62 protein-coding genes and 1 tRNA gene (2 of these 63 running past the window's edge) are annotated in these 54,517 nt (G+C 60.3%); 31 read left to right on the top strand and 32 right to left on the bottom strand.

Features of this window, described 5'->3' with window-relative positions; all coding sequences use genetic code 11:
* From J2857_RS15500 to J2857_RS15485, 4 genes are all read right to left on the bottom strand, one after another.
* Positions 1-431, bottom strand: the 5' portion of a protein-coding gene (locus tag J2857_RS15500; protein ID WP_245363362.1) for a sulfate ABC transporter substrate-binding protein. It extends 616 nt beyond the left edge of the window; 431 of the gene's 1,047 nt are visible here — the first part of the coding sequence; it begins with the start codon at positions 429-431; its stop codon lies beyond the left edge, outside the window.
* 338 nt (positions 432-769) lie between these two features.
* Complete coding sequence (locus tag J2857_RS15495; RefSeq protein WP_245363361.1) at positions 770-970, bottom strand: type II toxin-antitoxin system RelE/ParE family toxin; 201 nt, start codon at positions 968-970, stop codon at positions 770-772.
* A complete protein-coding gene (locus tag J2857_RS15490; protein ID WP_210011000.1) occupies positions 960-1,205 on the bottom strand; it encodes a type II toxin-antitoxin system ParD family antitoxin in 246 nt (81 codons plus the stop codon). The genes J2857_RS15495 and J2857_RS15490 overlap by 11 nt, the downstream gene beginning before the upstream one ends.
* Positions 1,206-1,265: 60 nt before the next feature.
* Positions 1,266-1,721, bottom strand: coding sequence for an RrF2 family transcriptional regulator (locus tag J2857_RS15485; protein WP_210010999.1), 456 nt, complete (start codon positions 1,719-1,721; stop codon positions 1,266-1,268).
* A 360-nt stretch (positions 1,722-2,081) separates the two neighbouring features.
* Between J2857_RS15485 and J2857_RS15480 the strand changes: the two genes are divergently transcribed.
* From J2857_RS15480 to cysN, 3 genes are read left to right on the top strand one after another with little or no spacing between them, the layout of a single operon-like run.
* Positions 2,082-2,852 (top strand): phosphoadenylyl-sulfate reductase, encoded by a 771-nt coding sequence (locus J2857_RS15480; RefSeq protein WP_210010998.1) that lies wholly within the window; start codon positions 2,082-2,084, stop codon positions 2,850-2,852.
* Between the two features lie 41 nt (positions 2,853-2,893).
* On the top strand, positions 2,894-3,847 hold the full coding sequence (gene cysD / locus J2857_RS15475) for a sulfate adenylyltransferase subunit CysD (protein WP_210010997.1): 954 nt from the start codon (positions 2,894-2,896) through the stop codon (positions 3,845-3,847).
* A gap of 1 nt (position 3,848) precedes the next feature.
* Complete coding sequence (gene cysN / locus J2857_RS15470; RefSeq protein ID WP_210010996.1) at positions 3,849-5,336, top strand: sulfate adenylyltransferase subunit CysN; 1,488 nt, start codon at positions 3,849-3,851, stop codon at positions 5,334-5,336.
* 324 nt (positions 5,337-5,660) lie between these two features.
* Here cysN and J2857_RS15465 read toward each other — a convergent pair whose 3' ends face one another.
* The gene (locus J2857_RS15465; protein WP_210010995.1) at positions 5,661-6,641 is read right to left on the bottom strand and encodes a hypothetical protein; all 981 of its coding nucleotides are present in this window, start codon (positions 6,639-6,641) and stop codon (positions 5,661-5,663) included.
* A gap of 699 nt (positions 6,642-7,340) precedes the next feature.
* Here J2857_RS15465 and J2857_RS15460 point away from each other — a divergent pair.
* Genes J2857_RS15460 through J2857_RS15450 form a run of 3 tightly spaced genes read left to right on the top strand, consistent with a single transcriptional unit; the run spans position 7,341 to position 9,077 of the window.
* Entirely contained in the window at positions 7,341-7,592 is a 252-nt protein-coding gene (locus tag J2857_RS15460) for a hypothetical protein (RefSeq protein ID WP_210010994.1), read from the top strand.
* Positions 7,579-8,823: a hypothetical protein gene (locus tag J2857_RS15455; protein ID WP_210010993.1), complete on the top strand. Its 1,245-nt coding sequence runs from the start codon at positions 7,579-7,581 to the stop codon at positions 8,821-8,823. The genes J2857_RS15460 and J2857_RS15455 overlap by 14 nt, the downstream gene beginning before the upstream one ends.
* Positions 8,823-9,077: a hypothetical protein gene (locus J2857_RS15450; protein WP_210010992.1), complete on the top strand. Its 255-nt coding sequence runs from the start codon at positions 8,823-8,825 to the stop codon at positions 9,075-9,077. Before J2857_RS15455 ends, J2857_RS15450 begins: the two co-directional genes overlap by 1 nt.
* A gap of 44 nt (positions 9,078-9,121) precedes the next feature.
* On the opposite strand, the gene J2857_RS15445 is transcribed toward J2857_RS15450, so the two are convergent.
* The 4 genes from J2857_RS15445 to J2857_RS15430 all read right to left on the bottom strand — a co-directional run bounded on the left by J2857_RS15445 (position 9,122) and on the right by J2857_RS15430 (position 12,362).
* A complete protein-coding gene (locus J2857_RS15445; RefSeq protein ID WP_210010991.1) occupies positions 9,122-9,859 on the bottom strand; it encodes a hypothetical protein in 738 nt (245 codons plus the stop codon).
* Positions 9,860-9,874: 15 nt separating this feature from the next.
* On the bottom strand, positions 9,875-10,861 hold the full coding sequence (locus J2857_RS15440; protein ID WP_210010990.1) for a pentapeptide repeat-containing protein: 987 nt from the start codon (positions 10,859-10,861) through the stop codon (positions 9,875-9,877).
* 423 nt (positions 10,862-11,284) lie between these two features.
* Positions 11,285-11,785: a DUF4145 domain-containing protein gene (locus tag J2857_RS15435; RefSeq protein WP_210010989.1), complete on the bottom strand. Its 501-nt coding sequence runs from the start codon at positions 11,783-11,785 to the stop codon at positions 11,285-11,287.
* Positions 11,786-12,149: 364 nt separating this feature from the next.
* A complete protein-coding gene (locus tag J2857_RS15430; protein WP_210010988.1) occupies positions 12,150-12,362 on the bottom strand; it encodes a ribbon-helix-helix protein, CopG family in 213 nt (70 codons plus the stop codon).
* 579 nt (positions 12,363-12,941) lie between these two features.
* Here J2857_RS15430 and J2857_RS15425 point away from each other — a divergent pair.
* The 6 genes from J2857_RS15425 (at position 12,942) to J2857_RS15400 (ending at position 16,759) form a co-directional block, all read left to right on the top strand.
* On the top strand, positions 12,942-14,156 hold the full coding sequence (locus J2857_RS15425; protein WP_210010987.1) for a hypothetical protein: 1,215 nt from the start codon (positions 12,942-12,944) through the stop codon (positions 14,154-14,156).
* 210 nt (positions 14,157-14,366) lie between these two features.
* On the top strand, positions 14,367-14,888 hold the full coding sequence (locus J2857_RS15420) for a hypothetical protein (protein WP_210010986.1): 522 nt from the start codon (positions 14,367-14,369) through the stop codon (positions 14,886-14,888).
* Positions 14,851-15,435, top strand: coding sequence for a hypothetical protein (locus J2857_RS15415; protein WP_210010985.1), 585 nt, complete (start codon positions 14,851-14,853; stop codon positions 15,433-15,435). Before J2857_RS15420 ends, J2857_RS15415 begins: the two co-directional genes overlap by 38 nt.
* Positions 15,432-16,133 carry an HK97 family phage prohead protease gene (locus J2857_RS15410; RefSeq protein ID WP_210010984.1) on the top strand — a complete coding sequence of 234 codons (702 nt, stop codon included), beginning with the start codon at positions 15,432-15,434 and terminating at the stop codon, positions 16,131-16,133. Before J2857_RS15415 ends, J2857_RS15410 begins: the two co-directional genes overlap by 4 nt.
* On the top strand, positions 16,130-16,285 hold the full coding sequence (locus J2857_RS15405) for a hypothetical protein (RefSeq protein WP_210010983.1): 156 nt from the start codon (positions 16,130-16,132) through the stop codon (positions 16,283-16,285). The genes J2857_RS15410 and J2857_RS15405 overlap by 4 nt, the downstream gene beginning before the upstream one ends.
* A 96-nt stretch (positions 16,286-16,381) precedes the next feature.
* Entirely contained in the window at positions 16,382-16,759 is a 378-nt protein-coding gene (locus tag J2857_RS15400; RefSeq protein WP_210010982.1) for a hypothetical protein, read from the top strand.
* A gap of 6 nt (positions 16,760-16,765) precedes the next feature.
* Here J2857_RS15400 and J2857_RS31275 read toward each other — a convergent pair whose 3' ends face one another.
* Complete coding sequence (locus J2857_RS31275; RefSeq protein ID WP_281068620.1) at positions 16,766-16,900, bottom strand: hypothetical protein; 135 nt, start codon at positions 16,898-16,900, stop codon at positions 16,766-16,768.
* Positions 16,901-17,107: 207 nt separating this feature from the next.
* On the opposite strand from J2857_RS31275, the gene J2857_RS15395 reads away from it, so the two are divergent.
* Positions 17,108-17,761, top strand: a complete 654-nt coding sequence (locus J2857_RS15395) for a hypothetical protein (protein WP_210010981.1) — start codon at positions 17,108-17,110, stop codon at positions 17,759-17,761.
* A 231-nt stretch (positions 17,762-17,992) separates the two neighbouring features.
* Here J2857_RS15395 and J2857_RS15390 read toward each other — a convergent pair whose 3' ends face one another.
* Together J2857_RS15390 and J2857_RS15385 are read right to left on the bottom strand one after the other, a co-directional pair.
* On the bottom strand, positions 17,993-18,874 hold the full coding sequence (locus J2857_RS15390; protein ID WP_210010980.1) for a restriction endonuclease: 882 nt from the start codon (positions 18,872-18,874) through the stop codon (positions 17,993-17,995).
* Between the two features lie 32 nt (positions 18,875-18,906).
* Positions 18,907-19,176 carry a hypothetical protein gene (locus J2857_RS15385; protein WP_210010979.1) on the bottom strand — a complete coding sequence of 90 codons (270 nt, stop codon included), beginning with the start codon at positions 19,174-19,176 and terminating at the stop codon, positions 18,907-18,909.
* 196 nt (positions 19,177-19,372) lie between these two features.
* On the opposite strand from J2857_RS15385, the gene J2857_RS15380 reads away from it, so the two are divergent.
* Genes J2857_RS15380 through J2857_RS15370 form a run of 3 tightly spaced genes read left to right on the top strand, consistent with a single transcriptional unit; the run spans position 19,373 to position 20,707 of the window.
* Positions 19,373-19,510 carry a hypothetical protein gene (locus J2857_RS15380; RefSeq protein WP_210010978.1) on the top strand — a complete coding sequence of 46 codons (138 nt, stop codon included), beginning with the start codon at positions 19,373-19,375 and terminating at the stop codon, positions 19,508-19,510.
* Positions 19,500-20,078, top strand: a complete 579-nt coding sequence (locus tag J2857_RS15375; RefSeq protein ID WP_210010977.1) for a hypothetical protein — start codon at positions 19,500-19,502, stop codon at positions 20,076-20,078. Before J2857_RS15380 ends, J2857_RS15375 begins: the two co-directional genes overlap by 11 nt.
* A complete protein-coding gene (locus J2857_RS15370) occupies positions 20,075-20,707 on the top strand; it encodes a hypothetical protein (RefSeq protein ID WP_210010976.1) in 633 nt (210 codons plus the stop codon). Before J2857_RS15375 ends, J2857_RS15370 begins: the two co-directional genes overlap by 4 nt.
* A 102-nt stretch (positions 20,708-20,809) precedes the next feature.
* Here the strand turns inward: J2857_RS15370 and J2857_RS15365 are convergent, their stop codons facing one another.
* Together J2857_RS15365 and J2857_RS15360 are read right to left on the bottom strand one after the other, a co-directional pair.
* Positions 20,810-22,702 carry an AAA family ATPase gene (locus tag J2857_RS15365; protein ID WP_210010975.1) on the bottom strand — a complete coding sequence of 631 codons (1,893 nt, stop codon included), beginning with the start codon at positions 22,700-22,702 and terminating at the stop codon, positions 20,810-20,812.
* 106 nt (positions 22,703-22,808) lie between these two features.
* On the bottom strand, positions 22,809-23,051 hold the full coding sequence (locus tag J2857_RS15360) for a helix-turn-helix domain-containing protein (protein WP_210010974.1): 243 nt from the start codon (positions 23,049-23,051) through the stop codon (positions 22,809-22,811).
* Between the two features lie 129 nt (positions 23,052-23,180).
* On the opposite strand from J2857_RS15360, the gene J2857_RS15355 reads away from it, so the two are divergent.
* On the top strand, positions 23,181-23,696 hold the full coding sequence (locus tag J2857_RS15355; protein WP_210010973.1) for a hypothetical protein: 516 nt from the start codon (positions 23,181-23,183) through the stop codon (positions 23,694-23,696).
* A gap of 61 nt (positions 23,697-23,757) precedes the next feature.
* Here the strand turns inward: J2857_RS15355 and J2857_RS15350 are convergent, their stop codons facing one another.
* On the bottom strand, positions 23,758-24,117 hold the full coding sequence (locus J2857_RS15350; protein ID WP_210010972.1) for a hypothetical protein: 360 nt from the start codon (positions 24,115-24,117) through the stop codon (positions 23,758-23,760).
* Between the two features lie 503 nt (positions 24,118-24,620).
* Between J2857_RS15350 and J2857_RS15345 the strand changes: the two genes are divergently transcribed.
* Entirely contained in the window at positions 24,621-25,745 is a 1,125-nt protein-coding gene (locus J2857_RS15345; RefSeq protein ID WP_210010971.1) for an integrase, read from the top strand.
* A 68-nt stretch (positions 25,746-25,813) separates the two neighbouring features.
* Here J2857_RS15345 and J2857_RS15340 read toward each other — a convergent pair.
* A tRNA-Pro gene (locus tag J2857_RS15340) sits at positions 25,814-25,890 on the bottom strand.
* Positions 25,891-26,163: 273 nt separating this feature from the next.
* Here J2857_RS15340 and J2857_RS15335 point away from each other — a divergent pair.
* Positions 26,164-26,523, top strand: a complete 360-nt coding sequence (locus J2857_RS15335) for a hypothetical protein (protein WP_210010970.1) — start codon at positions 26,164-26,166, stop codon at positions 26,521-26,523.
* 224 nt (positions 26,524-26,747) lie between these two features.
* Complete coding sequence (locus tag J2857_RS15330) at positions 26,748-27,659, top strand: MBL fold metallo-hydrolase (protein WP_210010969.1); 912 nt, start codon at positions 26,748-26,750, stop codon at positions 27,657-27,659.
* Between the two features lie 50 nt (positions 27,660-27,709).
* Here J2857_RS15330 and J2857_RS15325 read toward each other — a convergent pair whose 3' ends face one another.
* Positions 27,710-28,603, bottom strand: a complete 894-nt coding sequence (locus J2857_RS15325; protein ID WP_210010968.1) for a DUF1499 domain-containing protein — start codon at positions 28,601-28,603, stop codon at positions 27,710-27,712.
* A gap of 104 nt (positions 28,604-28,707) precedes the next feature.
* On the opposite strand from J2857_RS15325, the gene J2857_RS15320 reads away from it, so the two are divergent.
* Positions 28,708-28,980: a hypothetical protein gene (locus J2857_RS15320; RefSeq protein WP_432420154.1), complete on the top strand. Its 273-nt coding sequence runs from the start codon at positions 28,708-28,710 to the stop codon at positions 28,978-28,980.
* A gap of 51 nt (positions 28,981-29,031) precedes the next feature.
* On the opposite strand, the gene J2857_RS15315 is transcribed toward J2857_RS15320, so the two are convergent.
* The 6 genes from J2857_RS15315 to J2857_RS15290 all read right to left on the bottom strand — a co-directional run bounded on the left by J2857_RS15315 (position 29,032) and on the right by J2857_RS15290 (position 37,857).
* Complete coding sequence (locus J2857_RS15315; RefSeq protein WP_210010966.1) at positions 29,032-29,391, bottom strand: VOC family protein; 360 nt, start codon at positions 29,389-29,391, stop codon at positions 29,032-29,034.
* Between the two features lie 75 nt (positions 29,392-29,466).
* Positions 29,467-29,898, bottom strand: a complete 432-nt coding sequence (locus J2857_RS15310; RefSeq protein ID WP_210010965.1) for a GNAT family N-acetyltransferase — start codon at positions 29,896-29,898, stop codon at positions 29,467-29,469.
* Positions 29,895-32,567 carry a pyruvate, phosphate dikinase gene (gene ppdK, locus J2857_RS15305; protein ID WP_210010964.1) on the bottom strand — a complete coding sequence of 891 codons (2,673 nt, stop codon included), beginning with the start codon at positions 32,565-32,567 and terminating at the stop codon, positions 29,895-29,897. The genes J2857_RS15310 and ppdK overlap by 4 nt, the downstream gene beginning before the upstream one ends.
* Positions 32,568-33,006: 439 nt before the next feature.
* Positions 33,007-36,468: a chromosome segregation SMC family protein gene (locus tag J2857_RS15300; RefSeq protein ID WP_210010963.1), complete on the bottom strand. Its 3,462-nt coding sequence runs from the start codon at positions 36,466-36,468 to the stop codon at positions 33,007-33,009.
* 36 nt (positions 36,469-36,504) lie between these two features.
* On the bottom strand, positions 36,505-37,209 hold the full coding sequence (locus J2857_RS15295; RefSeq protein ID WP_210010962.1) for a DsbA family protein: 705 nt from the start codon (positions 37,207-37,209) through the stop codon (positions 36,505-36,507).
* 144 nt (positions 37,210-37,353) lie between these two features.
* Positions 37,354-37,857: a DUF721 domain-containing protein gene (locus J2857_RS15290; RefSeq protein WP_007773342.1), complete on the bottom strand. Its 504-nt coding sequence runs from the start codon at positions 37,855-37,857 to the stop codon at positions 37,354-37,356.
* A gap of 87 nt (positions 37,858-37,944) precedes the next feature.
* On the opposite strand from J2857_RS15290, the gene mutY reads away from it, so the two are divergent.
* Together mutY and J2857_RS15280 are read left to right on the top strand one after the other, a co-directional pair.
* Positions 37,945-39,030, top strand: a complete 1,086-nt coding sequence (gene mutY / locus J2857_RS15285; RefSeq protein WP_210010961.1) for an A/G-specific adenine glycosylase — start codon at positions 37,945-37,947, stop codon at positions 39,028-39,030.
* A 33-nt stretch (positions 39,031-39,063) separates the two neighbouring features.
* A complete protein-coding gene (locus tag J2857_RS15280; RefSeq protein WP_210010960.1) occupies positions 39,064-39,678 on the top strand; it encodes an HAD family hydrolase in 615 nt (204 codons plus the stop codon).
* Between the two features lie 25 nt (positions 39,679-39,703).
* Here J2857_RS15280 and J2857_RS15275 read toward each other — a convergent pair whose 3' ends face one another.
* On the bottom strand, positions 39,704-40,477 hold the full coding sequence (locus J2857_RS15275) for a S24 family peptidase (protein ID WP_210010959.1): 774 nt from the start codon (positions 40,475-40,477) through the stop codon (positions 39,704-39,706).
* Positions 40,478-40,726: 249 nt separating this feature from the next.
* The gene (locus J2857_RS15270; protein WP_210010958.1) at positions 40,727-41,857 is read right to left on the bottom strand and encodes a site-specific DNA-methyltransferase; all 1,131 of its coding nucleotides are present in this window, start codon (positions 41,855-41,857) and stop codon (positions 40,727-40,729) included.
* A 145-nt stretch (positions 41,858-42,002) separates the two neighbouring features.
* Between J2857_RS15270 and J2857_RS15265 the strand changes: the two genes are divergently transcribed.
* On the top strand, positions 42,003-42,299 hold the full coding sequence (locus J2857_RS15265; protein WP_210010957.1) for a nucleotidyltransferase family protein: 297 nt from the start codon (positions 42,003-42,005) through the stop codon (positions 42,297-42,299).
* On the top strand, positions 42,299-42,652 hold the full coding sequence (locus J2857_RS15260; RefSeq protein ID WP_210010956.1) for a HepT-like ribonuclease domain-containing protein: 354 nt from the start codon (positions 42,299-42,301) through the stop codon (positions 42,650-42,652). The genes J2857_RS15265 and J2857_RS15260 overlap by 1 nt, the downstream gene beginning before the upstream one ends.
* Here the strand turns inward: J2857_RS15260 and J2857_RS15255 are convergent.
* Positions 42,649-42,996: an antibiotic biosynthesis monooxygenase family protein gene (locus tag J2857_RS15255; protein WP_210010955.1), complete on the bottom strand. Its 348-nt coding sequence runs from the start codon at positions 42,994-42,996 to the stop codon at positions 42,649-42,651. The two genes, J2857_RS15260 and J2857_RS15255, sit on opposite strands and share 4 nt — an antisense overlap.
* Complete coding sequence (locus J2857_RS15250) at positions 42,993-43,322, bottom strand: NIPSNAP family protein (protein WP_210010954.1); 330 nt, start codon at positions 43,320-43,322, stop codon at positions 42,993-42,995. The genes J2857_RS15255 and J2857_RS15250 overlap by 4 nt, the downstream gene beginning before the upstream one ends.
* Before the next feature lie 73 nt (positions 43,323-43,395).
* On the opposite strand from J2857_RS15250, the gene J2857_RS15245 reads away from it, so the two are divergent.
* Positions 43,396-44,079: an ArsR/SmtB family transcription factor gene (locus J2857_RS15245; RefSeq protein WP_210010953.1), complete on the top strand. Its 684-nt coding sequence runs from the start codon at positions 43,396-43,398 to the stop codon at positions 44,077-44,079.
* On the opposite strand, the gene J2857_RS15240 is transcribed toward J2857_RS15245, so the two are convergent.
* From J2857_RS15240 to J2857_RS15230, 3 genes are all read right to left on the bottom strand, one after another.
* Positions 44,030-44,500 carry a DUF1284 domain-containing protein gene (locus J2857_RS15240; protein ID WP_210010952.1) on the bottom strand — a complete coding sequence of 157 codons (471 nt, stop codon included), beginning with the start codon at positions 44,498-44,500 and terminating at the stop codon, positions 44,030-44,032. The genes J2857_RS15245 and J2857_RS15240 overlap by 50 nt on opposite strands.
* A complete protein-coding gene (locus tag J2857_RS15235; protein WP_210010951.1) occupies positions 44,497-45,084 on the bottom strand; it encodes a biotin transporter BioY in 588 nt (195 codons plus the stop codon). Before J2857_RS15235 ends, J2857_RS15240 begins: the two co-directional genes overlap by 4 nt.
* 181 nt (positions 45,085-45,265) lie before the next feature.
* Positions 45,266-45,934, bottom strand: a complete 669-nt coding sequence (locus J2857_RS15230) for a GntR family transcriptional regulator (RefSeq protein WP_210010950.1) — start codon at positions 45,932-45,934, stop codon at positions 45,266-45,268.
* A 147-nt stretch (positions 45,935-46,081) separates the two neighbouring features.
* Between J2857_RS15230 and J2857_RS15225 the strand changes: the two genes are divergently transcribed.
* Positions 46,082-46,771, top strand: coding sequence for an HAD family hydrolase (locus tag J2857_RS15225; RefSeq protein ID WP_210010949.1), 690 nt, complete (start codon positions 46,082-46,084; stop codon positions 46,769-46,771).
* 24 nt (positions 46,772-46,795) lie between these two features.
* On the opposite strand, the gene J2857_RS15220 is transcribed toward J2857_RS15225, so the two are convergent.
* A complete protein-coding gene (locus J2857_RS15220; RefSeq protein ID WP_245363356.1) occupies positions 46,796-47,374 on the bottom strand; it encodes a PilZ domain-containing protein in 579 nt (192 codons plus the stop codon).
* Positions 47,375-47,491: 117 nt separating this feature from the next.
* Here J2857_RS15220 and thrC point away from each other — a divergent pair, with 117 nt between their 5' ends.
* Genes thrC through J2857_RS15200 form a run of 4 tightly spaced genes read left to right on the top strand, consistent with a single transcriptional unit; the run spans position 47,492 to position 53,778 of the window.
* Positions 47,492-48,895, top strand: coding sequence for a threonine synthase (gene thrC / locus J2857_RS15215; RefSeq protein WP_210010948.1), 1,404 nt, complete (start codon positions 47,492-47,494; stop codon positions 48,893-48,895).
* Positions 48,896-48,928: 33 nt separating this feature from the next.
* On the top strand, positions 48,929-50,227 hold the full coding sequence (locus tag J2857_RS15210; RefSeq protein WP_210010947.1) for a M16 family metallopeptidase: 1,299 nt from the start codon (positions 48,929-48,931) through the stop codon (positions 50,225-50,227).
* A gap of 30 nt (positions 50,228-50,257) precedes the next feature.
* Positions 50,258-50,869, top strand: coding sequence for a GNAT family N-acetyltransferase (locus tag J2857_RS15205; RefSeq protein WP_210010946.1), 612 nt, complete (start codon positions 50,258-50,260; stop codon positions 50,867-50,869).
* Positions 50,866-53,778, top strand: coding sequence for an EAL domain-containing protein (locus tag J2857_RS15200; RefSeq protein WP_210010945.1), 2,913 nt, complete (start codon positions 50,866-50,868; stop codon positions 53,776-53,778). Before J2857_RS15205 ends, J2857_RS15200 begins: the two co-directional genes overlap by 4 nt.
* A 71-nt stretch (positions 53,779-53,849) precedes the next feature.
* Here J2857_RS15200 and J2857_RS15195 read toward each other — a convergent pair whose 3' ends face one another.
* A protein-coding gene (locus J2857_RS15195; RefSeq protein WP_210010944.1) for a winged helix-turn-helix transcriptional regulator crosses the window boundary here: on the bottom strand, positions 53,850-54,517 show its 3' portion. 37 nt of this gene lie beyond the right edge of the window; 668 of the gene's 705 nt are visible here — the last part of the coding sequence; the start codon falls outside the window, past its right edge; its stop codon occupies positions 53,850-53,852.

The raw sequence follows: 54,517 nt of genomic DNA, 5'->3' as shown, positions 1-54,517 counted from the left end.
TTGATCCCCTTCGGATTGCCCTTGCGGACGAGGAAGACGATCGTCGACGTGTAGGGCGATGCGTGGTTCGGCAGACGGTCGCGCCAGCCGGCCTTGATCTTGCCGGACTTCTCGATCGCGTTGATGTCGCTTTCGAGCGCCAGCGTCACGACGTCGGCTTCCAGACCGTCGATGACGGAACGGGCCTGCGCGCCGGAACCGCCGTGCGACTGGCGGATCGTCACGTCGTCGCCGCCTTGCGCCTTCCAGTATTTGGCGAAGGCGACGTTGAAATCCTTGTAGAGCTCGCGGGTCGGATCGTAGGAAACGTTGAGAAGCTGGCTATCGGCAAAAGCCGGTGCGACGATCCCGGCCGTCAGGGACAGACCGAGTGCGACGGCGCCCAAACGCGTGCCCAGTCGACGGCCCAATCCCGGGGCAAATTTGAACATGAGGTTCCCTCCTGTGGTTCTGCCGAAACTCTATCGGTTGGGTCGTCTTAGTCAATCGAGGGCAAGAAGAAGGCAAAACTGTTTCCCTTTGACAGGCTGCGACGACAAAGAAACCATTAATCCTCCTGATATGGACAGAATGCCCGCTTCGGCAAACAGGCGGTTTGCAAAATCACAATCCGGCCATAATCGGGATTTTGGGGGCGCGGGAGGAGAATTTTCCAAAGATTTGGCGAGACACTAGAGGTGCCGGCTGACATCCATCTTCTGATGAAGGATGCGAATAATATCGATAGCGCTTTCGGAAAACCGGTAGAAAACACTATGTGCACCGATGGCTATTTGAAATACCCTTGCCGAATATCAACCGGCCGGCCGAGTTTCCGACCTGCCGCCAATCCTTCCAGCGTCGAGATTAGTTCATCGTGGTAGCGCTCGGCCTGCTCCCACGACCACGTTTCGACCGTATAATCCCAGATACCTTCAAGATCCTCTTCCGCAAGCGGTGAAAGCTTGTAGTCGCGGCCCTTAGCGGCCATGGCGCTCTCGCATCCGTTTCAGAAATGCTTGGTTGTCGAATGGTTGTGGCGTGCCCGACTCTTCTCCGGCAATCAGAGCGTCCTGTAGGGCCTTGACTCGGGCCTCATGTTCTTCAAGCAGGCGCAGACCCGCCCTGACGACATCGCTGGCCGAACCATACCGGCCGCTTTCAACCTGCGTGTCGATGAAACTGGCGAAATGATCGCCCAGTGAAATGGATGTATTTCGAGCCATAACGCCCCCTGCCTTGTCATTATACCAAACTTTGGTACATCGCCAAGCCGGAAACAGACATCAAGCCGTCAGCAGTTCCCTGACGGGCGCCTTGGTGTCGCCGGCGCCTTCGACGGCATCGGCTATCGTGGTGTTGAACAGCACGTCGCGGGTCGCATCGGCGACGCGGGCGAAGACATGGCGGATTTCGCAGAGATGTTCGCCGTCGCAATCCTCGCATTTGCGGTAGGCGGTCTGCGAGAGGCAGGGCAGCGGCGCGATCGGGCCGTCGACCAGGCGCAGGACTTCGCCAAAGGTGATGGCAGCGGCGGGTTTCAGGAGCAGATAGCCGCCCTGCTTGCCGCGGCGGGAAACGACGATGCCGGAACGCTTGAGGTCGAGCAGGATCTGTTCCAGGAATTTCTTCGGAATGCTCTGCTGGAGGGCAATCTCGGAAATCAGCATCGGCGCTTCGGGATCGGCCTGTGCAAGGGCGGCCAAGGCCCGAAGGGCATATTTCGCTTTCTGGGATATCATCACGCAACCATCGACAATAGCGCCGCCGCAAGGCAAATGGTCCTCACGGCGCCGCTCACTTCAGCTTCGTTTGGGGCATCCACAGGGTCGCCAGAGGGGCGCTCAGGGGCTGCAAATCCACCAGGGGAAACAGCGCCCCGGAGACATGTTCCCGGAATAGCTCAAATCACGGAAAAATACAAACCAATGCAGGGGTTTCCGGGATAAAATCAGTCACTTTTGGTTAAGGCGGCAGGTTTTCTGTGTGAGCGCCGCTTTGGAGAGATATTTGCTCCGCATCACCATGGGAAGAAACGGGTTTTCCTGTCCTTGACGGCGATAAATCTGGATAATCAAGCAATCGCTCACGGAAGAAGACCCATGACACTGCACGATGCCGCCGGCCAGGACCGTTCGGGACTGGCCGCCACCCTCGACGCACAGCTCGAAAGCCTGGACCTTGCTGGGCGCCTGGCGCTTGCCGCCGAACTCGGCCACGCCGTGTTCACCACCTCGCTCGGCATCGAGGATCAGGTGATTACCGCAGCGATCGGCACGCATCGCCTGCCAGTCGAGATTTCGACGCTCGAAACGGGGCGGCTGTTCAAGGAAACCGTCGACCTGATCGGCGAGACCGAGGAGCGCTACGGCATCGAGATCCGCCGCTTTCGGCCGGAGCAGGACGATGTGGACGAATACGCCGCGAAATACGGGCTCAACGGCTTCTACGACAGCGTCGAAGCTCGCCACGCCTGCTGTCATGTGCGCAAGCTGAAGCCTCTCGCCAAGGCTCTGGCTGGCGCCGACGTCTGGGTCACCGGCCTTCGCCGCGGCCAGTCGGGCAATCGCGCGACGACGCCGTTTGCCGAATACGACGCCGAGCGCAACCTGATCAAGATCAACCCGCTGGCCGACTGGGACATCGAGACGATCAACGCCCATGTGGCTTCCGAAGCCATCCCGGTCAATCCGCTGCACAAGCGCGGCTATCCATCGATCGGCTGCGAGCCCTGTACCCGCGCCATCAAGCCCGGTGAGCCAGAGCGCGCCGGTCGCTGGTGGTGGGAAAACGACGAAAAGCGCGAATGCGGCCTGCATGTGCCGGAAAACGTCGCTCAGCCAGTCGCAGAGCCCTTAGCCCAGGCGAACTGAAGCCTTTTGTGTTTGTTACGATAGAATACCCGGAGACCGAAATGCCCTTGTCAGTACAGGAAACGGAAGTGAAGAACCCGCCCGTTTCCAGACCGCCGCTCGATCCGCATCTGAAGGCCCTCGAAAACGAAGCGATCCACATCTTTCGCGAAGTGGCGGCGGAATTCGAAAAACCTGTAATGCTCTATTCGATCGGCAAGGACTCGTCCGTCCTGCTGCATCTCGCCCGCAAGGCCTTTTATCCCGGCCGCGTCCCCTTCCCGCTCCTGCACGTGGATACGACGTGGAAGTTCAAGGAGATGATCGAGTTCCGCGACGAGATCGCCGAGAAATACGATCTCGATCTCGTGGTCCACACCAATCCGCGCGGCGCCGAGGAAGGGATCACCCCATTCAGCCACGGTTCGGCGCTCTATACCGACATCATGAAGACCGAGGCGCTGCGCCAGGCGCTCGACGCCGGCGGCTACGACGCGGCCTTTGGCGGCGCGCGGCGCGACGAGGAGGCCTCCCGCGCCAAGGAACGCATCTATTCCTTCCGCACCCCGGACCACAAATGGGACCCGCGCAACCAGCGCCCGGAGCTTTGGAACGTCTATAACGGCATGGTCCGCAAGGGCGAAAGCGTGCGCGCCTTCCCGCTCTCCAACTGGACGGAGGTCGATATCTGGCGCTACATCCAGGCGGAAGACATCCCGCTCGTGCCGCTCTATTACGCCGCCGAACGCCCCTATGTGGAGCGCGACGGGATGATGATCCTTGCTGAGGATCCGCGGCTTGAACTCAAGCCCGGCGAGACCGTGCAGCATGGCATGATCCGTTTCCGCACGCTCGGCTGCTTCCCGCTGACCGGCGCCATCCGCTCGACGGCTTCCAACCTCGAAGAGGTGATCGCCGAGCTCGAAATCGCCACCGTTTCCGAACGCCAAGGCCGCGCCATCGACCGCGACCAGTCCGGCTCCATGGAAAAGAAGAAGCGCGAAGGATATTTCTGAGATGACCGCAACAGCAACTTCGCCCTCCGCGACCATCCTTCCCTTCGCGGAACCCCTGAAGGCCGTGCGCGACACCCGCCCGCTGCGTCTCATCACCTGCGGCTCGGTCGACGACGGCAAGTCGACGCTGATCGGCCGGCTGCTCTGGGACACCAAGGCGGTCAAGGAAGACCAGGCCGCAACGCTTGCACGGGATTCCGGCAGCCAGAACGACCTCGGCCTGCCGGACTTCGCCCTGCTGCTCGACGGCCTGCAGGCCGAACGCGAACAGGGCATCACCATCGACGTCGCCTATCGCTATTTTTCGACCGACCGGCGTTCGTTCATCGTCGCCGATACGCCCGGCCATGAGCAATATACCCGCAACATGGCAACCGGCGCCTCGACCGCCGATCTCGCCATCCTGCTGGCCGACGCCCGCGCCGGTCTGCTCGAACAGACCCGCCGGCACGCCACGATCGCAGCCCTGATGGGCATCCGGCAGTTTGTGCTGGCCGTCAACAAGATCGACCTCGTCCATTACGACAAGGCTGTGTTCGACAGGATCTCCCACGATTTCCGCGAATTCGCGCTGTCGCTCGGCGTGCGCCAGATCACCGCGATCCCGATGTCGGCGCTGAAGGGCGAAAACGTCGTTTATCCGGCCGACGCCTCGATGCCCTGGTATGATGGCCCGACCTTGGTCGAGGCGCTGGAACTGGCAACGGTGCGCTCTACGCAGGCCGGCGGTTTCCGCCTGCCGGTGCAGCGCGTCGTTCGTCCCGGCGAGAGTTTTCGCGGATATCAGGGGACCGTCGCGGGCGGCTCGGTGAAGCCGGGCGACTCTGTCGTCATCCTGCCCTCAGGGACGATCGCCAATGTCAGCCGGATCGTCACCTTCGACCTCGTGCGCAACGCAGCTGTTGCAGGCGACGCCATCACGCTGGTCCTCGACCGGCAGGTGGACGTGGCCCGCGGCGACGTGATCGTTTCGCTCGACGGCCAGCCGATGACCGGCCACCATTTCGACGCCCAGCTCGTTTCGCTGCAGCCGGGCGGGATCGAACCCGGAAGACGCTACTGGCTGAAGAGCGGTTCGCGTCGCCAGCGCGTCGCGGTCGAACCGATCAGCCAGCTCGAGCTTGCGACCGGCAAGTGGCAGCCGCATGCCTCGACGCTCGCCATGAACGCGATCGGCAAGGTGCGCCTCTCCTTCGAGGAACTGGCGGTCTTCGACGCTTACGACCAGAACCGCTCGACCGGCGCCTTCATCCTGATCGATCCGGATACGCTGAACACGGTCGCTGGCGGCATGATCATCGCCAAGCGAGCGGAAGTCGGCGGCATTCACCGTGAAGACCAGCGCGTCGTGCTGTCTCTGCCGGCCGATCTCGCCGAGCAGCTGATGGCAAGCGAGCTCTTCGCCAACCGGCGCGACGAGACCGAGATCAAGCGGATGACCGCCAAGCAGGCGGCAGAGCTGTTCTCCAACGCCGGCGGCGACATCTGATCTCTACGATCGGCGGGAAATGGAAAGGGGTCGAAAGGCCCCTTTTTTCGTCGCCAAGTCCGCGATCAAGCTGGCGGGCGCGTCGAACCGCGCTGGATGAGATCGAACGAACGGCAGCTGGATGACGCGGCGTACATGCTACGGCCCTCTCCCCGCCAGATGCAGGCACGACCTCAAACGGACAGGAAAAGCCCAGGCGGCCCCACGACCAAGAAGTTATCTCGACCGTATAATACGTCTCCGCCGACGTGATGCCGTAACGGCATGCCGAGACCTGGCGTTATTCTTCGCCGGCTGAAGTGCATGCGAGTGGGGCACAAGGCCTCACGGCAAATCGCCGCGCATCAGCTTCAGCCATTCATCGCTGTACAGGTAACCAAGTTCGCCGAGTGTCGTCTGCTTCCCCGTTTCCACGTCGATTATGGGCAAATGCCTGATCAGGTCTGCCTTCGCCGGCCCATGGATGAAGGTGAGGGTCCCTTGCTCGTCGCGGGTATCGCTAGCCCGCATGGGAAAGGATTTTACCGGAGGCTGTTTGTCTCCGAGCCTCGGGATCAAGTCATTGCGCACAAAGAAGGCGTTTATCCCCGAAGCGTTGGTTCCCAGAAACGTATAACCCTTCCGGTGCGCCAACGAGATGAACGCCTTGAGCGAGGCGCCGAAATATTGACCGGAGTAGTGGCCCGCGTGACGTGTGAAATCTTCCTTGTAAGGGACGGATACGGCGTGGACATCCCCGAAGTGAGCGCAGTATTCACAAACGACTATGCCGGGGTTTACGCTCTTTATCGCTTCCCAGACCCAATAGTCGTTACCGTCGATATCCACGCTCAAAAGGCCGATTTCGCCGGAAAAACCATGTTCCTCGAATATGCGATCGATGTTGTCGCGGGTAATGAAGCTTGCATGGGCTGTCAGGTCATGACGCCAATGGAGCTCGCTTCTTCTTACCTTTGCGATTGCGTCCTGCGAGCCATCGATAACAAGCCCACGCCAGTTTCTGTTCATCAGCAGAAACCGCGTATTCGACTCGGTGTAATCCTCAACGCCGAATTCGATGAAGATCTGTGGCAGAGGCGAAAGCTGTTCCACGAGCCACTCGATAATACCGTCTTCCCCCCACTGGGAAAACACTTTGAACTCGAAATCGAAAAGTCCCTTGGGATCTTTGACGAAGGCTGATTTGAGGTGAGCGAGCTGCTTGCCCTGAAGCATCAGCGACGTTTCATCCCGGACCGGATGATTGGCGGAAGGAAACATATACTTCCCCGCCTTACGGAGCGCCTTTTTAATCAAGCCTTTCATATACTCCACCTGAAATGCAAATCTTTACTTATCTCGCGCCGTTGCGGTTTTTACTTCCACCGCCGGGCGTGGGCATGCCTGAGTCGTGCTACCAATGGGATACCGTCCCGGTTTAGTCAACCCGTCGCGCCTCTATGAAAACCTGTAGCCGATCTTCACAATCACGGCGCAATGCGATGGACAAGGGAACGTCGGCGAACACGGATGACAGGTGGATTGATTGATCGACACCACTCCTGCCGACAAGCCGCAGCGCATGCGTTCCAAAACGGTCCGCCGATCTGGAAGAGCTTTTGCGGAGACAGGTTATCGGGAAAGGAACTCCTGGGAAACCAAGGATCGACTGGTCGGAGTGGAGTGATTCGAACACTCGACCCCCACGTCCCGAACAATGGATCCTACGTGGGAAAAGCCGGGATTGCGCAGTTTTTCGCGGTCGTTTGAGGCTCCAAAACACGTTTCGTTCCGCCCATTCATTGCCAATCGTTGCCGTACGGTCGCGAATGGTTGTTTCCCAAGGTATCGAACCTCCGGCCCCTAGTTTCGCGCATCCACCCGTTTGAAAAATAAGCGCTTTGGCCTGCAAACAAAGCCAGTTTGTTTGCCTAAACCGCTGCGCCGATCTCGTCATAATATCCAAACCAACCTCCCGGCACCGCCGGCGGGCGCGCCGTCGTGCGCGTTAACAGGAGAAAAAAAATGCGAATTCTTTACGCCCACCCGACCAAAGAAACCGGCGACCGCGCCTGCGTCGCCTTCGTCGACGTCGAGCTCAACGAGCATGTCAGGCTCTACGGTCTGCGCCTCGTTCGCCAGCCGGATGGGCAGCACTTGCTGTATGCCCCACAGGCCGGCCACAGACGCGCTGCTACCTTCTCCAAGCTGCTTGCCGCCCGCCTTGCCGAACTCGCCCTGGCGGCGCTTGGAGCCGCCAGCCATGCAGGACATTAAGTCCCCGAAGCCTGAGAGCCTCGAGGCCAAGTTCCGGCTCATGACCATCCTTCCCTACGACAAGAGAGCCAAGCGCAAACACATCCTGGTTTTTGGGTTTATTCTCGATTGGTATCATTCCAAATATGGCGATGCCCTCGCCAGCGTCCGCCATGTCGTTGCGACCGTGAAGGAGCGCGATCCTTTTGGCGTGGGGCTATTCACCGGCGACGTTCATGCGGCACTCACGGACCTCGTCGCCTGGGGCTACCTCACCCAGGAGAAGGGCGCCGGCCGCAGGGCTAGCCGCTATATTCCCGTATGGGAAAAAGCCCATAGTGTTCAGAAATCTCCGAACGCTACTGTGGATAGTTCTAGCGTTCGGGAAAACCCGAACACATGCGTTCTGGAAAATCCGAACGCTACGGCTGATAGTATTCAGAAAACTCCGAACGAAGACCCATCTACTGGACCCGGCCACAGGACCGGGTCACACGTAGTGGGTAATGAGTTCTCCGAGCCGGCTACGCCGCCGCTCTCGGCTGGCCTTACGGCCACCGTCGCGGGCAGCCCGGAGGGAGAGGGAGATGGATTCCCTGAGTTCTGGAAAGTCTGGCCGCGCAAGCATGGGATCAAGAAGGCCCGGGCCGAATGGAAAAAAATCCTCACTGACGTCGACATCATTATTGAGGTGGCCGGCGATTGGGCCGCTCATTACAAGGAACACGGCGTCGATAAGAAGTGGATCCCGGAACCGGCGAACTGGCTCAAGGGGGAGCGATGGCTTGAAGACCTGCCTATCGTCCACATCGATGCAAAAGGTGCGGCTATCGCTAAGGCGAAGGCCAATGCGCCAGCCAAGAAACCAGAGCCGGCCAACGACAACGTTGAGGGGAATAGCGACGACATCCCGGAGTTCATGAAGGGCTCGCCATCACTGTGGCCCGTTGGCGAGTATTGGGGCGAGTTTGTCGATAATCGTATTGACAACGACTGTGGAGATCACAGCGCATGGATGACGTTCCTCATCAATACCCCAGGCACGCACTTCGGGAACGAGCTTCAGCACAGGTTCTACCTAGATTGCTGCATCGAGCGGTACAAGAATGAGGGCACTCAGTATCTAGCTGACATCTGCAGGGCGGTTGGGCTCAGCCAAGTCGAGGATCTCGATGAGCTCATGTTCAAGCCACTCCACGTCAAAGCTGACGGTAATCGACTTCTTTACACTAAAGTGGCGGAGGCCGCGTGATGGATTACGCCGACCACTACTCAGCCACCAAGGACGCAATCATCGACGCATTAGCTGCAGTCAAGCCGTCGCCCAAGATGATGCGCATCGATGCTTTCGACGCCGAGGACGACGGAGGCGAACCTGTCCGCGTTATCGGCGTGATCGAGGACGACGACATCCTAAAGTTTCTCGTCATAGAGAGCGACGCCGACGGGGAGATATATCCGATTGCCCGTTCTCACATATACAAGAAGGGGACTTCCGTAGCATGAACCCGCCACCCTCCGCGCCATCGCCGACCGTGCGGAGCAGATGGCTATCGCAAGGAGCCTTCGTCAGTGAAGGTGGAGGTTATAAACTGGAAAAGGCGGCTGAACGTCGCCTCACATCCTAACGCCTTGGCAGCGAGCGCGCAGTCCATCAGCGCTCGATGTAAGTAAGTTGCAAACTGGTCCCGAATGTCTAGGAGCGGTTGATGATGGCTCGATGCCGGAATCTCGAAACCTTCGCTATTGTATGCATCCATGATGTGAACGGCGGCCCCGTGTATGTAACCAGAGAACGCATTGTCGATCAGCTTTAGTACGTCAATATGTGAGGAGGTATCTCCGTGCCCGTGTACGCGCGCGATGTAGGCGCGAATGTGCTTTCGACTCACTCTATCCCGTTTCTGCGAAGATTTTAGGATCTCGGGGTGATCAAACTCTTCTTCGAAGAAATCGGCAAGAAAGCGCGTGTGGAGTACCTCCCACTCAAGACGAAAGACAAGGGGAGCTGTCAGAAACTGTACATCTGAACCAACTTCATCGAGGATGCACATCAGTGCCCCTGCATCCAAGAGCAACCCGGCATCAAGCGTTAATTGGAGGGATTGAATAGCGCTGAAGATGCGGACCGTTTTTAGGAAGATCGCTTGCTGAGGGAGACGTTCGGTGAACCTGTATCCTCGATATCCCGCCGCGGATTTCACGAAGCGCGGCGTTGGTATTTCACGCTCCATCTGTACCAAAGCGTCCTTCATTGCCACCAAAGCGAGATCGTAAGCTTCGATCAATGCAACCCTCATCGGTCAGTTTGGCGCTATGGAGACTAGGAGCTCCACCAACGCGGCAAGCTTCCCCGAAACCACCAGCCAGCCGGCCATCCAAACCCGAGCATCGGCCAGCGATTTTCCTAGCTGCTTCGCACATTCATCCGCCGCCAAATCCACCTTCCTTCCAACCCAGTCGGCGATTTTTGCTGAAGCGCGCTCCAGCGTCTCGGTCTCATCAAGAATATCTGCGGACCTAATGTCGTCCCGATGTATCTCCACGGCCAATGCCGCGAGGGTAGTTCGCAGGCCTTCAAATTCCTGGCGCTCCAACGGAGTTGGTTCGGGTGGATTGTTGTGTCCCATACCTGCAGCCGTCTCGCCACTGCCTGCGTCGGACGGCGTCAATGGCGCTAGGGCGGCCAACAATTCGCTGATGCGCCTTTCAATCTCACCTATGCGTCCATCTTGGCTTGACGTCGCGGCTCGAGGCGGTAAAGCCTCGAGAAGGCGAGGACCATCGGGGCGCCGAACAAGGATACCTCGCTCAACCTCATAAAACCGAAATGCCGGTTGCCTGGACAATGGGCGAAGTATGTGCGCGCCATCAAAGATGGTGGTGTCGTCAACAACACAATCGGTGAAATCCGTTCCATCATTCAGCCGCGCATTCCGAAAGTTGGCGTTCCGGAGATCCGCTCCATGCAGTTTGACTCGTGAGAAGTGGGATGAGACCAACTTTGCGTGCCTGAGATCCGCACCTGAAAGGTTCACACCGAAGAGGACGGTGGAGTTGGCGACCACGCCAGACAGATTGGCGTGGCTCATGTCGGCATTCATCGTGTGCGCCTTATTGAGCGTGGCGCCACTCAGATTTGCGCCAGAAAAATTTGCTTGTTCAATATGGGCGCCAGTCAGATCGACGTTCGTTAAATCTAAACCTTCCAAATGGGCATTCTTCAGATCCCGTCGAGCAAGATCCTTCTCGCGCGACCGTGCAGCCTGAAGGTCTATGTCGTCTGCCATTTCTCGCCCACGAATCAAAAATAGTTAGCTAGCCTAACACTTCAGAGTCGACACATTGTCTAATCTCGGAAGTGACATAGCATTCGAATCTCCATCGAGGGACAATGCCACGATGCTGCCCCCAGGCGCGCGCGAACTATAGCGTCGCGACCACCTTGCCTATTAATGGGACTGCCTGCAGGGCACTTCCTACCGCAACGAAGATTAAGCCGCGTCTAGCCGTTGCAGATGCCTGAAGAAGATTTTTAACCATTGGCATGTTGAGATTTTCTTCCGGAGTTCCAGCAAATCGCGGGACGCCTATTTCAACAGCGTCTTCCGGCTTCAAGATCACTCCCTTAGCCGCAGCCCACGCGCCCCAGACTGTGCAACATATGCCAACGATCGATATTATATCCCCTGCCGTTTCCCAACCTAACGACATCAATCCGACCTTCTCTGCCCGGAAGCGATCTGCTTCGCCTTCACCGCAGCAATCTTAGCCGGTCGGACGAACAGGCGATCGAGCAGGTCGAGCGTCAAATCTTCAAGCGCCTCGGCTTCTTCCTTGGTGTATGGATCGACATCATGAGTTGCGTCATTCCCGTCAAGCGCTGCGACATCGGCCAGCTCTACAATATCGTGCTCAAGTATCTTCATTTCTCCGAGGGAGTTGATCCGAGCTCGCAATGCCTGGGCAGGCTGTTTTTCTCTCAGCCGATCATCGTGCGTATAGATATGCTTGGTCGCTACGTCGAGGGTCTTCCGATACATGGCTCCTGCCGCCTCGTACCAGGTCATTTGGCGGCATTCGTTCGCCTCGCGGAAGAGGCCTGCGATGCGGTCCGGGATGTGCTCGCTGAGATCGATTGGCCTTGTCGCGATGCGGATTGCATCCTTGGCAAGTTCTCCGTTTTCCAAGCGATCTATATTTCCTTCGGTCATCTGGTTAGTCGGAGTAGTTGGCTGCGGCGAGTCCCAATCGTAGACGGATAACTGCCGGCAGTCCGCGCACGCGCCGGCTATTTCCCTGTGATACTCATTTCGCTTACCTACGATACTCTCTCCAGCGAAGCGATGGTTGACTTTCCTGGTTCCGCATCGGACGCAATCTCGAACGAAAAATGTCAAAGTGATTCCTCCCGGCCCTACATCTTAAGGTATAGAGCGTGGCAGGCATGCGCAACAGCCCCACCGGGGCACCCCAAAAGGCGCCAGCCGCCCAACCCCAGACCGGTGGGTCAATCGACCATGAGCGCTAATACGGTTTTTTGCCTCGCGCGCCCACGCGTAGCGCGCGCGTGAGAAATCATTGAGTTTTCTTGGGCAGCAATATGTTGGCTTTCCGGTTGATACCGAGTGATGTTTCGAGTCGAAACCTATCTGGGTTGTCACGCAGATATTCCTCGACAATGAGGCGGATCAACTCGGCTTTGCTCTTGTGAGTGTGTGACGACAGACGCTCCAGAACGGCGTATTCTTCGTCGTTGAATGAGACCGATATCCGGTTTTGAACTGCCACTACAATGCTCCCCATATGCTTACGGCTTCCACTGTGAACGCGGCTAGCCCTAGGACGATTGCCATTTGCGTCGCGTTGTTCCCTCCCAAGGGGAGCCACGGTTTAAAAGGTGCGAACAGTTCGAGAACTGCAAGAAGCGTCAACGCAGCAGTAGCTATGCGAAGAATCAAATCAGTCATGTGCGACTCCTTTGAGCAGCACAAGCATGAGACGTATATATTAATAACTCGCTAATAGTGCACCACTGAGGCCGCGACAGGGGCGTCGTGTTATCTGGCATGCTCTCCCATATGACCGGCGCGGTAGGCAATTTTTCTCATCCGCAAAATTCGCAATTGTGGCCCCGGCATCGAAATCGGTATGAAATCGGCGTTTGGCTGAACCCGCGTTCCACTCATTCGGAGATTTTATTAGAATCTTTGATTTTTTAAATCAAACGCCAAGGCGACACTATATCTTGACAAAATTGTAAAAACAGTCTATAAAATACTACATCTTGTACGTTGGATGTGTCGCTCACGAGACCCGGAACGGGCCGTTACTTTCTCCCGCTCATATGCGGATTCCATCGGGGCCATCATGACAGGTATCCAAATTCAATCGCGTGGCAGGCGCATCGCTTGGTCACGTCTCAATCTTCTGCGGGCGGAGTATTACGAAGAGCGTCCGGAACTTCTGCCCGCCGATCCCAACTGGCGGGATTTGCGTCCAATCGAGCCGCAAGAAGATCGCCCGGCCGATATACTCAGCCGAAGCCAGAAATCATCTTGGTTCGACACCCCCCCCGGTCCATCCGTCACTGTCCGTCGCGAGAACGATGGCCCCACTGCGGAATGGCTAGCCGAACGTGACGCCGCTGGGATAGCGACAAATCACGGTCGAGAAGGCAATCGGATCGAACGGGCTTTGGTTGAAGATAAGTCGCCGCTTGCCGCAACCTTGAGGCAGGTCGCGGAACTACTTCGTCCGCCCGTTGTCGCAGCGAATGATAACACGCCCCCTGCGGCAGATGCCAATCCTGGCAAGGAGGGCGAGCGGGTTCACAATCAGGGCAGCATTCTGCCGTCCGTTCCTATGCTGCTCCGTGCGTATGCGCCTCTTATCGAAACCAGCCAGCGCCGCCAGGATGGCGGGTGGTACATCATTGGAACAACCGACGGCAGGCGCAAGCTCACCGGTCTCATCTTTCGTGACGGCGAGCTCATTGCCTTCGGCGACGACCGCGGACGTAAGTGCCGGCCGGACTATGTCGCCGATCCGCTTGGCCTGGTCTTCGACAAGGGTTCGGAAACCGCCAAGCATATCGAGCGCCGGCAAGAAGAAAATCGCGCTTACACACGGCTAAGCGGCGCTGGATTGTATTTGTCAGACCAACGGACAGACGCCCCCAGATCGCTCGCTCCGCCGCCGCGCACGGCAAGGGCAGTCGCCAATGACAACATCCTTTCCAAGGCGAAGGCAAACACCACGGTCATGCCACCTGTCACGAAGCTGCCCGACGGTGTTGCAAGGGAATACGGACGGCTGGCCGGGATCGCGGAGGCCAATGGCACCAACGAAGGCGCAACATCCGCGCCGTTGCATGAGGCGCTGGCGGAGATGGAACGGGCCGAGAAGTTTGAGGCTGCTGGCTTCGATAGGGGCGATATGGAAGTCGTCGAGGACATCCTGTCCGATGCCTCTTTCCGAACAATCGGCCTTGCGCGCGGTTATGCAGAATCATCTGCTCACCGCATGGGGCGCAAGGTCGTTGAGGACGTTCTGAAAAGAGTCTCTACAAAAATCGCCGCCTGAGTACCACTTCGAGCTGTTTTCAACCCCATTGAATATAGGCGCACCCCGACGCCCAACTCAACCCGCCCTGGCAAGTCCGGCGGCGGGCTTTCTTTTTCCCTAAAACGTGCGGCAATCGCACAACAGATGGCACCGGAGCGTCCTGCCGGCGCCGCCCGCGCTGTCGATCTGCGGATCCGGCGCGGGCACCCTTTTGAGAGGAGAACAACAATGCGGGAATCCCGCCACCTTGGGCAGATCGCCCGGCTATTTTCACAACCCATCTCGAAGGTTCGGCAGACGCTTCGTCAGTTGCGCGAAGCAGGAATGTTGCCAGGAAAGTCCGGCGGCGACCTTCAGCCTCACCATCTGGTCGACGTGGTTTTAGGGCTAACCTCAGATGGCATCCAAGCGTCACCAGCGCATGTTCGCGCACTGAGGCGGCTTCCATTGCGTGATGCAGACCTACCTGGAACAGCGGGCGAGATGCTGCGGGCGGTCATTGAGACTATGCCGAGGTCGCCCGTGCTCGGCGACCTCGATCTCGACGACGGCCGCATGTTCATCGCCGACAACAGTATCGCCCTCGAGTGCCTAAGCCTCTCAGGCAAACGCTCGGTCGTCCGGTACGGCGACATAAACGGGCCAACCTCGCGGATCCATCAATTCCAACTGAACGACGTCCGAGAGCTAGCGACGATCGTGGAGACATTCAATGAAACTGGAAAAACTGCGTCATTCCGAGCGGCATGACGAACTAACCGCGAAGCGCGCCGAGATCGGGCAGACGCTGGCGCAAACTATCGCTGACCAGCTCGCCCTGGCGCGGAACGATGAACCCGAATTCGACGGCGTGGTCGACACCGCCGCATCCCGCCGCGTTGCCGAGTTGATCGGCCAGGCGCCGACGCCGACGCCCCCGAGCAAGCGCGAGCGGCTGTCCGCTATGGCGAACGAGATTCGCGCTCTTCGTTCGGCCGGAGAACTGCTTGACTCTCAGATTGCTGTCGAGCGCCACAGGGCTGTGAGCGCGTATCGCTCGGGTGTCGCTCCAACGTACCGCGACAAGATGAAGGCCGTTGTGGAGGCCATGCGGGGCGTCCATACCGCCGCCCTGGACCTTCATGGTCTGACAAAGGCGCTCGAAGATCAGGAGGTCTCCGTTGAGTCGCTCGGCTTCTTTTCGCCGTCGATCTTGGGGAGCCCGACAGATCCCTATTCCTCAATGGCCCGCTTCTTCCGAGAGGCCGTCGAGATGGGCTTAATTCCCAAGATGCCGGCGGAGCTCGACTATCGATGAGGGGGCCGGCCATCTATGTGCCTGGCGGCAAGCCGCGGAGCGTTGAGGAATTCCTCAGCCGGTCTCGCAGCGGCCATCGGCAAGCCGCACCTCAGCCGAAGCCGCAGTTAAAATTCCTGGGCAGCGACGGTCGCGAGCTCAAGAGGCCAGGGATTCAGGGTTGGGCCTGCCTCTACGGTCAAGCTTTCTTCGCGAATGATCGGTACCGCGTCATCAAAAGGGGCGGCTTTATAAACTCACTGTACGACGGCAAACCAAAGCGCCTGCTCTTCCAACATGACGCAGGTCAGGAGCTTGGTTCAACCGCGACTGGGTTAGAATTTGCCAACTCTCTTGATGGACTTGCCTATCGTATGCCGCTTGATGGGAATCCTAAGGCGACGGCAATCTACGACGCGGTGATGCGAAACAAACGTGCTTGCGTCTCCGTCGGCGCCGAGGTTCTGGCGAAAGAGAGCCGTCAGACGTCCGATGGACTCGAATATGACTACTGCACTGACCTCACATTGTGCGAAATCTCCCTGTGCGAGGAGGGTGCGGTATCAGGCACTTATGCCCGGATCGTCGATCTTGATGAAGAAGAGCCCAACCTATGGCTCGCCTGCCGCGCGACTACCTTCTCTACCGACAAAGCAGTCGCCAACGTCACAGCGAGGGCACAGCGCCTCATCGATGCGCTGGCGAGGCTGACGCCATGACCAGGCCCGCGCTCTCGGTCATAGCTCGCGACCTCGTGGGCGTGCTCGCCGTTGCGTCCATCTCGCTCGGTGCTGGCATGGTCTACCTGCCTGCAGGCTTTATCGTCGGCGGAATGATCGTTCTGGCGGGCGTCGTCATGGCGGCCAGGTAGGCCCGGGGCTATCGAAATCGCTAAACCGCCTCCAGATCGCGGAGCGGTGAGGGCCAAACGCGCGCATTTCCACCAATCAGAATATGGGGGGTAGCCTTGGCGCCACCACGAAAACCACTCGCTCAGGCTAGGCTGTCTGGCGCGATTTACAAAAACCCGCAACGTTACCGAGAGCGCTATGAGCCGCTGGTTTCCGAACCTCTTGGCGATCCGTTCCCTTGGTTGAAACCTGAGGAAGCCGATGCGTGGGAAGAATTCAGGGTCCGACTTCCTTGGCTGAACAAAAGCCACCGCGGCATCACATCGATCGCGGCCTGCCTGCAGGCGCGCATGGTAGCCGACGAACTCGGCGTGCCAGGCCAGACCCTGCTACTGCGCGTTCTTGGCTCGATGGGCGCGACGCCGGCGTCATCGAGGTTTGCCGTGGTGTCGGAACCGGAGAGCGACGACCCAGCCGAGAAGTATTTTCGGTAAGTTGGATTACTTTTTCTTGTCTGGCCGCTGCGAAAGGGCGGAGCCCGCAGCCGTCTTGGAATCCTTGCCCGTCCGGTCGTCTTTCAAAACCTTCGACGCAGCTTTACCCGCCTTCGAGCCAGTTTTTTCATTCTTTGCCATGCGATTCCTCCTCGAATCAATAGTCATACACAGGCTGCGCGCAACCTCCCCGCGAGTCAATTGCCGGCGTCAGACGCTGGCTCACCAGAACAGAAAATCATGACCGATCATTTCACCAGCGCCTGCGCGCGTATGCGAAGAGGCGCTAAATGCATTCGGCTGATATACGTTGTCTGTCAGAGTTGAGGGCAGAACTTGGAAACCCTATTGAAGATACCCTACGAGCTTCAGATCGTTCTGGTCGCCGGCTATTTGGCGTACAAGATCATCTCCATAGGCAAAGGCAGAATCCATAGAACGGAAGATTTCCTCCTTCAGGTCCTAAGTTTCGGAGTTGTATCGCGTTCGGCCACAGCCGCGATTCTGTGGCTCTTCCCGAAGAGCATGCCGATAGAGGTGGATGAAGCCGTCTCCATTGCCCTTGTTGCCGTTCTCACATGCGCCGTGGCAACAGTCTTGGGTATGCTGTGGCGTGCATTTGGAGAAGGCGTCGTTCGATCCATTATGAACGTCTCAGGGGTCTACCGAGACGATCATGAGTCCTCTGTTTGGCAATCCATCATGAACCAGCCCGCTAAATGGACGGTCGTGCAGATCTTCTTGGAGGACGGACTCGTGCTGGAGGCGAACTTCGGGCAGATGAAGCCCTTCCCAAGAGTGCCCATCATCATGAACGAGGATGGAATCGCGACGTACGTGACCGGCCGCTACAGGGAGGATAACTCCTTTGAATCATACGACATAACCGGAAACGACGGCGACATCACTTTAACCTATGTTCCAAGGTCATCAATCAAAAGAGTAGACGTGTCGTGGCGCCTACCTGATCGTCACATCATTGCCAGTGAAATCAGCGCTTAGGAGGCTTCGCGGGGGCGCCAGAACCCGTGGTTACAGGCTGGGCTGACGCTCCTTCTCCACCGGTAGACGGCCTAATGGTGATCGGGCGCATGCTGTCACCTGTGGTTACAACAGGTTTATCGGCCATCGAGCTCTCCTCTTAAGTATAGGAATCTCACATTAGAATGTACTGTCCCCCAAATATGCAGCGCGATCAAGCCGCAATCCTGGGGGTTACACCGGATCGCTCGCCTAATCCACCCAGCTAACAAGGCCAGTCAGCAGAATGGCCGGCTCCACCGGTGCCTCTGCGATCGAATCCAGCCTTTTCCACTGTTTCTCTACGTGGTTAGGATCAAGCATGCCGATCGTAAAGGCGTTTGCGATAACGCCTCCCCCAACCTCGTCCTTGAAGCCCGAAAATTTGGAGATTGGATACTGACCAAAGTAGAGTTCGCTCGTAACCGTTAAGCCAACCCAAAGGCCAACAGGCACCCGCATCCCATATCCGTTTTCCATGAATGTCTCGGCATCATAGATGTTGACATTCTCATGGTCGCCCACCGCCGCGGGGAACTCTCCGCGACTCCACCGCATTGAGGCTACGGCAAGCGGAGTTCCCAGCGCTACGCCGTCCTCGTCGAACACCTCTGTCGTCTTATAGTACTCGTTCCCAAACTTGAACGGATACGGTGAGGAAACCTCGATGCCGAACGACATCGCCGCCGAGCGATAGTCGCAAATGGCGGGCATTGTTACCCTTGCAGTCCATTTATGAATGTCCGTATCAATCGGGCTGTACAAGTCGATCTGAAGCGACTGGGCACGCGCCTTTGCCGATTTGGTAAAACCCCGAGGACACACAAGAACGCCCCGTTGAGCGAGCACGTCCTGCACCAATCCGTGGAATTCTTCTACGCCTTTAACATCGACAGGTGATTTATAATCTTTGCAGTCGATGACGATTAAGAACTCGTATTGACCAATCCTGTCCCGCACTAAAACGTCGATCTGACGTTTCCTTTGACTGCTACGTCCATCGAGCATGACATTGTGGAGCACCTCCGACTGCGGCGCCAATGTCTTCTGTATCTTCGCTACCAGCTCCTCAAGGCCTTTGAAATCCGCTTTCACGGTAGGCTTTTCCTGCTGCTCGTGAGAGTCGCTTAACCGCATTTTACCCGCATGAAGTAGGTTTTAGCTGGCTTACCCTGAAGGGGGACGGTACCGTGATGGATTGCCGTCTCGCCAACTACCCGCGCCTGGGCGCACTGTGTTTTCAGTGCCGAAAGAGCGACCATCTCGCGCTCTTTGTACTCGTCTGGGTTATAGCCGATGTCCCCGACATTGCCCACCTTTACGAGGTAGTCATAGCCTGGCGCCTGTGCCGGTGCGATAGACAGTTGCCCATACATCTGCAGGGCGCTGCGCTGCATGTTCGATCCTACGCAGGATGCAAGGGTAAGCGCGACAAATGCGACCATAACGTGATTCATCGTTGACGCCTATCACCGTCCGCGTTCGGCAGCAACTTCGCTGCACCAAAGAACCAGTCTAACCACCAACAAACCCAAAAAAATCAACCCAACGGCGCACCCGCGACGATCGCGGACGTGCGCCCGAAAGGAAACTATGACTCCCGAAAAAGAACCCCCGGTACTCGTCTCCTTCGAAGGCGATGAGGCGGGAAATATCGTTGCACTTGAAGGCGATGAGGCCGGAAACGCGCTGAAAATCAGCGAGACGGAGGCCGAACTCAATGGCAAATAAAGAAATTCCTGAACTTACAGCCGCTTCTACGATCACGGGCGCGGAACTGGTGCACGTCGTTCAGGGCGGCAATAGCCGGAAGGTGCCTATCGACGGGCTTTTCAATACGACCCACAAGATCGGAAGCGCGGCATTCCTGACCAGCCTGCGTCTTTACGATTCCACTGACAACACCAAGGGCATTGCCATCGATGCGTCGGCAGTCGCGACCGGCACAACGCGCACCATCACCATGCCGAATTCGAACGTGGATTTGGGATTGGTCGCTGCGGCAGATATCAAGGCGTGGGTGAACTTCAACGGCACCGGGACGGTCGCGATCCGAGCAAGTAGGAACGTATCCTCTATCACGGACCTCGGCGTCGGATATTATCGCATCAACTTTACGACGGACATGGCTGACACAAACTTTGCCACGTTCATCAGCGTCGGAACGTCCGGTTCTACCGCCGCTCAAGCCGGGAAGACGTTCGCGAAAAACGTCGCATGGGTGGAAATCTATGTGACCAACAGTTCGGGGCCAACGCTCCTCGACATGGACGACATTAGCGTAGGAATCTTGAGATGAGCACCTTTGAAAAAGCGATCGTGTATCTCGATCACACCGGGGCTCGACACATTGTCAGCCCGTCACTTTTTTGCGGCATGACCATCGAAGAAATTGCCGCGAAGGACGTGCCAGCGGGTCTTCCGTTCGAGATCGTCGACGTTTCCGAGATCGTGCCACCGGCGCCCAACGTCGAAGACTATAAGGCCGCCATCCAGTCCATGGTCGACGACACGGCGCGGTTGAAGGACTTCCGGGACGGCGATGCGCTGGCCTCGTATTTCAATTCCACCGTCGCTCCGTGGGCGACGCAGGCTCAGGCGTTCGTCGCCTGGCGTGATGACGTTTGGCAGAACGCGTACGCGGAGCTTGCAAAGGTTCAGGCAGGCGAGCGGGAGCAGCCTGTTGTGGCAGCGTTCCTCCACGAGTTGTGCCGGCGATTGTCTGGCCGCAGTAGTGGTTGCGGGGCGCGGCAAACCCGCTTTGATGCCAACAGGAGCCAGCCGACAAGGGCCTGCGCCGGTCCGCCAGGGTGCAGGCCCTCAACCAGCCAAGAAGAGGGCTCGCCCGTTTTTCCCGTTCGAGCCCTCAATAGTCTCTCGGCGAAGGGAACATCGCAGATAACTTGCGATAGAGCATCACCCGTTTAGGGGAGGCTTTGTCTTGCCGCGCGGCGATCCCTTGCGGTGGGGCGCGGCGAAGGTCGCGCCTCAGAGCACTCCGGTGGCGGGCCGTCGTGGGTCGGGTCGAAATTATTCGACCAGCCGATTGTTAAGCCTCTCAATAAGTTTCTTTGAAAGTGCCTCAAATCCCGATCCCAATTGGGTAACAGTATCGGCCGCCAAAGATTCCTGGAAGTAACGTCTTATCTGACCCTTGTTGGGAGGAGATGAGCAACCGATCTGTGCGGCTATTGCGGCCTTTGCATTGTCGTCCAACAGATCCTCAATAACTGTGAGCTCGGGCACAAGTTCTGAAAGGATAACGGCGCGATCCGCGCGTAGACCATAATCCTCGACATACTTCTGCCGCTCATCTCTGCCTTTTTTGTCGCTGTCGAGTACGAATAGCATGCGGAGATTCCAGCCGACGTGCAACGCCACCAAGGCCCCTAACGTGCCCGCACCTAAACCGGGGACAACCGGGAGATCCTTCACATCATGCATTTTCGCTGCGTATTGAATTATGAAGTAGTCCGACTTTCCCTCGACCACGATCGAAGATCTACTGATATCAAGGCGAGAGGGGACGACTTCAAGTCGATCAAGGACTGGCTGGAAGTAACTCGTTTTTTTGGGGTTTTTGTCAACGAAGTCGCGGTAAGTTGCCACTTTTATGTCAAGTGATTCATCGTCCAAGGAAATGGCATCAATCACTGATTCCGTAGGCGCATCGGCTCTGTTGGTGACGATAAACGTCTGTTCAAGCCACTTAGGCTCGATCATATAGTGGCTATGGGTGGTATACATTAGCTTGTGATTCCCCCTTGCAACCTCGGGAAAACTTTCAATGAGTTTCTGCTGTGCTGCAGCATGCAAGTTCGACGCAGGTTCATCGAAGAGAAAGACGATCGGCCTTGCAGATCCTCGTGCGACCCTAAATTGGGTGAAAAGCATGAATGCAAAAAACCAGCGAAAACCTAGCGACCGATCATTAACGTCGAATCTTCTGGTGCCGTCTTTGATCTGAAACTTGATCGAGACATCGTGTTCCTCGGTCTTGATCAGAACTCCTTTCCCGTCCCTCTTTTCGCCTTCGACAACTTCCCAAAGAATAAGGACCTCTTTGCTGCCGGCATCGTCGCGAAAGATCTTATTCCACCGGCCGAAAACAACTTGGGTTACCGTCGCACTTGCTCTGTCAATTACATGTTGAATTTTTTCGCGATCATCCTTGCCATTCCACAGGCTCAGAAATTGCATCCACGGGCCGATCAAGCTTGGCTCGCGAACGCGTCGAAGAATATCGTCTTCGATCGTATGTCCCTTACCGTCAAAGTCTAATATATCTTGGAATAGCTTCTTATAGAAATTGTTAACAGCTCCGCCCCTAGCGCCGGTCAGCATGATCTGCTTCGGAAAGTCGAATACAAAGGTGGGAAAATACGCAATATCCGGGGTGTGAGCATAAATGATGTCACGGACGGCAGTGACCTCTTCCGTTGTAGCCTTCCTCCATTTTTTCTCTTTCGGTGATTTTACACGGAGCGCGTGAGAGAGAGAGAAGTAGGAAGATTGGAAATCGCCTTTCACGAAGCGCTGTATACGCTCAAAAATCAGTTCATTCGGAAGGCAATCGACATCGATGATGATTTTCCGGGATGCTTCGATTTCCTTGATAATCTTCGATATTTCCCCCGGCTCGGTTACAAGTGTCGCTTCGACGGAGACATCGCCGGTAAAGTTGGAAATAAGGTGGCGAGGAACGCGTTCAGTGAAGGGTATTCCAGATCCACCATCGCTTCCGATCAACCGACTGGTGGCGAACTCAGGAGAAAAGCTATGGATTGCTTCCAAGACAGTTGTCTTGCCACTCTCGTTTAAGCCTACAAATGTATAAACCCCAACATTGTTGTTGTTTCCGAGATTAACAGTGGTGTCCTTTATTCCCTTGAAGTTCCGAATTCTGAACTTTTTGTAGCGCATGCCACTCTCCCGTGTGAGGCGGCAGTCTTCGTTAAGTAGATTAAGTTGTCCAGCGCCGCGCGGCGCAACTCACCGGTATTTCGGCGGCTCAATTTCTACAAATTTGTCAAACTTGAGCTCGCTTAGCGACCCCCGGGCCAGCAGCCAGGTCCCCCTCGGCCAAGAAAGCGATGCCCGCTGCCTCCAAGGCCGCTTTGATAGCGGTTAGATTGTTAGCGATGGGGGACCGTTTCCCGGTCTCGAAATCCCTGATTGTGGAGACCGACGCACCGCTCAGGGCGGCCAATTCCGGCTGACTGATATTCAATAGGGCACGAGCCGCCCGGCTTTGCGCTGGTGTAATTGCCATATCCTCCAAATTGCAAATTCTACAAATTTGTCAAGAAGGCTGGATCTTTGAACGGACATCATATTTTTCAGTTTACTCTTTGCCCGAATCATGTTTTTACTATGACATCATTTAAAAATGGGGACAACGATGAACTCGCACGTCAGCATCGAAACAGCAGAAGCAATCGAAGAGCCATTCAGATTCACCGTCGGCCAAGCGGTCGAGCACAGATCGGGCTGGATGCGGTCCGTCATTGCCGATAGGCAACGAACCGGTAGCGGCGGCGAAGTCTATGGTGTCTATGTGATACCGGAGGATGCGGCCGGACGTCCATTCCGGGTTATTTTCGGCCAAGGGTTGGTCGCGCGACAAGCGACGCCAATCAGTTCTCTCTTTGATTCCTATCGCATCTTCAAAGCTGCGATGGAGGACAACGTGACAGAGCGAGACTCGCAGGAAGTGGAATATGTTTGCGGTCGGTTTTTCGAAACTCAGGTGCGGATCACCGAGAGCCATGCCACGGACATCGACGACCTGGTGATCAAACTTCAGGTGTGGCGGGATGTCGTTGAAACACCAGATGACGAGGTGGATTATAGCGAGCCACTTGCTCTCCTCATGAGCGAGATCCAGAGAACGACAGCCTTTCGAAGAATTAGGTAGATCAATGGCCAAGTTCCCCCCTGGCTTCTCTCTGCAAGCCTCGCCGATCAAATCTGCCGTGTCAGAAGGCCGGGTTCACGACGCCAAGCGGATGGTTGTGGACCTGCTGAAGACGGGCAAAGCCGACGATGTCGTCCAGGCTATAGCGGCTGAAATGCTTTCCCCGCCCAAGCGTGGCCGGGGTCGACGAAGGACAATGCCGGCTTATTGGTTTGAAATAGCAGAAGAATTTTATCACCGCCGATGGGCAGGCGAGCGATATGAAGAAGCGCTTGCCGCCGTGGCTGATAAGTTTGGATACAGTGAATCCCACTGCCGGAATGCTATTACGCAGTACGACGAAGCCAAGGCTGCGGCTGATGAAGCCTCGGGCAATTAAATGGGGTTTCTTTGCGTAAACTTCCCTGACTGAATCGGCCATTCCTCCTCTCGCCACCACAAGAGGAGATCAAGATGACTACCACCACCACATCGACCAGAAGAAGAACCTGCACTTGCGCAGTGCCGTTCCTGAGAAGACGCATGCCCATGACCGAGCGAGAGGAGGCAAGATGAAACTAGGTTGTCGAATTACTTTCTGGCCGGGGAACCCGGTTCAACCTTCCCTCGAGTTGCTGACGGCGATGTGCATCATTCGCCAAGCGCCGTCGCGCCGACCTCCACGGCCGGCCAACGATAATCCGCAGGCGGCGAGTGCATGAGCGCCGCGGCTCTGGCCGAGTACGCGTGGCCCGTGGCTGCAAATGACAATTATCGTCCTGACGATCCAGTAAGACTAGCCCAGGCTGTCCCCCTCGCCTTTCCGCATGGCGGCATGTCCGTAAACGGTCTTCGCAAGGAAGCCGCTCGTGGCCGACTAACTATCATGCGTATCGCCGGCAAAGACTTTACGACCCTGCGATCGATTGAGGAGATGAAAGAGAAATGTCGCGTGCCCGCAAACCAGCTCGGCTCTGGCTTAGACCAGCCAGCAAGGATCGAGCCGCAACATGGGTCATCCTCGACGGCGGAAAGCAGTTCGGCACTGCTTGCGGCGCGTCTGATCGTCAAGGAGCTGAGAGAGCGCTTGCCGAACACATCGCCAGGCAATTCATCGCGGCGCCGACCAAGAAAGACCGATCCGCTCGAGACGTAGCGGTCGCTGAGGTTATCGCGCATTATCTTAAGCTCAAGCGCGACACTGCCACTCGGCCGAAGGAACTGGCCGCGCGCGCTGAGAACCTGCTCGCCTACTGGGGCGATAAGACGCTTGATGATATCACAAGTGGCACATGCGCAGAGTACGTGAAGAAGCGAGGCAACCAGAATGGTAGCCGACGCGAACTCGAGGATCTGCGGGCCGCATGTCGTCAGGCCATCGCGGACAACGTGACGCGGCAAGCGGTGACCGTCACCCTTCCGCCCAAGGCTAAAGGTCGCGTCAAGCATCTGGACCGCTCTACACTGGCCAAACTCATTTGGGCAGCGTATCGGAAGCGCAGCACCTACCGCGGTAAGCCCAACAAATGGCGTCCGACCATTCATATCGCGCGTTTCGCGTTGGCCGCAGTCTATACCGGCAGCCGCTCGTCACGTATCTGGCAGGCGTCCTTCATCAAGGAAGAGGGTCGCCCTTATATCGATCTCGAGGCCGGCGTGTTCTACCGGGCTTGGGATGGCGAGGTGGTCGCTGCGAATAAGCGGGCTCCTCCTATAAGGCTTCCTGCTCGCCTGCTTGCCCACATGCGCAGATGGCACCGCCTAGGCGCCAAATATGTTGTCGAGTTCCGCGGTGGGCCGGTAGATCCGAAGAGAGCCTTCCGCAACCTCGTCGATGAGACCCTCGGCGAGGACGCCAATGGCATTGTTCGTCATACTCTCCGGCACACCTCGGCAACTTGGCTAATGCAGGCAGCGACGGATAAGTGGGAAGCGTCCGGATACCTTGGAATGACCCTTGAGACCCTAGAGAAGACCTACGGGCATCACCACCCAGACCACCAGGCAGGCGTAGGAGCAGCATTCACGAGCGGACGAGCTGGCCGGAAAACCGCTCAATCGTTGCCGTAATCATTGCCGCAAACATCTGAAGAAGGATCGGGATTATAACCAAACGCCCGTAGATCAAGCGTTCAAGCTGGTCGGAGTGGAGTGATTCGAACACTCGACCCCCACGTCCCGAACGTGGTGCGCTACCAGACTGCGCTACACTCCGTGACCAGCGGCGCCTCTATAGACCAGCATTTTTCATTGTACAAGCGCCGCTCATGAAAAATATGCGACAGCGGCGTGATCGCCGGCACACCGGCTCCGGAAAGGCGGAAAACCAAGGCGTTGCAAAAAAGCGGCGCAGGATAAATTTGATGTCGATGGGCGCTCATCGCCTCGCGAAGCCTGACAAAAATCTGTTACGTGCAGTCTCGAAAGACTTGCCTCAAAAGCCTTGCCTCCCAGGCACAACAGAAGACATGAAGGATTTTTCAGGATCATGAGCCGCCGCGTCATCGCATCGACTGCCCTTTTCGCGCTCGCCCTTTCGGCCTGCACCACCGTCAGCGTTGCCAGCAATCCGATCGAATCCCGCTGGGTGGGTCACTCGGCCGGCGAGTTCTTCGCGAAATTCAGCCCGCCGATCAGCGATGTCGATGACGGGTCCACGACCGTCTACACCTGGCGCGGCGGCTACAACCGGATCAAGCAGCAGGGCAGCAACCGCACCGTGAGCGTGAGCTGCACGGCCAAGATCACCGTTTCCTCCAGCTATGTGATCCGCGACATCACCATCGTCTCCGATCGTCCGGGTGCCAATGGCCCGAGCTACTGCACGGAACTGCTGACCGCCGGCTGAGGCGAGTAGGCCCGCGCAAGCGGGTGAAAATAAGGTATGAAAGCCGCCGGCTGCGGCCAGACAGGGTGACGGCCGGCGGCAATTTTTGAATGCACCGCAGCGAAAGCGATGCTAGATCTCCCGAGCGCTTTGAACAGCTTAACCGACGCGATCAGAGATCTGGCGCAGAACCGGCAACGCCGCGATGGCCGTCATCGAGATCGCATCAGGCGCGGAGGCCCGGCATGGCGGAAGACATTACCTTCGACATGGAATTCACCCCTTCCTACGGCGTGCCGGTCCCTGTTGCCGACGGCGTGCAGCGGCTTACCGTCAACAATCCCTCGCCCTTCACCTTTCACGGCACCAATACCTATATCGTCGGCGGCTCCTCGGTTGCGGTCATCGATCCCGGCCCCGAGAACGAGGCGCATTTCGAAGCGCTGATGGCGGCGCTGAAGGGACGCGAGGTCACCCATATCTTCGTCAGCCACACCCACCGCGACCATTCCCCGCTCGCCCGCCGGCTGAGCGAAGAAACCGGGGCGATCACCGTCGCCGAAGGACCGCATCGGGCCTCGCGGCCGCTGCACGCCGGCGAGGTCAATCCGTTCGCCGAAAGCGCCGACAACGGTTTCATGCCCGATATCGCGGTTGCAGACGGGCAGGTGATCGAGGGGGACGGCTGGGCGCTGGCGGCCGTGCATACGCCCGGCCACACGGCCAACCATTCCGCCTTCGGGCTGGAGGGAACGGGCGTCCTGTTTTCCGCCGATCATGTGATGGCCTGGGCAACCACGATCGTCGCGCCACCGGATGGGTCAATGGCGGATTTCATGGCTTCGATCGAAAAACTGCTGCCGCGCGAGGACCGCATCTTCTTTCCGGGTCATGGCGGCCCGGTGAAAGAACCGGGCTCGTTCCTGCGGGGGCTTCGCACCCATCGGCGCATGCGCGAACGCGCCGTGCTGGAGCGTGTCAAGGCCGGCGATAGGCTGATCCCCGACATGGTCAAGGTGATCTATGCAAGCACCGATCCGCGCCTGCATGGTGCGGCGGCACTCTCGGTGCTCGCGCATCTGGAAGACCTTGTCGAAAAGGGCCGCGTGCTGACGGAAGGCCCGGCCTCGCTCGCGGGCACGTACTGGCCCGCTTGAAGCGGGCCGCGATCCGTCGGGTTCACTTGGCCCGCTTTGAGCGACATGCGTCAGTTCCCGGCAATCCCCAGAAGTTCGGTATCGAGCCGGTCGAGGAAATCCTCGGCGATGGTTTCGCTCATCCCGAGATCATGCGGCCCGTAGCGCGAAGCAACGCGGATATCGACGGAGGTCGTCTCGGCATCTTCGCGCAGCCGGATCACCAGGTCGAAACGCAGGCCGAGAACCAGGGTGCGGGTCTCCCCCTGCAGCAGCACATCGCCGGCATTGACGAAAACCGGTGCAAGCGACGGTTCCGGGCGCGGCAGCGGGATCGGCGCCACATCCGGCACCGGCGCCTGTTCGTCCGGCGGCGCGGGGCGCTGAGAGATGTCCGGTGCGATCAGCTCGACGCCTTCCTTCCTGGTGATCGCGATCCGGGCGGAAAGCACCGCCTTCTGTACACCCTGATAGACGCGGTCGAGGGCGCCCTCGTAACGCCTGCCGGTAAGACCGGGATAGGCGGCGAACTGCACCCGCCGATCGGCAGGCGTGATCACCGTCGAGCGCGGCAGCCATTTCTGGTTGGCCTTCGGTGCCGCGACCCAGGGCGGCGGATCGGCAATATCGGTGGAAATGTCGTGGAGCGGCGGCAAGGTGTAATAATAAAAGGCGCCGATCGCCACGACGGCAAGCGGGACAGCGGCATAGACCAGCCCCTTGGTCGCCGCGACGCCGCCGCTTGCGCCGACCTGCCAGAGCCGCATCAGGCCGATCAGCGACAGGGGCACGGAAACGGCGGCAATCGCCGCCGAGAGAAACAGCAGGGCCAGGAAATCCGGCGTCGCCAGGGGCCCGAAACGATGCGCCAGCGTGGCGATGACGAACAGCGCCAAGGCCGATAAGGCCAGCCTGCGGGCCGTATAGGCCGAGTGGGAAACGGGCCGGACAAAACGGACGGGCATCAGATCGGCAAAGGCTCCATGGCAAAAGCGCTTGCTCCTGTGTAAAACAGCTTCGCCCGGAATGGAATCCCATGGTTGCAGCCCGGCTGAATGAAAAGGAGTTCATGCCCATGCGCCCTCACAGCCTTCTCCTCATCGCACCACTGGCCGCGCTGCTGGCAGGCTGCCAGACGATGACGCCGGAGGAACGCCGCGCGGCTGACGAAACCACCTGCGCCAGCTACGGCTTCAGGCGGGGCACGGATGCCATGGCGCGCTGCATGCTCGATATCGAGCTCGACCGCCGCGCCGAAGGCCGCTCGATGCAGTCCCGTGCCGACGCGATGATGTGGCGGCCGATGGTGGTGGAGCGCCGGGTGATCGTCGAGCGGCGTTGATTCGCGATCAGCCCCAGGGATATCCGGCTTCGAAAGCGAAAGCCCGCTCGATCACCGGCGATATTGCAGCTCGATCTTCACGCCTTCCGGGCCGTAGACGAAGATCTGACCGATGTCGGTATCGGGAATGGCGTCGTGTTCGAAGCGATAACCGGTAGCTTCGATGTCCTTGACGGCGACATCGCGATCGTAAAACGAGAACGCCGCGTGGTCGTAGATGCCGACCGGAGGATCGTCTTTCCGCTCGGTGATCAGCAGGTGAATGCACGAATGGCCGTCGATATAGAGCCAGTGGCCGGGGAAAGGGAATGGCGGCCGAAACCCTTCCTTTGCTCCCAGCACCTTCTCAAGAAACACCATCATCGGCCCCGCATCGCGGGTACGGATCGTCACGTGGTCCAAGCGCGGCATATACCCCTCCCCTTTGTCGCACGTCTGTACCGAGCATAACACAGCATCCGGGAGGGATGAGGGAAAGATCGGGAGCTAAAAATTCTTCATGTCGTAGTGGGGGATGCCGACATCGAAGAACTCCTCGCCATACGCCTTGAAGCCGAAGCGTTCATACATGGAGATCTTGTCGCTCTGGGCGGCGAGATGGAAGCGGTTCTCCCTCGCGTCCCTATGCGCCTCCATGGCGGCGCGGATCATGGCGCTCGCCACACCCTTGCCGCGCCAGGGCCGGGTAACGGCGACCCGGCCGATCTTGACGCAGTCTTCCGCATGGATGACCCGCAGCGTGCCGCAAACTTCGCCGGAGACGACAGCGACGAAATGAAAGGCGGTCAGGTCGTCGGCGTCGAATTCCATGTCGGCGGGCACGTTCTGCTCGACGATGAAGACTTCACGGCGCAGGCGAAAACCTTCGTTGCAGAGCGTGCTGAAGACGGGCACGGCGAGAACGGTAACTTGGCTCATCCCCTCCTCCTCTCGATCGCCGCCTGCGCCGCCGCAAGCCTTGCTATCGGCACGCGGAAGGGCGAGCAGGAGACGTAGTCGAGGTCGGCATTCTCGCAGAAGCGGATCGAGGCCGGGTCGCCGCCATGTTCACCGCAGATGCCGAGTTTCAAATCGTTGCGGGTGCGGCGGCCACGCTCGGCGGCCATCTGGATGAGCTCGCCGACACCGTCGAAATCGAGTGAGATGAACGGGTCGTGCTCGATGATGCCCTTCTTCTGGTAGGTCGGAATGAAGGCCGCCGCATCGTCGCGCGACATGCCGAAGGTTGTCTGGGTCAGGTCGTTGGTGCCGAAGGAGAAGAATTCGGCGGTCTCGGCGATCACATGGGCGCGGATCGCAGCGCGCGGCAGTTCGATCATCGTGCCGGCCAGATAGGCGATCGGCACGCCGGTTTCCTTCGCGACATCCTCGGCGACGCGGTCGATGACGCCCTTTACATAGTCGAGTTCCTTGCGCAGGCTGACGAGCGGGACCATGATTTCCAGCTCGACCGGTTCGCCCGTGAGCTTTCCGGCTTCCACCGCCGCCTCGAAGATGGCCCGTGCCTGCATTTCGGCGATCTCGGGATAGGAAATCGCCAGCCGGCAGCCGCGATGGCCGAGCATCGGGTTGAACTCGTGGATCGCGTCGATGCGGCGGGCAAGGAAGGCCGGCGGCATCGCCATCGCCTTGGCGACCTCGGCGATTTCGGCCTCGCTCTTCGGCAGGAATTCGTGCAGCGGGGGATCGAGCAGGCGGATCGTCACCGGCAGGCCGTGCATGATCGAAAACAGCTCGATGAAATCCGAACGCTGCATCGGCAGGAGTTTTCCGAGCGCCTCCCGGCGGCCCTTTTCATCTTCGGCCAGGATCATCTCGCGCATCACGTGGATACGGTCGCCTTCGAAGAACATGTGCTCGGTGCGGCAAAGGCCTATGCCTTCGGCCCCGAAGGAACGGGCGGCGCGGGCATCCTGCGGCGTATCGGCATTGGTGCGCACCGTCATGCGGCGGGTCTTGTCGGCCCAGGCCATCAGCTTGCCGAAATCGCCCGACAGCGCCGGCTGGATCATCGGCACGGCACCCTTCAGTACCTGGCCGGACGAGCCGTCGATGGTGACCGTATCGCCGCGCTTCAGCGTTACGCCGCCTGCGCCGATCAGGAGTTCGTTGCGCAGATCGACCCGCATCGAGCCGGCGCCAACGACGCAGGGGATGCCCATGCCGCGGGCAACGACCGCCGCGTGGCTGGTCATGCCGCCGCGGGTGGTGAGGATGCCTTCGGCGGCGTGCATCCCGTGGATGTCCTCAGGGCTGGTCTCGATGCGCACCAGGATGACCTTGCGGCCTTCATGCTCCGCCTCGACCGCCTCCTCGGCGGTGAAGACGATCTCGCCGGTAGCGGCCCCCGGGGACGCGGGCAGGCCGGACCCGACCACGTGGCGCTCGACGCGCGGATCGATGGTCGGGTGGAGAAGCTGGTCGAGCGAGGGCGGTTCGATGCGGCAGACCGCCTCTTCCTCGGTGATGACCCCCTCCTCCACCATGTCGACGGCGATCTTCATCGCCGCCCGGGTGGTGCGCTTGCCCGAGCGGGTCTGCAGCATCCATAGCTTGCCGCGCTCGACGGTGAATTCGAGGTCCTGCATTTCGCGGTAATGGGCTTCCAGCCGGTCACAGATCGCCCTGAACTCGGCGAATGTTTCCGGCATCAGCTTTTCCATCGACGGCTTTTCGGAACCGGAGGCGAGACGCCCTTCCTCGGTGATCGACTGCGGGGTGCGGATGCCGGCGACGACATCTTCCCCTTGCGCATTGACCAGGAACTCGCCGTAAAGCGCCTTCTCGCCGGTCGAGGGATTGCGGGTGAAGGCGACACCGGTCGCGGACGACGAGCCGAGATTGCCGAACACCATGGTCTGGACGTTGACGGCCGTGCCCCATTCCTCCGGAATGCGGTGGAGCATGCGATAGGTCATGGCCCGCGGGTTCATCCAGCTCGAAAAGACGGCGCGGATGGCGCCCCAGATCTGCACATGCGGATCCTGCGGAAAACTGGTGTCCAGCTCGTCCTCGATCATCCTCTTGTAGAGGCCGACCACATGCTGCCATTCGACGGCGGAAAGATCGGTATCGTAGTCGTGGCCGAGGCGGGCCTTCTCGTCCTCGAGGATTTCCTCGAAGACCTCATGGTCGAGGCCCATGACCACATCGGCATACATCTGGATGAAGCGGCGGTAACTGTCCCAGGCAAAGCGCGCATCGCCGGCATCGTGCCCGAGCGCCTGCACGGTCTCGTCGTTGAGGCCGAGGTTGAGGACGGTGTCCATCATGCCGGGCATCGAGGCACGGGCGCCGGAGCGCACGGACAGCAGCAGCGGCTTCGTCTTGCCGCCGAATACGCGGCCGGTCTGCGCTTCGATCGCGGTTATGCCTTCGAGGACCTGCGCCTTCAGGTCATCCGGAAGCGTCCTGCCATTCTCGAAATAGAAAACACAGGCATCGGCAACGATGGTCAGCCCCGGAGGAACAGGCAGACCGAGGCTGGCCATCTCTGCGAGATTGGCACCCTTGCCACCCAGCCGCTCGACGTCCGTGGCGCGACCCTCCGCCTCGCCACCGCCGAAGCGATAGACCCATTTCGACATTGCTGCTCTCCACCCGTCGCAGTCTTTTGCGCAATAACTACAAGTTTTATGACGGTTTGGAAACGGATGACGGCAGGATTATGTTGCGTCGCAACAAAAGCGGTCGGATACGGTCATCAAATGGACCGGGTCACGCTTAAAACAAAGCTTTGCGGGGCCGGATCACAGGCGGCCCCGCAAAGCTTTCCGCCCGGGACAGGAAACCCGGACGGGGGGTGGGGAACTTTAAGTCGGACTGCGAAGCGTGTGGACGCTCAAGCGCGTTCCAATTCCACGGTCCACAAAATAACAATAATCGAAAAACCACATCCCCCATATGGGTGATTCTACGTAGGTTGTAGGTACTTTACCCCCGAATGCAGCTTTAAAAATTGATGCTAGTCAATGAATTGACGTAAATCACGTCGCTAGAGAATGCAACTCGCCTCAACTGCACCATTCAGCTCGCCTCGCGCAGAAGTTCCGCGGTCTGGAGATCGACGGAAACGAGCTGGGACACGCCCTGCTCGCCCATCGTTACGCCGAAAAGGCGGTTCATGCGGGCCATGGTGATGGGATTGTGGGTGATGATGATGAAGCGGGTTTCGGTCGATGCCGCCATCTCGTCCATCAGATTGCAATAACGTTCCACATTGTGGTCATCGAGCGGCGCATCGACCTCGTCCAGCACGCAGATCGGCGCGGGATTGGTGAGAAAGACGGCGAAGATCAGCGCCATCGCCGTCAGCGCCTGCTCGCCGCCCGAGAGCAGCGTCATGGTCTGCGGCTTCTTGCCCGGCGGGCGGGCGAGGATTTCGAGACCGGCTTCGAGCGGATCGTCAGATTCGATCAGCTGCAGTTCCGCCGTACCGCCGCCGAAAAGATGGGTGAAGAGCCGCTGGAACTGCTCATTGACCACGTCGAAGGCGGCCAGCAGCCGTTCGCGGCCTTCGCGATTGAGGCTCTGGATCGCGCCGCGCAGCTTGCGGATCGCGTCGATCACGTCGGCGCGCTCGCGCATCAGGTTGTCGAGCTTGTCGGAAAGTTCCTTCTGTTCCTCGTCGGCCCGCAGGTTGACGGCACCGAGCCGTTCCCGCTCCATGCGCAGGCGGTCTACCTCGCGCTCGATCTCGCGGACATCCGGCAGGGCCGAGTCGGGCTTCAGGCCCGCCAGCCGCAGGACCTCGTGGGGTGCGACACTGAGTGCCTCGCGGATGCGGTTCTCGCTCTCATGGCGCTTCTCGGCGGCCGAAACCAGACGCTCCTCGGCACGGCCACGCTTTTCGCGCACCTCGGCGAGTTCGGACAGCGCGACGGCGGCAATCCGGTCCGACTCGCGCTGATGGGTTTCCGCTTCGGCCAACCGATCGGCGGCGGCGCGGCGGGCCTCTTCCGCCTTCTGCAATTCCGTCAGCAGCGCGCGGCGCTTGTCGTCGAATTCCTCGGGCGCAGCTTCGAGATCGGCGATTTCTTCGCGTGCCTCTTCCTCGCGTTCTCGAAGGCTGGCGATATGATCGGCGGCGCTTGCCGCCCGGGCGGTCCAGGAGGCGCGTTCCTGGGCGATCGCGGCAAGGCGGCGCTTGCGGGCCTCGGTCTCGCGGCTCAGGCCCTCGTAACGGGCGCGCGCTTCGGCGAGCAAGCCGCGATCGGTCGCGACGACCGCCTGCTGGTCGCGCAGCCTGTTGTCGAGATGGGAAATATCGGGCGCATCCTCGAGCTCGATGCGGGCGTTTTCTTCCTGGACGCCGAGATCCTCGATCTGCGCGGTCACCTGGTTCACCGCCTCGCCGGCCACGTCGCGGCGGCGCATCAGGTCTCCGGCGGCGCGTTCGGCGGCAGCCAGCGCATCGCGGGCTTCGGATAGCTGGCGGGCGGCGATGCGGGCACGGTCGCGGGCATCCGTGAGGCGGCGTTCCGCAGAGACGATTTCGGACGCGGCGGCGGCGAGCGCCACCTCGGTTTCGGAAAGCACGATGCGCGCTTCGTCGATCTCGGCTTCCAGCTCCGAAAGCCGGTTCTTCTGGGACAGGCGCAAAGCGGCCGCACCCGGAGCCTCGGAGCCGGTAACGTGGCCGTCCCAGCGATAGACGGCGCCTTCGCGGGTCACCAGGCGCTGGCCGGGACGCAGCAGGCGCATCAGCCGCTGGGCGTCCGTCGCTGCGACGACGCCGATCTGGGCAAGGCTGCGGGACAGTTCCGGCGGCGCGGTGACATGCGCGATCAACGGCTGAGCGCCCTGGGGCAGGCCGGGATCACCGGAACCGTCGCCGTTCACCGACCAGTAGGTCGGGGCCGACGCATCAACGGGGCTTTCGAGATCCTCCCCTAGGGCTGCACCTAGGGCTGCCTCGAAACCGCGATCGACGCGGATCATGTCGGCGACCGCGACGAAATCCCCCGATGTGGCACCGGCTGCAAGCATTTTCGAAATGGTGCGGGCCTCGGTCTCCAGCGCATTGAGCGCCGAGCGGGCAGCTTCCACCGGGCCGCGGGCCATCATCTCGGCCGAGCGGGCGGCGGAAAGTGCCGCCTCCACGTCTTCGACCGCGATCGTCGCATCCTCGACGGCGATTTCCGCCGCCTCGACCGCGTCACGCCTTTCGGCCGGATCGTCGAGGCCGGACAGCCGCTCGTTGATCGCGTCAAGTTCGCCCGTGGCATCGCCGAGCTGGCGGTCGAGGCGCTGGCGGCGCTCCGCGAGATCGCGGATCAGCCGTTCGAGCTGGTTGCGGCCGGCGGCGGCTTCGGCGCGCTCGGCGGTGATTGACGAAAACAGCGCTTCGCTCGCCGCAAGCGACGCCGCAGCAGCCTCGAAAACCTCGCGCATCTCCTCGGCTTCGGCGCCGGAATCGGCCAGCATGTCGTTGAGCTCTGCCTCTTCCTCGCCGAGCTTTTCGAGGAAGGCGGTATTGTCGGCCGCAAGCCGTTCTTCGCGGCTGATATCTTCGCCGAGCTGGACGAGCCGGCGGGTCAGTTCGTCCCGGCGCTTCAGGAGGCGGTTTGCCTCTTCCTCCAGCTGGCCGCGGGCGATCTGCAGGCGCTGCAGGGCGGCACCGGCCTTCGCCTCCTCTTCGCGCAGTTCCGGCAGCTTGAGGCTGGCGATTGCCTGTTGCTTGGCGGCCTCCATCTGCGCCTGCGCCTTTTCGGCAACGACGTTGGTGACCTGGTTGAGCGCGCTTTCCGCCTCGCCTTCCGCCTCCTTGGCCTGTACCCAGCGGATATGCAGGAGCATCGCCTCGCGGGCGCGGATATCAGCCGACAGGGTCTTGAAACGGTTAGCCTGGCGGGCCTGCCGCTTCAGGCTCTCGATCTGGCTTTCGAGCTGTGACAGCACGTCGTCCAGCCGTTCGAGATTGCCTTCGGCCGCTCTCAGGCGAAGTTCCGCCTCGTGTCGGCGGGAATGCAGGCCGGAAATGCCGGCCGCTTCTTCGAGAAGCTGGCGGCGAGCCTGAGGTTTTGCCTGGATCAGCTCGCCGATGCGACCCTGGCCGACCATGGAAGGCGAGCGGGCGCCCGTCGAGGCATCGGCGAACAGGAGCTGCACATCCTTGGCGCGGGCTTCCTTGCCATTGATGCGATACACGGAGCCGGACTCGCGCTCGATGCGGCGCGTCACCTGGATTTCGTCGGAATCGTTGAAGGCGGCAGGCGCCGTGCGGTCGGCATTGTCGAGATAGAGGCCGACTTCGGCAGTATTGCGTGCCGGCCGGTTGCCGGAACCCGAAAAGATCACGTCGTCCATGCCGGACGCGCGCATGTTCTTGTAGGAGTTTTCCCCCATCACCCAGCGCAGCGCCTCGACGAGGTTCGACTTGCCGCAGCCGTTCGGGCCGACCACGCCGGTCAGCCCGCGCTCGATGATGAATTCCGTCGGTTCGACGAAAGACTTGAACCCCAGAACGCGCAGCTTGTTGAACTTCATGCCGCGGCCCTCACCTTCCCGTCAGGGAAGGCGCACTCACGACAGGCTGTCGATGAGCTTCGACATGGATTCAACCGACATATCTCCCGAATACTTCTTGCCGCCGATCAGGAAGGTCGGCGTGGAATTGACGCCGAATTCATCCGCTCCCCTCTTAACGACGGCATTCACTTGATCGAGAAGCTTCTGGTTCGTCAAGCAGGCCTCGAAAGTCTGCTGTGAGTAACCAGCGAGTTTGACCGTCTGGAGCAGCGCATTGCGCACATTTCCGTCCGCAGGCGACGCCCAGCCACGCTGCTGCTTGAAGAGCATCGAAACCATCGGGAAATACTGGGCGGGCGTTGCAAGCTCGGCGGCGTTCTGCGGGCTGCAGCGGGCAAGCATGAAAGCGGCGGTCGCGACCGGATCGAACGGGAACTCGCGGATGATGAAGCGCACTTTGCCGGTGTCGATATACTTGGTCTTGATCGCGTCGAAGGTCTTGTTGTGGAAATTGGCACAATGCGGGCAGGTCATCGACATGTATTCGATGATCGTCACCTTGGCCTTTTCATCGCCCAGCGCCATTTCCGGCAGCGGGCCCGGCTTCAGTGCAGCGGCCATGTCCACGTCGCCCTGGGATTCCGGCATTTCCTGCGCGAAGGCTTCAGAAGCGCCAAGCGGCAGCGCCAGGCAAAGAGCGGTGACGGCCGCTCCGCCGAGAAGCGCGCGCCTGGTCATGGTCATTTCGTTCATCTGCATGGAACACCCGTGTGCGAGAGATCTTCAATAAAGGTGACATTCCGTATCGCGGCGCCCCAACGCGAACAAGCTGTCGATAGGCAAATCTCTTCAAACAATTGTGACAAATCGGAGGTCTATCAAGAGGATCGGCGGGTTTATCTCTCAGACCTTGCGTTTCTGCTGCAGCACCGCGGTGCCGAGCCTTGCCACGGCCTTCTTGAGCGCATCGCTTTCGATGCCCTCCAGCATGGTTTCCAGCCGCTTGGCGGCTTCGCCCTTCAAGGGCGGCGGCTTGCGGGGATGCTTGAAGGTCTGGGACACCGGTTTCTGGACGATGCGGATCTGGCGCACGGCCGGAAAACCGAAAAAGCCGTTGATGCGGGCGATCAGCTCGCCCTGGGCATGGGTGAGGAAAAGCGCGCGGGCACCCTCGCAGGCGATCGTCAGCACGCCTGCCTGGTGGCCGCCGCCCGAACCGGTGCCCTCGTCGCGGCGCGGCCAGGCGATCTTTTCCGGCCGGGTGCAATCGGCAAAATCCTCGCCGGCGATCTCGTCCCACGAGCCGAGCAGCGCCGTCGATATGCCGGCGCGGCGGGCGAGCACCGGATCGATGATGCCGTTCGCCACTTCCGATATCTGCAGCTCGCGTTTCTTGGGATAAGTCATGACGCCTGCCATTGTGGCGCCGGCAGGCCTTGATGCCGGCGCACTCTTCCCACAACTATACGCCATCTCTTCCCATTACGGCAAACGATGCTCCAGACGCTCCCCATCACCCATGCCCAGAAGCTGCTGACCTGGTACGACCGGCACCACCGGGAGCTGCCATGGCGGGTGAGCCCGGCTGCCGCGAAGGCGGGGAAACGGGCAGATCCCTATCACGTCTGGCTTTCGGAAGTGATGCTGCAGCAGACGACCGTGCAGGCCGTCAAACCCTATTTCGCCAAGTTCCTGACGCTGTGGCCCAGGGTGACCGACCTCGCCGCAGCACCGGTCGAGGACGTGATGGCCGCCTGGGCGGGCCTCGGCTATTACGCCCGCGCCCGCAACCTGAAGAAATGCGCCGAAGCCGTCGCCTCCGAGCATGGCGGCGTATTTCCGGACACCGAGGACGGCTTGCGCACGCTGCCCGGCATCGGCGACTATACGTCAGCGGCCGTCTCGGCCATCGCCTTCAACCGGCAGTCAGCGGTCATGGACGGCAATGTCGAGCGGGTGATTTCGCGGCTCTACGCCATCGACGCACCGCTTCCGGGCTCAAAACCCGTCATGAAGGCGAAAGTCGCGGAGCTGACGCCTGCCGACCGCCCGGGGGATTTCGCGCAGGCGATGATGGATCTCGGCGCGACGATCTGTACTCCGAAACGGCCGACCTGCGCACTCTGTCCCTTCCGTGATGATTGTCTCGCCTTTGCCGAACACGATCCCGAAAGGTTTCCGGTGAAGGCGGCGAAGAAGGAAAAGCCCGTGCGGCTTGGCGCCGTGTTCGTGGCCGTGACGCCCGAGGGCGAAGTACTGCTGCGGCGACGGATCGACAGCGGCCTGCTCGGCGGCATGACCGAAGTGCCGACCACCGCCTGGACCTCCCGCATCGATGGCGGCACGACAACCGACCACGCCCCCTTCCCGGCCGCATGGGAGGCATCCGGCACCGTCACCCACGTCTTCACTCATTTCGAGCTTAGGCTTTCGGTCTTCCGGACGAAGACCGAAAGGGTCGCCACCACCGACGGATGGTGGGAACCGGTTACAAATCTCGAGGCCCAGGCCTTGCCGACGGTGATGAAAAAGGCCATCACCCAGGCTCTTCCCCTGGCCTTCGAAAAATCTCCGAACTGATTCAAAAACGCCTTCAATTCCCAGGACATAGTCATGGCAGCCAAGATCGACCACATCGTCTTCGACATCGGCAAGGTGCTGATCCACTACGATCCGAACCTTCCCTTTGCCCGCGTCATTCCCGACGAAGAGGAGCGCCGATGGTTCTTTGAGAACGTCTGCACCCATGAATGGAACCTGGAACAGGATCGCGGCCGCAAGTGGGAAGACGCCGAGGCGCTGCTGGTCGGGCAATATCCGGAGCGCGAGGAGCAGATCCGCGCCTTCCGCAAATACTGGCACGAAATGGTGCCATATGCCTATGACGACTCGGTCGCGATCATGGAAGGCCTGATCGACAAGGGCCGCGACGTGACGATGCTGACCAATTTCGCCGCCGACACATTCGTCGAGGCCAGAAAAATCTTCCCCTTTCTCAACAAGCCACGCGGCGTGACCGTGTCCGGCGAGATCGGCCTGATCAAGCCGGACGTGGCGATCTACGAAAAGCATGCCCGCGACTTCGGGCTGACGCCGGAAGCCTCGATCTTCATCGACGACAGCCATGCGAATGTCGAAGGTGCGCGCGCCGCCGGCTGGCAGGCGGTGCATTTCAAGGATCCCGAGACCCTGCGGCAGGACCTCCTCGCCCACGGCATCGAAGTGTAAGTGCTTCCGGTTGCGGGGCCGGTCCCTAGAGGATCCGGCTCGCGGCGCAGACGCGCCCGACGACTTTCAGCTCCCGTAGGCCGTCCTTGAGGACATGCTGCGGGCGATAGCGTTCCAGATTGTCCGGCAGGAGTTCGAGGCTGCCGTCCACCAGACGCTGCACCCGTCGTGCGATCAGTTCCTCGCCGACATCGAACAGATAGACGCTCCCGTCTTCCAACTTGCGGTCGCCGATATCGACGAACATCGGCGCACCGTCGAGGATCGTCGGCGACATGCTGTCGCCGCTTGCGGATACGACCCGCATGTTCTCCGGATCGACCGAGAGTATCGCCCAGAAGCCTCTGGGGATGGCCGCCCATGTGATGTCGTGCCGTTCGAGCGAAGACTGTCCGGACCCGAGGTCTTCATAAGCGGGGATGACGATGCGATCAGCGACATCCCAGATCGGGCTCGGCTCCGAAAACCCGGCCGACGGGATTTCCGGGGTTGAAAAATGGATGACTCCATCTTCGACCGACCAGTCATTGCCGAGATATTCGATCGGCACTTCGGCGAGTTCCGCCATCATGTTGAGCGTGCTGTGGCGTGGCTCCGTCTTGCCGTGACGGTAGTTGTCGAGCGTGTTGTCGTTAAGGCCGAGCGCATCGACGACGCGCAGGCGGCCGCCGGCCAACTCGCAGAGGATCAGCATCTTCAGCGCCACGGCCCGGCGCGCGGCATCCCTGCCCTCCCAGCTTGGAGAGAACCGCGCCAACGCACGCTCGATCCGGTGGCGCAGCTCGCCATTGACAGGCATGGACATTCTGAAAGACGCTAAATTCGAAATTCGTTCAACCCCGTACAACCTACGATATCAAGCGCAGGTGACGGCGGGAATACCTGAAATTTCGCAACGTCGAGTTTGGCCGTGCGGCAGAGGCTGTCGACGCCATGCCGAAAAGAAATGGCGCCCGGGTCAGCCTTCCCGGGCGCCAATTATCCTCGTCCGGGACTAGAGGTACGAAACCGGACGAGGCATTCGGTCGGTGTGGCGGGGACCGGTGGATCAGTCCAGTTTCGCCATACCGTTTCGGATCACGGATCGCAGTTCGTCGATGGGCTTGAGGGACTGCCCGTCGTCGAAATGCCAGAACGTCCATCCGTTGCATGCATCAAGGCCCTGCACTTTCGCGCCGAGGCGATGAATGGAACCAGCCTCGCCCCCTGCCGCAAGCGTGCCGTCGGCGCGGATGATCGCGCTGTGACGGCGCTTCGCATCGGTCAGGACCTGACCGGGCTTGACGAGACCGCTTTCGACCAGCGTGTTGAAGGCGACACGAGGTTCGGCCTTCTTGCCGGTCATGACCGTCAGTTCAGCCTTGCCGAGCGGCTCGACGGAGGCGATGCGCTCGGAAGCCGCATCGATATAATCCTGTTCGCGCTCGATGCCGACGAAGTTGCGGCCGAGGCGTTTTGCGACCGCACCCGTGGTGCCGGTGCCGAAGAACGGATCGAGGATGACGTCGCCGGGCTTGGTCGAGGCCATGATCACGCGGGCCAGCAGCGCCTCCGGCTTCTGAGTCGGATGGACCTTCTTGCCGTCGTCGCCCTTCAGGCGTTCGCCGCCGGAGCAGATCGGGAACAGCCAGTCGGAGCGCATCTGCACGTCGTCGTTGGAGGCCTTCAGGGCATCGTAGTTGAAGGTGTACCCCTTCGACTTGGCGTCGCGGCTCGCCCAGATCATCGTCTCGTGGGCATTCTGGAACCGGCGACCCTTGAAGTTCGGCATCGGATTGGTCTTGCGCCAGACGATGTCGTTCAGCAGCCAGAAGTTCAGGTCCTGCATGATCGCGCCGACGCGGAAGATATTGTGATAGGAGCCGATGACCCAGATCGTGCCATTCGGCTTCAGGACGCGGCGGCAGGCGAGCAGCCAGGCGCGGGTGAAGGCGTCATAGATTTCGAAGGAGGCGAACTGGTCCCATTCGTCATCGACGGCATCGACCAGCGACTGGTCGGGACGGTGCAGCGTGCCGCCGAGCTGGAGATTGTACGGGGGATCGGCGAAGATCGCATCGACGGAATGATCCGGCAGGGCTTCCAAGGCAGCGACGCAATCGCCCTTGATGATGGAGTTTAGCCAAGTGTCCGGACGGACCTGACGCTTCAGGTCGGCCAGCGGAAGAACTGCTGCCATGTGCTACTCGCTACGCTCTACTCGATACGAACTTTACTGACTGTTATGGTTACCTATTTTGGTTACCAAAGACTGAAGCGGTGCACGATTTCGGGAAAAATTTCGGGACGTGGAAAGATGGCGTCCGTTGCGCTAAAATCGCCTCATGACCAGAAACGAAGCGATCGAAAAACTGAGGCAGCAGGCCGACGCCATCCGGGCGCTCGGCGCGACCTCGCTTTTTCTTTTCGGGTCGGTCGCCCGCGACGAGGCGGGGCCGTCGAGCGATCTCGATCTGTTTATCGATTATGATCCTGACAAAAAGTTCTCTCTTGTGGATCTGACGGGTATCAAGCTTTTCCTGGAAGATGAATTGTCCACGGACGTGGACGTGACGACACGGAACAGTTTACATCCGCGCCTGAAAGATAAAATCGAACATTCGGCGATCCGGATTTTCTGATGGCGCGCGATATCGAATTGATCCTAGATGACATCCTCGAAATGATTGCTCTGATCGAGAAGTCCGTGCTCGGAAAAATGCGAGAAGATTTCGACGGCGATCATATCTTGCGGCTTGCAATCCAGCGCGCAATCGAAATCATTTCGGAAGCAAGCAGGCACATTCCGGATGAGCTGTTGGAACAGGCTCCGGAAATTGCGTGGCGATCAATCCGAGGGATGGGTAATGTCTTGCGTCACGAGTATCACCGCATTGCGGATGACGTCATTTGGGACGTCGTCATGCATGACCTTCCGACCCTGAAGGTAGTGCTCCTCTCGTTCCGAAGGGGCCTCCCGAAAGTAGCCAACTAAGCCGCATGCACCTCGCGGCTGTCCTTCGGCGCCTCGTCCCTCTCGAACATGCCGTAATCCCTGACGATATGGCCAATCCGCAGGCGGTAGTCGGCGAAGACGCCGCCGCGGCCGGCTTTCTGGGCCGCGCGATGGCTTTCGAGGTTGCGCCATGCCTTGACCGCCTCCTCGTCCCGCCAGAACGACAGGGAAAGGATTTTTCCGCGCAGCGTCAGGCTTTCGAAACGCTCGATCGAGATGAAGCCGTCGATGGTTTCCAGTTCGGGTCGCAGTTCGCCGGCAAGGTCGAGATATTTGTGACGCTCGCCCATATAGGGGATGACTTCGAAAATGACGGCGATCATGGCTTTACCAAAGCTCCGTGGGGCATGGATACGTTCTTGAGGAAGATGCGGTCCTCCTTCAGGATGAAACGCTCGCGCTTGGAAAATGCGTAATTCTCCTGGCCGAGCGGATCGGCCATCAGCCGGGCGCGATAGGTTTCATAGGCGGCAAGGCTGTCGATATTGTAGACGCCGTAAGCCGTCGTCGCCGAACCCTCGTGCGGGCCGAAATAACCGATCAGGTCGGCGCCGCAGCGCGGGATTGCCTGGCCCCAGTTGCGGGCATACTCAGTGAATTCATCCTTCTTGAACGGGTCGATCTCGTAGCGAATGAAACAGGTGATCATGGCTTCGCCTCCTTGTGTTGTGGAGGTGTTTTGCCATATTGCCTGACGAAGATGCTTCGGTTACGATCGAAGTATGAAAGAAGGTCCAGACATTGCCCGCATCGGGACGCTGTTCGGCGATCCCGCCCGCGCCAATATGCTGACCGCCCTGATGGGCGGCCAGGCGCTGACAGCGACCGAGCTTGCGCAGGCCGCGGGCGTGACGGTGCAGACGGCGAGTTCACATCTCTCCAAGCTTGAGGAAGGTGGTATTCTCGCCCAGCGCAAGCAGGGCCGGCACCGCTATTTCACGCTTGCCGATGCGGCCGCCGGCGCGTTGCTCGAAAACATCATGGGGTTTGCGGCAAGCAGGGGCCATCTGCGCCACAGGCCGGGACCGAAGGATCCGGCGCTGCGCAAGGCGCGTGTCTGCTACGATCATCTGGCCGGTGATTACGGTGTGCGGATGCTCGACAGTTTTGTCGCCCGCGGCGCGATCGAGAGCGACGGCGAGAACCTGGCGATGACCGCGGAAGGCCGCGCGGAACTCGACACGCTCGGCATCGATGTCGCTGCATTGACATCCAGCCGCAGGCCGCTCTGCAAATCCTGCCTCGACTGGAGCGAGCGGCGTTCGCACCTGGCCGGCACGCTCGGCAAGGCGCTGCTTGCCCATTTTCTCGAAAAGGGCTGGGCACGGCGCAGCGGGGAAAGCCGCGCCGTGCTGTTCACGCCCGAAGGCGAGCGGAAATTCCTGGCGCTGTTTCCGACCGGCTGATCTTCATGACCAGCGCGCCCGCATAATCATCTCCCGCGATGCGATCACAAAGGCTGCTCCATTCGCAGCCCGTGCAAGCGCGGCGCGTCAGGTCGGCGGAGAAGGCGCGGCGCATTTTCTCAAACAGCGCCGGATCGGAGGCGATCACCGCGCCGATCTCTAGCTCCCGCCCAAGCAGGCAGGCAATATCCGCCGATGCCGCTGCATCCCGACCGGCAACCGAAGCACCGAAACAATGCGCATCTTCATCGGACAGAAGCGGGGCGCAGATATCGTCGGGGCCGGAGACGATCTCGATCGGCTCGCCGGCAGAAAGCCGGCCGGCGAGACGACGGTAGTTGGCGACGAAGGCCGGGCTGTAGCCCTCGCCAACGAAAGTCAGCATGCAGAGAAGATGATGCGGCCGCAGCCTCACCGTCATTCTGCGGCAGCACGATTGCGGGAAGCGACCGCGGCAAGGATGGCCGCCGCCAGGCCCGATTTCAGTGCCGCACCGAGGATGAACGGGGCAACGCCGGCCCATAACGCCTTGTCAGCGCCGATCAGTGCCGCGAGCCAGGCCCAGCCGAGCGCAAGGCATAGAAGGTTTGCGATCAGATGCGCCGAGAAGCTGGCGAGGATGCGCCGCCCGGTCCAGCCGCGTTCGGCAAGCCAGCCGGCAAGGGCGGCAATCACCGGAAAGGAAAAGAGATAACCGGCGGTCGGCCCAGCGAAGGCGGCAAGGCTGCCCGCCCCACCCGCCAGCACCGGTGCTCCAAGCGCTGCTTCTCCCAGCCACGCAAGCACGGTCAAGGCGCCAAGCCGCCAGCCGTAAAGCGCGCCGATCATGGTCACGGCGAAGGTCTGCATGGTGATCGGCACCGGAACCATCGGCACGGCGATCCGGGAGGCAATCGCCAGAACCAGCGTGCCCGCAAGTACGAACACGGCCTTGATCACGAACGACCTTTCGGCCAACCGCAGCGGATCAAAGCCAAGGGTCTGATGGGAGTTGGTCAGGGACATCAATTCTCTCCTTTTCAAATTATAGATAATTTTGATTCCCATCTATTTTATGAAAGGATTCTTGGCTGTTGACAAGCGCTCCGTCCGCGCTTGATCGCCAGACATCAAGCATGGGGACGCATATTCCCAATGTTTCCGAGGAAACTCATTGGAAATTAAATTATCTATAATTTTGGAATGATCAGCCGACGATGGCAAAAATCTCCCGCGGAGCGCCCGTCTTGGCCGGTTGCGGGCCACGGCCGATCCATTGAACGTGTTTCTGCAGGATGGCGGCGGCCTCGTCGGTCTTGCCCTGCCGGAGAGCGGCCAGGATGGCGCGGTGGTCGTGGTCGGTGCGCTTTTCCCAACCGGACTGCCAGGCCGAGAACAGGAAGCGCGCGCTCGCCGCATGCAGGTCATCGATCGAGGCGAGCAGCCGCTTCATGCCGCACGGGGCGAGGATCAGCCGGTGGAAACGACGGTTCGCCTCTTCCCAGGCATGCACGTCGGCAGCGGCATCGCCCTCGCGGGCCGCGTCTTCCGCCGCATCGAGGATGGCCGGGGTCAGGTGGCGTGCGGCATGCCGGAGCGCCAGCACCTCCAACACGGCGCGCATTTCCGCCACCTCGCGGACTTCGGCGAGATCGAAAGAGGCCACACGCACACCGCGGCGCGGCTCGCTGATCGCCAGGCCTTGCGCTTCCAGCCGGCGAAATGCCTCGCGCACCGGCACATGGCTGGTTTCGAATTCCTCGGCGATATGATCCTGGCGGAGACGGGCACCGGGGGCGAGCTCGCCGCGCACGATGCGGTCGGCAAGCACGCGGCTGATGCGGCTGGCGATAGTGTCTTCCGGTTCCTTGCCCATCAGCGTTCCTTAGTGCGCCGGTTTCCGCTTGTCGAGAGCCGCCCGCTACGCTTGCCCCAGCCATGCGCGACGGTTGGTTGAGGTTTGTCCTGCCATCGTATAAAAGGCCGCCTCACCTTATATTAGGCCCATGGAAGGCATTTCCTCATGAGCAGCTTCGACCTCATCATCTTCGACTGCGACGGCGTTCTCGTCGATTCAGAAATCATCGCGGCGCAGGTGGAATCCAGACTGCTCACCGAAGCGGGTTATCCGATCAGCGTCGAGGAAATGGGCGAGCGGTTCGCCGGCATGACCTGGAAGAACATTCTGCTGGCCGTGGAAAAGGAAGCCGATATTCCCTTGTCCGCCTCGCTGCTCGACAAGTCCGAGGCGCTGCTCGACGCGCGGCTTGCCCGCGACGTGAAGATCATCGACGGCGTGAAATTCGCGCTGGCAAGGCTGACGACGCAACGCTGCATCTGCTCCAACTCAAGTACCCACCGCCTCGACGTGATGCTCGAAAAGGTCGGCCTGAAACCCTATTTCGCGCCGCATGTCTATTCGGCCAAGGATCTCGGGCCGGATCGGGTCAAGCCGAAGCCGGATATCTTCCTGCACGCCGCCGAGCAGTTCAAAGTTGCGCCGGAGAAGTGCCTGGTGATCGAGGATTCCACCCATGGCGTCCATGGCGCCAAGGCGGCAGGCATGCGCGTCGTCGGCTTTACCGGCGCATCGCACACCTATCCGAGCCATGCCGACCGGCTGACGGACGCCGGTGCCGAAACGGTGATCTCACGGATGATGGATCTGCCGGCCGTCATCGCCGCGCTCGGCGAATGGGCCGGGGCGCTCTAAGCGCCCCGATCAGTTCTTTCTCGATCAGCTCCGGCGGGCCGGCTTCTTTGCAGGGCCGGTGTCGAAGCCGAGGCGGACGCGCGTGAAGCGCGAGGCGCCGCCTTGCGCGTTCGGGATTTGCACATCCGCCTTGTTGAAGATGAACTGGGTGCCACCGGCCGGCATCTCGACCGGGAATGCCACCTTCTGCGAATAGATGACGCTGTCGCCATCGACCACCTCGACGAGGATCGGCAAGGTGACCTTGCCGGGAACGCCGACCGGGCCCTGGACGAGACGTCCTTGCGCGACGACATTGATGGTCAGCGTCGTCTCATTGGCGGTGCACTGGCGCGTCGCGTCGGCGAGCGAGGCCTGATAGAGCAGTTTTTCCGGCTTGTTCTCCCCGCCGCGGGCATAGGCGCGGTGAACGGCGGTCTGTTCCAGCATGACGACCGGCGGGCAGAATGCCTGCACGACGGGAGTTGCCGCCTCAGCGGCGGGGGCGGCGGTAGCGGTCGGGGTCAGCCCTTCTGTCGGCGCCGAGGAATTGCAGCTTGCGAGAACCGCCACGAGCGACACCGCTAGAAGACCACGCGAAATCTTTGCAAACACCGTACTCAACCCTCTTCCATCCCAATATCTGGGCCATTTACCTGGCGAACCGGAGCGTCACTTTCCGGTCTTTCACCGCCCATTTTCCTGGTCTATATCAGCGGCGCGAATAAAAATCGATTGGGGTTGATGGTCGTGGACTATATTTCTACCCGGGGCGAAGCCGCTCCGCTCGGATTCCGGGATGCGCTGATGGCGGGCCTTGCCCGCGACGGCGGCCTTTACGTGCCACGTCAATGGCCTTCGCTCTCCAAGAAGGAGATCCGCGCGCTACGCGGCAAGACCTATCAGGAGGTCGCCTTCGAGATCCTCAAGCACTTCGTCGGCGATGAAATCCCCGCTGACAAGCTGAAGGGAATGATCACGGAAGCCTATGCCACGTTCCGGCATCCGGCCGTCGTGCCGCTGGTGCAGACCGGGCCGAACGACTTCGTGCTCGAACTCTTCCATGGCACCACGCTCGCCTTCAAGGACGTGGCGATGCAGCTGCTCGCCCGCCTGATGGACTATGTGCTGGCCGAGCGCGGCGAACGGGCCACCATCGTCGGCGCCACGTCGGGCGATACCGGCGGGGCGGCGATCGACGCATTCGCGGGCCGCGAGCGCACCGACATCTTCATCCTTTTCCCGCATGGCAAGGTCTCGCCCGTGCAGCAGCGGCAGATGACCACCTCCACTGCCGCCAACGTGCATGCGCTGGCGCTGAAAGGCAATTTCGACGACTGCCAGAACATCGTCAAGGAGATGTTCAACGACGTCGCCTTCCGCGACCGGGTCAGGCTCTCGGGCGTCAACTCGATCAACTGGGCGCGCATCATGGCGCAGGTGGTCTATTATTTCACCGCCGCCGTTTCGCTCGGCGGGCCGGACCGGAAAATCTCCTTCACGGTGCCGACCGGCAATTTCGGCGATATCTTCGCCGGTTATGTGGCCAAGAAGATGGGCCTGCCGATCGACCGGCTGGTGATCGCCACGAATGACAACGACATCCTCGCCCGGACTCTGAAGAGCGGGCGCTACGAGATGCGCGACGTCAAGGCGACCACCTCGCCGTCGATGGACATCCAGATCTCGTCCAATTTCGAGCGGCTGCTGTTCGAAGCCTATGGCCGCGATGCCGGCTCGGTTCGCGCAGCAATGGCCGGCCTCAAGCAATCCGGCAGCTTCGAGATCAAGCCGGACGCGCTCAAAGCGATCCGCCGCGAGTTCCGTGCGGGGCGGGCAACGGAGCGGCAGGTCGCCGCCACGATCCGCGAGACGCTTGCCGAGACCGGATACCTCCTCGATCCCCACACTGCGACCGGCGTTTTCGTTGCAGGCAAGAATGCAAAACCGGCAAGCCCGATGGTCACTCTCGCCACCGCCCACCCGGCCAAATTTCCGGCCTCGGTAAAATCCGCTTGCGGAATTGATCCGGCGCTTCCATCATGGCTTGCTGATCTTATGCAAAGGGAGGAGCGCTTCGATATCTTGGAGCCTGAGCTTAAGGCCGTCGAAACCTTCATCGGCCAGCATGCCCGCGCTAAGTAATAGAGGTATCGGCGGCGCCGGAAAGACGTAAACATGAATGTAGAAATCACCCGGCTCGCCTCCGGGTTGACGGTCGTCACCGAAACCATGCCGCATCTGGAGAGCGTTGCGCTGGGTGTCTGGATCAAGTCCGGATCGCGTAACGAGACCGATGACGAACATGGGATCGCCCACCTCCTCGAGCACATGGCCTTCAAGGGCACCGCCCGCCGCAGCGCCCGTGACATCGCCGAAGAGATCGAGAATGTCGGCGGCGAACTCAATGCCGCAACATCCACCGAAACCACCTCCTATTACGCCCGGGTGCTCAGGGACAACGTACCGCTCGCGGTCGATATCCTCGCCGACATCCTGACGGAATCGGCTTTCGACGAGGAAGAACTGCGTCGCGAAAAGCACGTCATCCTCCAGGAGATCGGGGCTGCCAACGACACGCCCGACGACGTGGTGTTCGACAAGTTTTCCGAGGTCGCCTATCGGGGCCAGACGCTCGGCCGACCGATCCTCGGCACGCCGGATACGGTCAAGGGTTTTACGCCCGGGCAGATCCGCAACTATCTTTCGCGCAATTACACGACGGACCGGATGTTCGTGGTCGCCGCCGGCGCCGTGGACCACGCGACGTTCGTCAAGCAGGTGGAGGAGCGCTTCGCCAGCCTGCCGATGACCCCGAGCGCTCCGCCGGTGCTCGAAGCCGCGCGCTATATCGGCGGCGACGTGCGTGAAACCCGCGACCTCATGGACGCGCAGGTCCTGCTCGGTTTCGAGGGCAAGGCCTACCACATGCGCGACTTCTACTGCTCGCAGATCCTCGCCAACATCCTCGGCGGCGGCATGTCCTCGCGCCTGTTCCAGGAAGTGCGCGAACGTCGCGGCCTGTGTTATTCGGTCTATGCCTTCCACTGGGGTTTTTCCGATACCGGCATCTTCGGCATCCATGCGGCAACCGGCGGCAACGAGTTGCCGACGCTGGTGCCCGTCATCATCGACGAGCTGCGCAAGTCCTCGGAGACGATCGACCAACAGGAAATCGACCGTGCCCGCGCCCAGATCCGCGCCCAGCTTCTGATGGGCCAGGAGAGCCCGGCCGCCCGCGCCGGTCAGATCGCCCGCCAGATGATGCTCTATGGGCGCCCGATCCCGAACCCGGAAATGATGGAACGGCTGGAGGGCATCACCACCGAGCGGCTCACCGACCTTGCCGGACGGCTGTTTTTCGATACGGTTCCGACATTGTCGGCGGTCGGCCCGATCGAGCAGCTTGCACCGTTGAACGACATCACCACGGCGCTTGCCACGCCGGGGATCCAAACGAAGAAGGCTGCCGGTTAAACCGGCCGCCCTGCTCGGAGCAGCGCCAGTATGAACAAGTCGGTGTTTCGGTTCCTGTCGCGACAGCCGGACACACCAGAGCTTTATGGCGAGAACCACCTGCTCCGGCTTCCCCGTTATTCGGACTACAAACAGTGGCAGCGGCTGCGCTCGGAAAGCCGCCCTTTCCTGCAACCCTGGGAGCCGATCTGGCGGCCGGACGAACTGACCGAGGGGGCGTTCCGCCTGCGTGTCGTCAGAAGCGGCCAGGAATATGCCTCGGGCCTTGCCGTGCCGCTGCTCCTCTTCCGCCGCGACGACCAGGTGCTGCTCGGGGGCCTGACCATCGGTTATATCCGGCGGGGTGCAGCGCAGAGCTGCATGATCGGCTACTGGATGGGCGAGAAACATTCCGGCCAGGGCCATATGTTGGCCGCATTGAAGGTGGCTATCCCGTATATCTACGGCGGACTTCAGTTGCACCGGATCGAGGCAGCCTGTATTCCGGAGAACTGGAAAAGTGTTCGGCTTTTGGAAAAAGCCGGCTTCGAGCAGGAAGGTCTTTTGCGCAAGTATCTCAAAATCAATGGCGAATGGCGCGACCACCTGATGTTTTCCCGGTTGCCGGAAGACGGCGAGTTCGGGAAGATGCTGAAACCATGAGAACCCCTGCCCTGCCTCTTGCGTCGCTGATCCGCTTTTTCCCGGCGATCATCGCTCTCCTTGCTGCCGCCATGTTCCTGACGGCGGCGCCCGGTGCGCGCGCCGCGGAGCCGGTCAAGATCTCGCGAGACGACACGGCGCTCGACCTCACGAGAACCACCGATATCTACGTCAACCAGGGCGAGGCCTTCCAGGTCTCGACCGCCGCCGGCGCGGACGGTATCCGCCGCCGCATCGAGGTGCGCGCCAGCTCCCCCGGCCACCAGGGCGACTGGGCGGTCTTTGCACTCTCCAACGTTTCCGAAGAACAGCTCGAACGGGTGATCGTCGCGCCGCATTTCCGGCTCGCCAACTCGAAAATGTTCTGGCCGGACCTCGGCTCGCAGCGCATCATCTCGATCACGCCCTCGGAAGGTTTTGCGCTCGACCGGATACCGAGCCCGGATGCCGATGTTTTCCGGATCACGCTGAACCCCGGTTCGACCATCACATTCGTCGCCGAACTCGCGACGCCGTCGCTGCCGCAGATCTACCTCTGGCAACCGGATGCCTACAAGGACACGGTCAACTCGTTCACGCTCTATCGCGGCATCGTGCTTGGCATTGCCGGCCTGCTGGCGGTGTTTCTGACCATTCTCTTCGTCGTCAAGGGCACGTCGATGCTGCCGGCGGCAGCCGCCCTTGCTTGGGCGGTGCTCGCCTATATCTGCGTCGATTTCGGTTTCCTCGACAAGCTGATCACCGTCACGTCCGGCGACCAGCGCATCTGGCGCGCAGCGGCTGAAGTGGCGCTCGCTTCGTCGCTGGTCATCTTCCTGTTCACCTACCTCAACCTCAACCGCTGGCATGTGCATCTCGGTTATGCGACGCTGGCCTGGGTGGTCGGCCTGGTGCTGCTCGGCGGCGTGGCGATCTACGATCCGTCGGTCGCGGCAGGCATTGCCCGCATCTCGTTTGCGTTGACAGGCACGGTCGGCATCCTGTTGATCATCTATCTCGGCTTCAACCGCTACGATCGCGCGATCCTGCTGGTGCCGACCTGGGCGCTGATCCTGGTCTGGCTGTTCGCCGGCTGGCTGACGGTGACCGGCAAGCTCGACAACGACATCATCCAGCCGGCGCTGGGCGGCGGTCTGGTCCTCATCGTTCTCCTGATCGGCTTCACGGTCATGCAGCACGCCTTTGCCGGCGGCGCCTACCAGCAGGGCCTGTTCTCCGACCTCGAACGGCAATCGCTGGCGCTGACCGGTAGCGGCGATACCGTCTGGGACTGGGACGTGGCTCGCGACCGCGTCATCACCACGCCCGACATCTCGACCCGCCTCGGCCTCGATATCGGCGCCATGCACGGTCCGGTGCGCAACTGGGTGCCGCGGCTGCACCCCGACGATCGCGACCGATTTCGCGCGACACTGGACGTGCTGCTCGAACACCGCCGCGGCCGTCTGAACCACGAATTCCGCATCCGCGCCGAGGACGGGCATTTCCACTGGCTGCAAATCCGCGCCCGGCCGGTGCTTGGCTCGAACGGCGAAATCATCCGTTGCGTCGGCACGATCATCGATGTGACCGAACAGAAGAATTCCGTCGAACGCCTGCTGCAGGACGCGCTGCACGACAACCTGACCGGCCTGCCGAACCGCCAGGTCTTCCTCGACCGGCTGCAATCGGTCCTGACGCTGGCGCCGGGCGGCGACACCGTGCGGCCGACCGTCATGGCGATCGACATCGACCGCTACAAGCAGGTCAACGACTCACTCGGCATTGCGGCCGGCGACAATATCCTGATCGCGCTGACCCGTCGCCTGCGCCGGCTCCTGAAGCCGCAGGACACGCTGGCGCGGCTTGCCGGGGACCAGTTCGGACTGATCCTCGTCTCGGAGCGCGATCCGGCCAAGGTGGCGGATTTTGCCGACGCTGTCTCCAAGGCGATCATGGTGCCGATCAACTTCGCCAATCGCGAAATCATCCTGACCGCCTCGATCGGCCTGTCCTCCTGGGTCGACCAGCAGGAAAGTGCCTCCGGCATGCTCGCTGACGCGGAACTTGCCATGTACCGGGCGAAACGCTCCGGCGGCAACCGTGTCGAACCCTTCCGGCCCGCCTTTCGCGCCGCCGGAGCCGACAAGCTGCAGATTGAGACCGACCTTCGCCGCGCCATCGAGCGCAAGGAACTGTTTCTTGCCTATCAGCCGATCATCAGCCTGAAGGATGGCGAGATTGCCGGCTTCGAGGCGCTGATGCGCTGGGATCATCCCAAGCGCGGCAGCATCCCGCCCTCGGAATTCATACCGATCGCCGAGATGTCGGACCTGATCGGCCCGCTCGGCCTGTTCGCCATCGACCGTGCCGCCTCCGACCTGATGGTCTGGCAACAACAGGCCGGCGACCTGCCGGTCTTCGTGTCGGTCAACCTGTCCAGCGCGCAGCTTCTCAACGCCGACCTCTACAACGACGTGCGCGCGCTGCTGCAGAAGACCCAGGTCAATCCGAGCCAGTTGAAGCTTGAGCTCACCGAGTCGCTGATGATGGAGAACCCGGAACAGGCGCGGCTGGTGCTCGGCAAGCTCAAGCAGACGGGCCTCAGCCTGGCGCTCGACGATTTCGGCACCGGCTATTCGTCGCTCGCCTACCTTACGCAGTTCCCGTTCGACACGATCAAGCTCGACAAGGCGCTGGTCAGGAATGCGACGGAGAAGCGGGCTGTCCTGCTGCGCTCGGTGATCGCCATGGCCCGCGCGCTGGAAATGACCGTGGTGGCGGAGGGTGTCGAGACCGACGAGGATGCGGCGGAACTCGCCAAGATGGGCTGCCATTTCGGCCAGAGCTATCTGTTCGGCCCGCCGGCCCCGGGAGACGCAGTGCTCCGGCTTCTGAAAGAACGTTTTCCGCTGACCAAGCGGGCATGAAATTCGACGATCATGTGAGGGAGATCATAGGAAGCCCGCCGCAGCTTTTGCGCTTTTCCATTCTCCGACGGTTATGCAGCCTTGCCCGTCCTCGGGCGCTCGCGGGCGAAGGGGCTCAAACCCAGCCATTGCTGCATGGCGCTTGCCATTTCCGGATCGCCGTCGAGCTCCAACCTTCCCTGCGCCGTTTCAGCCCGCACCGTCGCGATACCCATCCAGATCGCCGTCATCGTTCGCAGCGAACAGGTCACGTAGAGGTCAATCTCGAAACCGGGGTCGGTGGAGCAGACATCGACTTCACGGCCGTCGACGACCAGCCAGTAACGTTGCTGCGCGGGCGGCCGGTCGGGATATAGAAACAGGACGGTGCAACGCCGGGACGGCATCGGGGTCGGATCGAGATGGCGGCGCATGTCCCACATCAGCAGCGACGGATCGAGTTTCTGAAGCGAATGCTGGGTCTCGACCCAATGCTGCCCCCAGAAGCCGAGGGTCATCACCACCTCGCGCAGATCCTCGCCGGCCGGCGTCAGGTGATATTCCATTACCCCATCGGCCGCCTTGCGGTTTTCGACGATGCCGGCCTGGACCAGTTCCTTCAACCGTTTCGAAAGCAGGGTCGGCGACATGCGCGGCACGCCGCGCCGGAGGTCATTGAAACGGCAGCTGCCACACAGAAGCTCGCGAAGGACGAGCGGTGTCCAACGGGTGCAGAATATCTCCGCCGCCATTGCGACCG

It is taken from the genome of Neorhizobium galegae, from assembly GCF_017877055.1.
In the GTDB taxonomy this organism is placed as follows: Bacteria; Pseudomonadota; Alphaproteobacteria; order Rhizobiales; family Rhizobiaceae; genus Neorhizobium; species Neorhizobium galegae_D.
Note: the sequence above shows the minus strand (reverse complement) of the source record. Positions and strands in the feature narration are given on the sequence as shown.

Bases quoted from the DNA above. Each gene is read 5' to 3' on its own strand.
- J2857_RS15485 (WP_210010999.1), bottom strand. From the start codon at position 1,721: ATGATATCCCAGAAAGCGAAATATGCCCTTCGGGCCTTGGCCGCCCTT.
- J2857_RS15260 (WP_210010956.1), top strand. From the start codon at position 42,299: ATGGCGCGCGATATCGAATTGATCCTAGATGACATCCTCGAAATGATT.
- J2857_RS15345 (WP_210010971.1), top strand. From the start codon at position 24,621: ATGTCGCGTGCCCGCAAACCAGCTCGGCTCTGGCTTAGACCAGCCAGC.
- J2857_RS15225 (WP_210010949.1), top strand. From the start codon at position 46,082: ATGAGCAGCTTCGACCTCATCATCTTCGACTGCGACGGCGTTCTCGTC.
- J2857_RS15355 (WP_210010973.1), top strand. From the start codon at position 23,181: ATGAACTCGCACGTCAGCATCGAAACAGCAGAAGCAATCGAAGAGCCA.
- J2857_RS15365 (WP_210010975.1), bottom strand. From the start codon at position 22,702: ATGCGCTACAAAAAGTTCAGAATTCGGAACTTCAAGGGAATAAAGGAC.
- J2857_RS15300 (WP_210010963.1), bottom strand. From the start codon at position 36,468: ATGAAGTTCAACAAGCTGCGCGTTCTGGGGTTCAAGTCTTTCGTCGAA.
- J2857_RS15420 (WP_210010986.1), top strand. From the start codon at position 14,367: ATGCGGGAATCCCGCCACCTTGGGCAGATCGCCCGGCTATTTTCACAA.
- ppdK (WP_210010964.1), bottom strand. From the start codon at position 32,567: ATGTCGAAATGGGTCTATCGCTTCGGCGGTGGCGAGGCGGAGGGTCGC.
- cysN (WP_210010996.1), top strand. From the start codon at position 3,849: ATGACCGCAACAGCAACTTCGCCCTCCGCGACCATCCTTCCCTTCGCG.
- J2857_RS15455 (WP_210010993.1), top strand. From the start codon at position 7,579: ATGCAGGACATTAAGTCCCCGAAGCCTGAGAGCCTCGAGGCCAAGTTC.
- J2857_RS15265 (WP_210010957.1), top strand. From the start codon at position 42,003: ATGACCAGAAACGAAGCGATCGAAAAACTGAGGCAGCAGGCCGACGCC.
- J2857_RS15370 (WP_210010976.1), top strand. From the start codon at position 20,075: ATGAGCACCTTTGAAAAAGCGATCGTGTATCTCGATCACACCGGGGCT.
- J2857_RS31275 (WP_281068620.1), bottom strand. From the start codon at position 16,900: ATGGCAAAGAATGAAAAAACTGGCTCGAAGGCGGGTAAAGCTGCGTCG.
- J2857_RS15325 (WP_210010968.1), bottom strand. From the start codon at position 28,603: ATGCCCGTCCGTTTTGTCCGGCCCGTTTCCCACTCGGCCTATACGGCC.
- J2857_RS15235 (WP_210010951.1), bottom strand. From the start codon at position 45,084: ATGTCCCTGACCAACTCCCATCAGACCCTTGGCTTTGATCCGCTGCGG.
- J2857_RS15360 (WP_210010974.1), bottom strand. From the start codon at position 23,051: ATGGCAATTACACCAGCGCAAAGCCGGGCGGCTCGTGCCCTATTGAAT.
- mutY (WP_210010961.1), top strand. From the start codon at position 37,945: ATGCTCCAGACGCTCCCCATCACCCATGCCCAGAAGCTGCTGACCTGG.
- J2857_RS15320 (WP_432420154.1), top strand. From the start codon at position 28,708: ATGCCCATGCGCCCTCACAGCCTTCTCCTCATCGCACCACTGGCCGCG.
- J2857_RS15410 (WP_210010984.1), top strand. From the start codon at position 15,432: ATGAGGGGGCCGGCCATCTATGTGCCTGGCGGCAAGCCGCGGAGCGTT.
- J2857_RS15315 (WP_210010966.1), bottom strand. From the start codon at position 29,391: ATGCCGCGCTTGGACCACGTGACGATCCGTACCCGCGATGCGGGGCCG.
- J2857_RS15335 (WP_210010970.1), top strand. From the start codon at position 26,164: ATGAGCCGCCGCGTCATCGCATCGACTGCCCTTTTCGCGCTCGCCCTT.
- cysD (WP_210010997.1), top strand. From the start codon at position 2,894: ATGCCCTTGTCAGTACAGGAAACGGAAGTGAAGAACCCGCCCGTTTCC.
- J2857_RS15330 (WP_210010969.1), top strand. From the start codon at position 26,748: ATGGCGGAAGACATTACCTTCGACATGGAATTCACCCCTTCCTACGGC.
- J2857_RS15210 (WP_210010947.1), top strand. From the start codon at position 48,929: ATGAATGTAGAAATCACCCGGCTCGCCTCCGGGTTGACGGTCGTCACC.
- J2857_RS15405 (WP_210010983.1), top strand. From the start codon at position 16,130: ATGACCAGGCCCGCGCTCTCGGTCATAGCTCGCGACCTCGTGGGCGTG.
- J2857_RS15435 (WP_210010989.1), bottom strand. From the start codon at position 11,785: ATGACCGAAGGAAATATAGATCGCTTGGAAAACGGAGAACTTGCCAAG.
- J2857_RS15290 (WP_007773342.1), bottom strand. From the start codon at position 37,857: ATGACTTATCCCAAGAAACGCGAGCTGCAGATATCGGAAGTGGCGAAC.
- J2857_RS15295 (WP_210010962.1), bottom strand. From the start codon at position 37,209: ATGCAGATGAACGAAATGACCATGACCAGGCGCGCGCTTCTCGGCGGA.
- J2857_RS15460 (WP_210010994.1), top strand. From the start codon at position 7,341: ATGCGAATTCTTTACGCCCACCCGACCAAAGAAACCGGCGACCGCGCC.
- J2857_RS15310 (WP_210010965.1), bottom strand. From the start codon at position 29,898: ATGAGCCAAGTTACCGTTCTCGCCGTGCCCGTCTTCAGCACGCTCTGC.
- J2857_RS15450 (WP_210010992.1), top strand. From the start codon at position 8,823: ATGGATTACGCCGACCACTACTCAGCCACCAAGGACGCAATCATCGAC.
- J2857_RS15245 (WP_210010953.1), top strand. From the start codon at position 43,396: ATGAAAGAAGGTCCAGACATTGCCCGCATCGGGACGCTGTTCGGCGAT.
- J2857_RS15480 (WP_210010998.1), top strand. From the start codon at position 2,082: ATGACACTGCACGATGCCGCCGGCCAGGACCGTTCGGGACTGGCCGCC.
- J2857_RS15205 (WP_210010946.1), top strand. From the start codon at position 50,258: ATGAACAAGTCGGTGTTTCGGTTCCTGTCGCGACAGCCGGACACACCA.
- J2857_RS15240 (WP_210010952.1), bottom strand. From the start codon at position 44,500: ATGACGGTGAGGCTGCGGCCGCATCATCTTCTCTGCATGCTGACTTTC.
- J2857_RS15425 (WP_210010987.1), top strand. From the start codon at position 12,942: ATGACAGGTATCCAAATTCAATCGCGTGGCAGGCGCATCGCTTGGTCA.
- J2857_RS15440 (WP_210010990.1), bottom strand. From the start codon at position 10,861: ATGGCAGACGACATAGACCTTCAGGCTGCACGGTCGCGCGAGAAGGAT.
- J2857_RS15375 (WP_210010977.1), top strand. From the start codon at position 19,500: ATGGCAAATAAAGAAATTCCTGAACTTACAGCCGCTTCTACGATCACG.
- J2857_RS15350 (WP_210010972.1), bottom strand. From the start codon at position 24,117: ATGGCCGATTCAGTCAGGGAAGTTTACGCAAAGAAACCCCATTTAATT.
- J2857_RS15380 (WP_210010978.1), top strand. From the start codon at position 19,373: ATGACTCCCGAAAAAGAACCCCCGGTACTCGTCTCCTTCGAAGGCGAT.
- J2857_RS15415 (WP_210010985.1), top strand. From the start codon at position 14,851: ATGAAACTGGAAAAACTGCGTCATTCCGAGCGGCATGACGAACTAACC.
- J2857_RS15200 (WP_210010945.1), top strand. From the start codon at position 50,866: ATGAGAACCCCTGCCCTGCCTCTTGCGTCGCTGATCCGCTTTTTCCCG.
- J2857_RS15280 (WP_210010960.1), top strand. From the start codon at position 39,064: ATGGCAGCCAAGATCGACCACATCGTCTTCGACATCGGCAAGGTGCTG.
- J2857_RS15230 (WP_210010950.1), bottom strand. From the start codon at position 45,934: ATGGGCAAGGAACCGGAAGACACTATCGCCAGCCGCATCAGCCGCGTG.
- J2857_RS15255 (WP_210010955.1), bottom strand. From the start codon at position 42,996: ATGATCGCCGTCATTTTCGAAGTCATCCCCTATATGGGCGAGCGTCAC.
- J2857_RS15250 (WP_210010954.1), bottom strand. From the start codon at position 43,322: ATGATCACCTGTTTCATTCGCTACGAGATCGACCCGTTCAAGAAGGAT.
- J2857_RS15275 (WP_210010959.1), bottom strand. From the start codon at position 40,477: ATGCCTGTCAATGGCGAGCTGCGCCACCGGATCGAGCGTGCGTTGGCG.
- J2857_RS15465 (WP_210010995.1), bottom strand. From the start codon at position 6,641: ATGAAAGGCTTGATTAAAAAGGCGCTCCGTAAGGCGGGGAAGTATATG.
- J2857_RS15495 (WP_245363361.1), bottom strand. From the start codon at position 970: ATGGCCGCTAAGGGCCGCGACTACAAGCTTTCACCGCTTGCGGAAGAG.
- J2857_RS15270 (WP_210010958.1), bottom strand. From the start codon at position 41,857: ATGGCAGCAGTTCTTCCGCTGGCCGACCTGAAGCGTCAGGTCCGTCCG.
- J2857_RS15385 (WP_210010979.1), bottom strand. From the start codon at position 19,176: ATGCAGCGCAGCGCCCTGCAGATGTATGGGCAACTGTCTATCGCACCG.
- J2857_RS15490 (WP_210011000.1), bottom strand. From the start codon at position 1,205: ATGGCTCGAAATACATCCATTTCACTGGGCGATCATTTCGCCAGTTTC.